The sequence below is a fragment of the Pseudomonas graminis genome (assembly GCF_900111735.1).
In the GTDB taxonomy this organism is placed as follows: domain Bacteria; phylum Pseudomonadota; class Gammaproteobacteria; order Pseudomonadales; family Pseudomonadaceae; genus Aquipseudomonas; species Aquipseudomonas graminis.
In genome coordinates, this window is record NZ_FOHW01000018.1 from 57672 (window position 1) to 113556 (window position 55885).

Consider the following 55885-nt stretch of genomic DNA (forward strand, 5'->3'; position numbering starts at 1 on the left):
ATCAAGCCTGAGTCGCTGCCTGCGTTTCTGGGCTCGTGGGAAGGCTCCTCAAGCCTTGAGAGTTACCAGTCCAAAGAACTGCTGCCCCTGGCTGATCTGGTCTACAGCGGCCGTTTCGACCTGAACCCTGCGCGCAACACCCGCGAGACCGTGCTGCTGCCGATCTCCGGCCTCAAACCGCTGCAACAGCCGGGCGTTTATCTCGCCGTGATGCGCGCTTCGGGGACCTACAACTACACGCAACCGGCCACGCTGTTCACCCTCAGCGACATTGGTCTGTCGGCGCACCGTTACGCCAATCGCCTGGACGTGTTCACCCAGGCACTGGAAGGCGGCAAAGCCCTGAGTGGCGTTGACGTCGAGCTGTATGACGAGAAAGGCCGTGTGATCGGCCAGGGCAAGACCGACAACGCCGGCCACGCCGAGCTGCCGTTGCCGGCCAAGGCTCAGGTGCTGCTGGCCCATCAAGGCGAGCAGACCAGCATGCTGCGCCTGAACAGCGCCGCTTTGGATCTGGCGGAATTCGACATCACTGGCCCCAAGGCCCATCCGCTGCAATTCTTTATCTTTGGCCCGCGCGACCTCTATCGTCCGGGAGAAGTGGTGCTGCTCAATGGCTTGCTGCGTGACAGCGACGGCAAGAGCGTGAAACCTCAGCCGATCACCGTGGAAGTGCGTCGTCCGGATGAGCAGGTCAGTCGCAAGTTCGTGTGGGACGCTGACGCCACCGGGCTCTATCAATATCAGTTGCAGCTGTCGGAAGAAGCGCCGACAGGTCGCTGGCAACTGGTGTTTGATCTGGGAGACGGCAAGCCGCAGCTGTATGAATTTCAGGTCGAGGACTTCCTGCCGGAGCGGATGGCGCTGGAGCTCAAGGGCAGCGACACCCCGCTGGCCCCTGATGCGGCGTTCGATGTGGCGATCACCGGTCGATACCTCTACGGTGCGCCGGCGTCGGGCAATCGCCTGAACGGTCAGCTGTATGTGCGTCCTCTGCGTGAAGCGGTTCCCGGTCTGCCCGGTTATCAGTTTGGTTCGGTGACCGAGGAAGACCTCAAGCAGGACCTGGAGATCGAAGACAGCACGCTGGATGCTGACGGCAAGCTTGACTTGAGTATCGACAGCCAGTGGGCCAAGGCCCGTTCGCCGCTGGAGCTGGTGTTGCAGGCCAGTTTGCAGGAGTCGGGTGGACGTCCGATCACACGGCGACTGACCCAGCCGGTCTGGCCAGCTGACGCAATGCCAGGCCTGCGTGGTTTGTTCGATGGCGAAGCCACCGACGGCGACGGCCCGGTTGAGTTCGAAGTGCTGATGGCCGACGCCCAGGGCCACAAACTGGCCGCCGACAACCTCAAGGTGCGGCTGGTCCGCGAGCGCCGCGATTACTACTGGAACTACTCCGACAGCGATGGCTGGAGCTATCACTTCAACGAGAAGTTTCTCAACCTGTCCGAAGAAACCCTCAGCGTGAAGAAAGACTCGACTGCGAAAATCAGCTTCCCGGTCGAGTGGGGCCCGTATCGCGTCGAAGTCGAGGATCCAGCCACCGGCCTGATCAGCAGCGTGCGTTTCTGGGCCGGTTACCGCTGGCAGGACAACGCCGAAGGCGGCGCCGTGCGTCCCGATCAGGTCAAGCTGGCGCTGGACAAACCGGCCTATGCCGATGGCGACACCGCAAAAGTGACGGTCACGCCACCGTCGGCGGGTAAGGGCTATCTGTTGGTGGAGTCCAGCGAAGGGCCGCTGTGGTGGCAAGAGATCGATGTGCCCGCTGAAGGCAAAACCTACGACATCCCGATGGACAAGAAATGGGCGCGTCATGACCTCTATGTCAGCGCGCTGGTGATTCGTCCGGGTGAGCGCAAAGCCAACGTCACGCCGAAACGCGCCGTGGGCGTGCTGCACCTGCCGCTGGATCGTTCGCAGCGCAAGTTGGCGCTGACCTTCACGGCACCCGAGAAGATGCGGCCCAAGCAGCCGCTCAAACTGAAGGTCAATGCGAAGAACGCCGACGGCACGATACCGAAGAGCGTGCATGTGCTGGTCGCCGCAGTGGACGTGGGCATTCTCAATATCACCGAATACGCCACGCCCGATCCGTTCGCGGCGATGTTCGGGCGCAAGGAATACGGCGCCGATCAACTGGACATCTACGGGCAGTTGATCGAGGCCGGCCGTAATCGTCTCGCCAGTCTGGCCTTCGGGGGCGATGCGGCACTGGCCAAGGGTGGCAAGCGCCCGGAAACCAGTGTCACCATCGTCGCCCTGCAAAGCGCGCCCGTGACCCTGAACGAGCAGGGCGACGCGGAAGTCAGCGTCGACATCCCGGATTTCAACGGTGAGCTGCGCATCATGGCCCAAGCCTGGACCGACGAGCGCTACGGCATGGCCGAAGCCAAAACCGTTGTCGCGGCGCCGCTGATTGCCGAGCTGTCGGCACCCCGATTCCTGGCGGGTGGCGACCAGACCAAGGTGGCGCTGGACCTGTCGAACCTTTCCGGTAAAGCGCAGAAGCTCAATGTGCAAGTGGTTGCTGAAGGGCAGTTGAGTCTTGCAGACGGCGACGGCGCGAAAGCCGTCAGCCTGAATCAGGGGCAACGCACCACGCTGCAGATTCCGGTCAAGGCGCTGGGCGGCTTCGGTCAGGGCGTGATTCGGGTCACGGTCAACGGCCTGGATCTGCCGGGCGAAAACCTGCCGGCCTTCAGTCGCGAGTGGACCATCGGCGTGCGCCCTGCGTACCCGGCGATGCTCAAGCAATATCGCGCGGTGTTGAAGGATCAGGCGTGGAGCCTGCCGGAGGGCGCCCTTGAGGCCTTCGAGCCGGCTGGGCGCGAGGCGCTGCTGTCGGTGTCGAGCCGTCCGCCGCTGAACCTCGGCGAACAGATTCGCGCGCTCAAAGCCTATCCCTACGGTTGCCTGGAGCAGACCACCAGCGGCTTGTACCCGTCGCTGTACGCCGACGCCGCCACGCTCAAGCGTCTGGGCCTCCAAGGTGAATCCGATGCCGACCGCAAGCGCAAGATCGAGCTGGGCATCGAGCGACTGATCGGTATGCAGCGCTACAACGGCAGCTTCGGCCTGTGGGCGGCGGACGGCGAAGAGGAATACTGGCTGACCGCGTACGTCACCGACTTCCTGCTGCGCGCTCGCGATCAAGGGTTTGCCGTGCCACCGGACGCGCTGAAGAAAGCCAATGAGCGGCTATTGCGTTACTTGCAGGAGCGCAATCAGATCGAGGTCAATTACAGCGAAAACGCCGACCACACCCGCTTTGCCGTACAGGCCTACGCCGGTCTGGTGTTGTCGCGCAGTCAGCAGGCGCCGCTGGGTGCACTGCGCAGCTTGTTTGACCGCCGCAGTGATGCGCGCTCGGGCCTGCCGCTGGTGCAGTTGTCCATCGCGCTGGAAAAAATGGGCGACAAACCCCGCGCGGATCAAGCGTTGCTTGCAGGACTAGCGGCCGGTCGCAAGGCCAACGACTGGCTCGCCGATTACGGCAGCCCGTTGCGTGATCAGGCGTTGATTCTGTCGTTGCTGGAAGAAAACAAACTCGCACCGGAGAAGGTCGAGGAGCGGCTGTTTGCGCTGGCTGATCAGGTCGCGGCGAACCGCTATCTGTCGACCCAGGAGCGCAATTCGCTGTTCCTTGCCGGTCGCGATCTGCTCGGCAAGCCCGAGGCCAAATGGGCGGCGACGCTGACCAGCGGTAGCAACAATCGCGAGCTGAGCAACGACCAGCCAGGCGTCAAACTCGACAGCTCAGTGCTGGCCGCGCCGTTGACGGTGCAGAACACCGGCGGCGACACGCTGTATCAGCAGATGACGATTTCCGGTTATCCCTCCCAGCCGCCTGCGGCCGGGGGCGAGAACCTGTCCATCAGTCGCGACTACCTGGGCATGGACGGCGCGGCGCTGAACCTCAATGGGCTGAAGAGCGGCGAACTGGTGTTGGTGCATCTTGAGATCAAGGCCAAGGAACGCGTGCCGGATGCGTTGGTGGTGGACCTGCTGCCGGCCGGTCTGGAGATCGAAAACCAGAATCTGGCGCAGAGTTCGGCCAGTCTCGAAGACGCCAGCGAGTCGGTGAAGCAATGGCGCGAATCGATGGAAAACGCCGGCGTGAAGCATCAGGAATTCCGCGGCGATCGCTATGTGGCTGCGGTGGACCTTGAGGGCTTCAACACGGTGCACCTGCTGTATCTGGCGCGGGCTGTGACGCCGGGCGTGTACCGCGTGCCGCCGCCGCAAGTTGAGTCGATGTATCGACCGAACTGGCAGGCATTGGGCGAAGCGCCGGCGCAATTGGTGGTGAAAGGCAAGAAGTAGGGATTACGCTGATGATCGCTCCCACGCTCTGCGTGGTAGCAGCCTTTACTGACGCTTTGCGTCAGGTGACGCTAGGGGACGACGCTAGGGGACTGATTTATTTACAACGCTCCACCGTAAATTAATCTGTCCCCGGTTCCTGACGTATCAATGAATAATCCAGCTCAACAGCCATAGCCCCAGAAACAGCCAGATGATCCCCATGATGATCGAGGCGCGCATGAAGGCGCGGATCGCTGAATACAGCAGCATCAACCCGACAATCAGGGCCACGATGCTGACGATTGAAGTGTCCATGCCCAGCGTGCGCGACAGGCCGTCAACGAAATTGCCGCCCGCGTGAGTGAACATGTTGAACAACCAGCTTAAGCCGTCGACGACGAAGCGGATCACGGCGCCAATCACTTGGCCGAGCCATTCGAAAACGCTTTCTACCTGCATATCTGCTTCCTGATGAGGGACGTGGACCAAAAACGGCACTGCTCGCTTTGGCTGTCGATTGTCCGGGCGAGTTCCCTGTCGGGTAAAGGCTTTCTGTGAAGATCACTCGATTATCGCTGCGACAGATCCGCTCGGGGATATGGGAGCGGGCCTGTTTGCGAATGGGGCGACGCTGTGCTCGCGCTGTCGCCTGGCTCATCGGCAGCCTGCTAATCATGTGTCTGCTGCTCTGGCTCGCCGACCGGATCTGGCCACTGCCCTTGCCCAAGGACGATCTGGCGCGCGTGGTGCTCGCCGAAGACGGCACGCCGTTGTGGCGATTCGCCGATGCCAATGGCGTCTGGCGCTACCCGGTGACGGTCGATCAGGTGTCGCCTTATTACCTCGAAGCGCTGCTGACCTACGAGGACCGCTGGTTCTATCAACATCCCGGCGTGAACCCCATGGCGCTGGCGCGCGCGGCCTGGCAAAACCTCAGCGGTGGCCATGTGGTGTCCGGCGGCAGCACCCTGTCGATGCAGGTGGCCCGCTTGCTCGATCCACACTCGCGCACACTGGCTGGCAAGCTTCGACAGCTGTGGCGAACCGCGCAGCTGGAATGGCACCTGTCCAAACAGGACATTCTGGTGCTGTACCTCAATCGCGCGCCGTTTGGCGGCACGTTGCAGGGCGTCGCCGCTGCAAGTTGGGCTTATCTCGGCAAGTCCCCGCAGCAACTGACCCATGCAGACGCGGCGCTGCTGGCCGTGCTGCCCCAGGCGCCGAGTCGTCTGCGTCCTGATCGCCACGCGCAACGCGCCCAGGCGGCGCGGGACAAAGTGTTGCGGCGTCTGGCCGAGTTCGGCACCTGGCCGCAGGGTGCCGTTGACGAAGCGCTGGAAGAACCGCTGCTGCTCGCGCCGCGTCAGGAACCGAGCCTGGCGCCCTTGCTCGCCCGGCGTCTGAACCGCCCCAACAGCCCGCCGTTGATCCACACCACCCTGGACGCCGGCCTGCAGCGTCGTCTCGAAGACCTGCTGCTGGGCTGGCGCGCGCGTCTGCCCGAGCGCACGTCGGCCGCGATTCTGGTGGTGGAAGCGCAGAACATGGCCGTGCGCGCCTACGTCGGCTCGGTGGACATCGGTGACGCTAAGCGTTTTGGTCATGTGGACATGGTCAGCGCGCTGCGTTCGCCCGGCTCGACGCTCAAACCCTTTCTCTACGGCAAGGCCATCGACGCCGGGCTGATCCATTCGGAGTCGTTGCTGCAGGACGTGCCCCGGCGCTATGGCGATTACCGGCCGGGTAATTTCTCGTCGGGTTTTAACGGTGCGGTGGCGGCCAGCTCGGCGCTGTCGATGTCGCTGAATCTGCCAGCGGTGCAACTGCTGGAAGTCTATGGCCCGAAACGCTTCGCAGCGGAGCTGCGCAACGGCGGCGTGCCGCTGACCTTGCCGCCCCTGGCTGAACCCAATCTGGCGTTGATCCTGGGCGGTGCAGGCAGTCGGCTGGAGGATCTGGTCGGTGGCTACAGCGCGTTTGCGCGGGGCGGGCGCAGTGCGGACATTCGCTTGCAGCCCGATGACCGTCTGCGTGACCGACCGATGATGTCGCCCGGCGCGGCGTGGATCATTCGGCGGATTCTCAGCGGCCAATCCCGGCCTGACCTCGATCCCCACGCCGAGCTTGTGCAGCGCCCGCAACTGGCCTGGAAAACCGGCACCAGTTACGGCTTTCGTGATGCCTGGTCGATTGGCGTGGGGCCGAGGTTTCTGATTGGCGTGTGGATTGGCCGGCCGGACGGGACGCCGGTGCCGGGGCAGTTCGGCTTGGCGTCGGCAGCGCCGCTGATGCTGCAGGTTCACGACCTGCTGGTGAACCGCGACGCCCAGCGCAACATCCTGCCGCCCGTGTTGCCGGTGCCGCTCAACGTAGGCGTTGCTGCCATCTGCTGGCCTCTGGGGCAGCCGATGAGCAAGAGCGACCCGAACTGCCGTCGCCAACGTTTCGCCTGGACCCTCGACGGCACGACGCCGCCGACCTTGCAGGCGACCGATCAGCCGCTGGGGTTGGGGCTCACGGAGAAAGTCTGGCTGAACGACAAAGGCCTGCGCGTCGCGGCAAGTTGTCCAAAGGCTCAGCCAAAAGAGATCGCCCTCTGGCCGGCGCCCCTTGAACCCTGGCTGCCGAAGAGCGAACGGCGCGAGGCGCGTTTGCCGGACATCGATTCGTCATGCCCGCCCCAGGGATTGAGCCTGGCGCCGCCGTTGTCCGTGGTGGGGGTGCGAGAGGGCGATCAATTGCGCTTGCCGGCCGGCAGTCAGCAGCTGTTGCGGCTTACGCTGTCGGCGCTGGGCGGGAGTGGCCGACGCTGGTGGTTCATCGACGGCACGCCGGTGGGCGACACCGCCAGTCAGGACAGCTACACCCACACCTTCACGCGTTTGGGGCGCTACCAACTGAGCGTGCTGGATGAAAGCGGGCAGACTGCTCGGGTGGAATTCAGTGTGGTGGATTGAAACGTAGAGGCCCGTGCGTGAGACCCATGGTCAGAGGTGGCGCCGATCCACTGTAGGAGCCGGCTTGCTCGCGAATTGGTCGGTACATCCACTCAATTTTCGGCGGTTGAAATGCCTTCTTCGCGAGCAAGCTCACTCCTACATGGACCTCACAGGCTGACGGCCGGATCAACCCTCAACGCGGCGGGTACTGCTGCAGGATGTTCTGCACCGTCTGGCGCAGGGCCTGCTCGCGCGCAGCAGGGTTGGCGTTGCCGTCGCTGACCATCTGCTCGGTGCTGCCACGCCACACCAGCTTGCCGTCCTTGCCGTCGAGCATGTCGATCTGCAGGGTCGAGACTTTGTAATCGACGTTGCGCGTCTCGGTGCCGATCGGGCCGCCCCAGTAGCCGCCCCACGGATTGCCCCAATAACCGCCAGCGCCGCCGTAATTGGTAGTGACCGTTTGCTGGCGGTTTTCAACGATCAGCCACGCCTGCAGTTGCACGTCCGCTTTCACGCCGGGCGCTGCCATGCGCAGGCCGCGCTGCTCCAGTTGCTCGCCGACCGCCTGGCGAATGCGCTGTTCGGTCAGGTCACTTTTGATGCGCGGATCGTTGGGCTGATATTGCAAACCAGGCTCCTTCCACGCCCATGACCGGTAGGCGCCGAAATCGCGCTGGGCGTCGAAGTCGCGATTGACCCGATCGGTCTGGCAGGCGCCGAGCAGCAGGGCGACACAAAGGACAGCAATGCGGCGGTACATGGGATTTCTCCAGCGTGTAAAAAAACGCCAAGGGGCGTGAAATCAGGACGGCGGGTAAGCCGTCAGGGCTTGTTGTACGGCCTGGCGCAGGGCTTTGGCGCGCGTCGACTGATCGCCGCCGCTGGCGGTTTCGGCGCTCGCGCTCCACACCGGCTGGCCGCTGCGGGCATCGAACAGACTGATGCGCACTACAATCACCTGTTCTTGATACGTGCGCACGACCGGCACGCTGGCATAGCCGCCGTAACCGTTGCGGTAGCCGTTACCACCGTAATAGCCCACCCCTGAACCGCCGTAGTACGGGTCGTAATAGTCATCGCGCACCTGACGAATCCGGGTCTCTGCATGGGCGTCAGCGGCCACGCGCAGGTCAGCCGCCTGGGGGTTCTGTGAAGGCCGCAGACCGCGCTGATCCAGCCCGTTGCTGACGGCTTCGGCCAGTTGAGCCGAGTCTGCCCAGAGGGTGCCCGGCGGCAACTGGCCGTTGAGCCAGGCCCAGTTGCGATAGCGGCCATAATCGCGCGGCGCCGCAGGGTAAGCGCTCATGTCGATGGCATTGGCAGCGTGAGGCGGCGCCGGTGGAATGGCCGCAGACACAGCGCGGTAAGGATTGGGGCTCTGGCAGGCGGCGAGGCCCAGGCAGAGGGAAAGCAAAGCGAGACGGCGTTTCATGAGGGTCTCCGCAGCGTGCGTTAAGCAGCGAGTAAACCAGCGTCTGTTATAAGGGGCGGCACATCCAGTGCAGGTAGCGTCCCAGCCCGGCGAAGGCCGGGTGGCGACGATGGGCCAGCTCCATTTCCAGCAGGTCCGCAAGGTCGGCTTTGGCCTGGAACTCGACCGGCATGTAATCGTGAAAAACCCGAATGCCACTCTGGGTTTCGACTCGCCACAGGGAGCCAAGTTGCGCCGCCAGTTCGCGGGGATCAAGCGGCTCTTGGGGCGTCAGGCTCTGTTTTTCGCCGGCCAGGGTGTTCTTGCGCATTTTGCGGAAGTGGCCTTTGAGCAGGTTGCGGTAAATCAGTGCGTCGCGGTTGTAGAACGCCAATGACAGCCAGCCGTCGGGCTCGGTCAACTGATGCAGGACCGGAAGAATCGTGAACGGCTCGTCCAGCCACTCCAGCACTGCATGGCAGATCACCAGGTCATAACGCTCGGTCAGAATATCGGGCAGTGCTTGCCACGGCGCCTGAATGAAGTTCGCCGTCTGCCCCGCGTCGGTAAAGCGCTGACGTGCGCCTTCGAGCATGGGGGCGGCGGGTTCGGCCAGCGTCACATCATGCCCGCGCTCGGCCAGCCACAGCGACATGTGCCCAAGCCCGGCGCCGATGTCCAGCACGCGCAACGGACGGTCCGGCAGGCTTTCGATAAGGTCAGCCTGTAGCACCGCCAACCGGATCGCCCCCTTGGCGCCGCCGTAGATTTTTTCAGCGAAGCGCGTCGCCATTTGATCGAAATGACGGTCGCTCATTGGCTGAACCGCCGTTCGCCGTCGGCCAGTTTCGCGCGCACCACTTCATTCATGTCCAGGCCCAGCTCGCTGCACAGCAGCAGCAGGTAAAGCACGATGTCCCCGACCTCCTGACCGGCATGGGCCAGCTCGTCCGCCGGTAACTGACGGGACTGATCCTCGGTCTTCCACTGGAAGATCTCCACCAGCTCAGCCATTTCCACACTGGCGGCCATGGCCAGGTTTTTCGGGCTGTGAAATTGCCGCCAGTCGTTGTTATCGCGGATGCGATGCAGGCGTTGGGTGAGTTCGTCGAGGTTCATGGGGGTCTCCTGAAGGTGCGTAGCTTCAGGGGGATAGGCGATTGACGCAAGGGGGCGCGATGCTCCGGGACGCAGGTTTAATACCCGCTACGGCGGTGCGCCGATTCCCGGCTAAAGCCGGTCCCACTAAACAGCCTGCGTTCCCGACCTCACTGACACGCCTCACGCTCTTAGTGGGACCGGCTTTAGCCGGGAAGGCGTCAGATGTCACAGCGCAAAACTACGGGCGCACGATAGGCGCAGCCATCACTCCGTGGCAGGCCGCCAGCTCCCCAGCATATGCACGATCCCTTCCGCGCCTTCCAGCTTGAACTGCCCATGGGACCCCGCCGCGCTGGCAGACAACGTCACCCCGCTCGGCAGCCGCACCGGCTTTTGAAACTCCACCGAAATTTCCACATTCGACGCCGGCAGATGATCTTCAAGCGCTGCCAAGGCACGGCTTTTTATCCACAACCCGTGGGCAATCGCCTTGGGAAAACCGAACAGTTTGGCGCTGCTGTCACTGAGGTGAATCGGGTTGTAGTCGCCACTGACCTTGGCGTACTGACGACCAATGTCCGAAGGCGCTGACCACGTCGCCAGCTCCGTCATCGGCAGCGGCGCCGGTTCGTAATCGCCTTCGATCTCGCCGTCCACGTGAACGTCACGGCACAGCATCGTGCTCTCTTCTTCCCACAGCAGGCCCAACGCGTCTTCGACCTGGGTGATCACGCTGAACGTCGCGCCCTTTGCATGGGGTTTGAGCTGGCCAACGTGCACGCTGACCTGCACCTTGATCACGCTGCCGAGGGGCCGACGAATGCTGATCCGGTTGTGCAAGTGGACCAGGCCGAGGAGCGGGAAGGGGAAATCCTTGTCGGTAAGCAGTTTCATCTGCAGCGGGAAGGCCAGCACATGGGGATAGGTCGGCGGCAGCAGACTGCCCGGCACAAAGCCGCAGACGTGGGCGAACGCTTTAACCTTGTCCGGATCCACTGACATCCAGCACCGCAGCCCTTGATCCGGTAGTTTTGTGCCGCTGACCTTGCGCCGCAACGCCGCTTGCATGAACAGGCCGGGCAGGGCCGGGGGCGTGTCCAGATACCGCCAGTGCGCACTCATCGAGGTTCTCCTGTGGTCATGCTGCAGATCAGGCACGCACCGGATCGACGGGGCGGCTATTCAATCCATCCGTGACTCAACTCAGGCTCAGGCGCCGAGCACGCTCTGGCCGCACACGCGAAGCACCTGGCCGCTCATTGCGCCGGAACCCGGTTGACCCAGCCAGGCCACCGCTTCGGCCACGTCCTGCGGCTGACCGCCCTGGCCCAACGAGCTCATGCGTCTGCCCGCTTCACGCAAGGCAAATGGCATATGCGCCGTCATGCTCGTTTCGATAAAACCCGGCGCCACGGCGTTGATGCTGATGCCCCGCGCTTTGAGGGTCGGCGCCATCGCCCGGGCATAGCCGATCAGCCCGGCCTTGCTCGTGGTGTAGTTGGTTTGCCCGCGATTGCCCGCCAGCCCGCTGATCGACGCCAGCAGAATCACGCTGCCATTCTCGCGCAGCACGCCGCTGTCGATTAGCGCCTGGGTCAGCACCTGCGGTGCGTTGAGATTCACGTCCAGCACCGAGTCCCAGAAGTCCGCCGGCATATTCGCCAGCGTCTTGTCCCGGGTGATGCCGGCGTTGTGCACGACGATATCCAGGCCGCCGGGCAAGTGTTCAATCAACTGAGCGGCAGCGTCCGGTGCGCAGATGTCCAGGACCAGCGCCTGCCCACCAAGACGCGCCGCCAGCGCATCGAGATCGGATTTGGCCTGGGGCACATCCAGCAACACCACCTCCGCACCGTCGCGAGCCAGGGTTTCCGCGATGGCCGCGCCGATGCCTCGGGCTGCCCCTGTCACCAGCGCTTTACGTCCTGCCAACGGGCGGGTCCAGTCCTGAACCTGCTGCCCGCAGGCACTCAGGCGAACGACCTGACCAGAGATGAACGCACTCTTCGGCGACAGGAAGAATCGCAGCGCGCCTTCGAGCTGATCTTCCGCGCCGTCCTCTACTTGCAGCAGTTGAACCGTGCCACCGTTACGCATTTCCTTGGCCAGGGAGCGGCTGAAACCTTCGATGGCCTGCTGGGTGCTGGCGGCCAGCGGATCAGTTTGAGCATCCGGCGCGCGGGCAAGAATGACGACGTGGGCGCTGTTGTCCAGATGACGCAGGATCGGCTGAAAGAATTCGCGCAACTGACTCAGTTCGGAGGTGCGCAGCAGCGCGCTGGCGTCGAACACCACGGCCTTGATCTTCGCGCTCTGCTCGGCAGTCCAGGGGTGAGCGCCAGTGACTTCGCCGCCAGCACTAAGGAGCACGTCGGTCAGGCGCGGCGCAAAGTTGCTGACCCGCTCGGCCAGCGGCCCTGTGCTCAGCAACAGCGCACCCTCCACCGGACGCAACCGACCCGCCTGCCAGCGCTCCAGACGTGCGGGAGCAGGCAAACCGACGGCGCCGACCAGCTTGCGGCCGAGGTCGGAGTTGACGAAGTCAATGTAGCGATCGGATGCCATGGAACACTCTCCTTGCGTCTGGGTTCAAATCAGTGGACCGCGTGGTTGGGTAATAGGTCCTACGCTGTCAGGCAGCGCTTCTAAAACGATAGACGCATTCAGGGCAGGGAGATTTTGATGATTCAGACACGACGCGTGGCCATTGTCGGCGGCAATCGCATTCCGTTCGCACGCTCCAACGGCGCGTATGCCACCGCCAGCAATCAGGACATGCTGACCGCTGCGCTGGAAGGTCTGATCGAGCGCTTCAACCTGCATGGGCTGCGCATGGGCGAAGTCGCTGCCGGCGCGGTGCTCAAGCACTCCCGTGATTTCAACCTCACCCGTGAGTGCGTGCTCGGCTCAAGGCTGTCGCCGCAAACGCCGGCCTACGACATTCAACAAGCCTGCGGCACCGGTCTCGAAGCGGCGCTGCTGGTGGCGAACAAGATCGCCCTCGGCCAGATCGAGTGCGGCATTGCCGGCGGCGTCGACACCACCTCCGACTCGCCCATCGGCGTGAACGAAGACCTGCGGCAGATCCTGTTGCAGGTCAATCGCAGCAAGACAACGGCCGACAAACTTAAGGCGCTGATGCAATTGCGCCTGCATAACCTCAAGCCAGAGCTGCCGCGTAACGGCGAACCGCGCACCGGTTTGTCGATGGGTCAGCACTGCGAACTGATGGCGCAAACCTGGGGCATCCCCCGCGAGGCCCAGGACCAACTGACGCTGGAAAGTCATCAAAAAATGGCCGCTGCGTATGCGCAAGGCTGGCAGGACGACCTGCTCACGCCATTCCTCGGCCTGACCCGCGACAACAACCTGCGCACTGATGCGAGCCTGGAAAAACTTGCCTCGCTCAAGCCCGCCTACGAGCGCAGCGCAAAAGGCACGCTGACGGCGGGCAACTCGACGCCACTGACTGACGGCGCGTCGCTGGTGTTGCTCGCCAGCGAAGACTGGGCGCGGGAGCGTGGGTTGCCGGTTCTGGCCTACTGGCGGGATGGCGAGGCCGCCGCCGTGGATTTCGTGCGCGGCCACGAAGGCCTGCTCATGGCCCCGGTCTACGCCGTCCCTCGCCTGCTGGCGCGCAACGGCCTCACGCTGCAAGACTTCGACTACTACGAAATCCACGAGGCGTTCGCCGCCCAGGTGCTGTGCACGTTGAAGGCGTGGGAAGATCCGGAATATTGCAAAACGAGGTTGGGGTTGGACGCACCGTTGGGCTCTATTGACCGCAACAAGCTCAATGTCAAAGGCAGCTCCCTGGCGGCGGGGCATCCTTTTGCCGCAACCGGTGGCCGCATCGTCGCCAACCTGGCCAAATTGTTAAGCGTGTCGGGGCAGGGCCGCGGACTCATCTCCCTATGCGCGGCGGGCGGTCAGGGCGTTACGGCGATACTTGAGCGCTGAGTGGGTGAGCAGATGGCTGCTTCGGTTATAGGCTATCTCCCTGCGATCCAGATCGATGTCTGTCGTGGTTAATACGGTTGTCAGGACGCCTGTAGTGGATGAGTCGGTTCAGTTTCGGTCTAGCCAGCACCCACCTCAAGCGTCAGCAGGCATTGGTCAATCCAGAGGGAACCGTATGCACCGCTCAGAAAATCAATAGAAGTGATATTGCCCTGTGTAAAAGTCACTGTCTGCCAATCAGCCAACCTCTTAATCACCTTGTCCTCAATCTGACCGTTGCCATAATGACAACGCCATGTCCCGTCGTTCTGATACAAAAAAGATAGGGTGATGGCCCGCAAGGGCTCGCTCATTTTTAGAGTCGCCGATAAGGTGATCCCTAAGATGCGAGTATGTTCACCTTGTTCAGATATGAGGAATTCATGTCCTTTAGCAGTTGAAAAATCGATGTGGTCGGTGATGAATCTGAATCCATAGGTGCCCAAGGCATAATTCTTGAAGTCTTGCACAACGTCTATATTGCTCGTTTGCGAAATGCTGTAAGGAAGTGAGGTTTCATCTACTTTAGCCCTAAGTTCGTGATTTCCCTTCGCAAGAGTGAGTTGACAGGTCCATGTACCATCGATGGAGTCAACTGATGTGATGACTTTGTCGTTATCGCTAATTTCGACAGAAGTGGTGTGAGTGTCTAGAGGCTTCATTTTTCATTCCTGATTTTATCCGGTTTAGGCATTATTGTTGGTATGTTCATTGAGCATTTCCGTATACGGTTAAGGTGCGTCGCTCCAGAAAGCATCAGGGTACTTAGCAGGAAAACAGACTCGGCCTGTGTCGTGGTTGTGCTCGCTGCCTTAGCGCTTCGAAGTTATTAACAGAAATGCCGCGGGCGAGATGAGTCGCTACGTTCAAGTCTTTCATTTTTGGGAAGGTGGGCTTCGGGATAGTTAGCTAAATTCGAAGTTGTCTACTACCTCCCAGTGGTTAGTCTTTACTTTGAGTTCTATCAAGCCTATGGGAGTAGCATGGGTGAACTCAATTTTATCTTCGTGGATGGGGTCGTTGATCTCGCCGAGAAAATAATGGTCTTTGTCATAATAGGTCACAAGGAGAACTCCGGTATCCGGAATTCGCGAAAAAGTAACGGATTTTGCAGGTGATTTTGGAACTATTTCGACTGTGGCTCCGTTGCCGATGTGGAGGCTGTTGCGGTCTGCTGGGGCTGCTGGGTAAAGTGCAATTTTCGCCTGCCCCTTTCTTAATGTGATCTCGGTCAAAGATTTGGGGCCTATTATGGAGGTATCGATTATAAGCTTGCCAACGGGTATGTCTTCGAAGTCTTCCTTAATGGGTAGCTCCGACGCGCCTCCTACGACAGTATACGTTTCTGATGTGTTACCGCCGGCTCGCGCGGTGAAACTATGAATGCCTTCACTGAAGGGAGACACAGTGTAAGTCCAGGAGCCGTTTGCCTCTGTGGGTGCAGTGCCTATAAGTTTTTCTCCTTCGAGAATTTCTACTTCGACGGAGCGGGCTTCATGAGTTGACATTCGCAAGTCCTTTTGATGGTTAGTTTCAGGTGTTCTGTCTCTTTATAGATCCGCGCTTCGTTTCTCGCAAATTCTGCTCAGACCCATTGGCGATAAACGCGCTCATGGCTATCGCGGTTAAGAAACCGGCGAGCTCAAGTGCATTCGTGAGCTCACAAGCACGCGGGTTAGTGGCAGGCCGCATTGATGACCCGCGTAAGTGTGTGCGAATCCTCCTGGATTTCCTGAACTCGCATGAGGCAAACAGTCGATTAATCTGCAGCGAAGGCGCGCCCCGTTCTAAATAAACTCAATCCCCGACTCCACGCTCAATTCGGCTTCCGCCACTGGCAAAAGTCTGGAACAGGCGCGTAGACTTCTGCCTCCCGACACATGGCACGCATATGCCGAACAACGGACACCGCCCATCGCGCAACGCCGAAACTCGGCGCTTGATTCCAACGCTGACCGACTTGCCTCGCCCGCTATACGCCAGAGCGGAAAGCCTGAGCGCGGGCTCGTGGACCCCGACGCATCGCCACGACTGGGTGCAGTTTTCCTACGCCATCAGTGGTGTGCTTGGGGTCCATACCCCGCACGGCAGTTTCTTTGCGCCGCCGCAGTGGGGCGTCTGGATTCCTGCCGGGCTCGATCATGAAGTCGTCACGTCAACTCGTGCCGAGATGCGCAGCCTCTACGTGCGCAAGGAAGACTGCACCTGGTCGCCGGACCGCTGCCGGGTGCTTGAAGTCACGCCACTCGCCAGGGAGTTGATAAAGACGTTCTGCCAGCTGCCGGCAGATTACCCGGAGGTCGATAGCGCCGAGTCTCGTCTCGTTCAGGTACTGCTCGATCAATTGGCGAATTTGCCCGAGGTGGGTTTCTCGCTCCCACTGCCTCGTCATCCACGCTTGCTGGGACTGTGTGGTGAACTGATCGAAGCGCCGGATCAAGCGGTTACCCTTTATGACTGGGCGGCGCGTTTGAATATGTCGGAAAAAACCCTGACGCGATTGTTTCAGCGCGAAACCGGCTTGAGCTTCCGGAGCTGGCGGCAGAGGGCGCGCCTGCTCTCGTCACTCAATGCGCTGGAGGAAGGGGTGAGCGTGACGAGCACCGCGCTTAACTGCGGTTACGATTCGACGTCGGCTTTTATCGCTGCTTTCAAAGGGCTTTTCGGGAGGACCCCTGGCGAGCTGTTTCGCGGACCATGAGCGAAGATTGTCTAGTCGGGTTATTGCCGCTCTTCGATAAACACTGCCATACAGACGACAGCGGGTCGGAATTATGCGTCGGCACGAATGCTGCTTGGCCATGTGGCGGGGATGTCGTGAGACAACTGGCATACGGTCAATCGAGCTGACCCCCCTACTCGCTGGCAGAAGATTGCCGTATAACGAGCAACAATCGCGTGTTTGGCAACGAAGGACCCCCAATAAAAGCTGATGAAGACTCCTAAACGCATTGAACCCCTGATCGAAGACGGTCTGGTGGACGAGGTGCTGCGCCCGCTTATGAGCGGTAAAGAGGCAGCTGTTTATGTGGTGCGCTGCGGCAAAGAGCTACGCTGCGCGAAGGTTTACAAGGAGGCAAACAAACGAAGTTTCCGCCAGGCTGCGGAGTATCAGGAGGGCCGCAAGGTCCGCAATAGCCGTGATGCCCGCGCCATGGCGAAGGGCTCTAAGTTTGGACGCAAAGAAACCGAGGACGCCTGGCAGAACGCCGAGGTCGCGGCGTTGTTCCGACTCGCGAGCGCGGGTGTCAGGGTTCCCAAACCGTTCGACTTCCTCGAAGGCGTGCTGCTGATGGAGATGATTTGTGACGAATACGGAGACGCGGCGCCGCGCCTGAACGACGTCACGCTGGAGCCGGATCAGGCACGGGAATATCACGCGTTCCTGATCCAGCAAATCGTCCTGATGTTGTGTACCGGTCTGGTGCACGGTGACCTGTCGGAGTTCAACGTGCTGTTGACGCCGACCGGGCCTGTCATCATCGACCTGCCGCAAGCGGTGGACGCGGCGGGCAACAATCACGCATTCAGCATGCTGGAGCGCGACGTCGGCAACATGGCTTCGTACTTCGGTCGTTTCGCACCTGAACTGAAGCAGACGCGCTACGCCCGCGAGATGTGGTCGTATTTTGAGGCAGGCACGTTGTCGCCGGCGACCGTCCTGACCGGGGTATTCGCTGATCCGGATGAGATTGCCGACGTCGGCAGTGTCTTGCGTGAGATCGAAGCGGCGCGGCTGGATGAAGACCGTCGCCAGGCGGGGCGTGCGGCGGACGATGCGCCGCCGGGGAAAACCGAAGAACCGCCGCCGCCCTGGATGCAATAATCGACAAAGAAAAACCCGGCTCAGGCCGGGTTTTTTCGTTGGCGGCTAGTAATTCAAATCCGCTTTCTTCAAATACATCCCGTTGGGCCCGGACGCGATGCGGTATTTCAAAACATCACCCGCATTGATGTGCAGGCGCGTGTTGTTCTGCGCTTCAATGCCCGGCGAGCAGCCCGGCGTCTGGCCCGGCAGCACACGCAAGCGCACCGACAGGTCGCCGGCTGGCAAGTTGAATGAGCGTGACTCTTCCTGATACAGGCGCCCGACCAGTTGGTCCTGCATGAAAATCCCTATTTCGCAGGAGGTGGAGACCTCCAGGCGCTCGCGGGAAATGATCAGCACGCCATAGTCCTGATCGGCATGAGCCCAGGATGCGCACGCCAACAGGCCGGCGAAACCTGCAATACGAATGGCTGACCAGCGCATGGCTGATTCTCCTGATATGACGGTTGTAGGCGCACTCTGGCGCAGAGCGCAGATGAATACCAGCCCGGCAGATCCCTCGGAAACTTGACCTTGCCCCGACGGGAAGGTCTTAGATGGCGTTATCACACGTTTTCGATGAGAACAGGAGGCAGCACATGCAGGTATTCAAGGTTCAAGGCATGACCTGCGCACATTGCGTGCGCGCCGTCACCACCGCCATTCAGGGTGAAGACCCGGCGGCAGATGTGCAGGTTGATCTCGACAAGGGTGAAGTGAAGGTCCAGAGCCTGCTTGACGCCAAGCAGGTGGTGGGATTAATCGAAGAAGAAGGCTATACCGCAACAGCAGCCTGACGCAGTTCTTGTAGGAGCGCGCTTGCCCGCGAATTGCGGTTTGTCATTCCCTGGTCATGTGTCTGGAAAAACGCATTCGCGGGCAAGCGCGCTCCTACCGTCCTGCACAGCTCAATAGTGATACCACTTCAGCTCCAGCATCACTTCATTCACCGGCGAGGTCAGTTGGCTGAAGTCCCGCTGCGCACTGAGCCGCAGCCCGAGGTTGCGCGACAGTTCCCATTGCTGATTGAGGCTGATGTTGCGCCGCACTTCACCGTTGGTGAAGTAATCGCCCTTGGTTTCCAGACTGAAATTACCCAGTGGATTGCGCCACAGCACACCGGTGTTGAACCCCGCGGCTGGCGAAACCAGGGCAGAGAAATCGTTGTTGTGCTCAATCCGCACCGTTCCCATGGCGAAGCCCAGCACGTCGTCCCCAAGCTTCCACGTGCCGCCGGCGCCGCCGTTGACCTGGCTGACCAGGTTCTCGTCGCCGTGCTTGCCCAGTACGCGCTCAAGGCCGCCCGCCACTTGCCATGACCACGGCTGCAGCAGCTCGTTGCGCGGTGTGAGCGAGCGTATTGTCGCCAGATCGAGCCGCTGCACTTGCCAACGATTGTCTTCGTATTGGCGCAGCTTGAGCTGGAGGATTTCGATCTGCGCGCCCAGCGGGAAGCCGTACGCGTTGTCGTTCAAATCGTGGTACGCCATGCGCAGGCCGTATTCGGCAAACGCCTTGTCATCCCGCGTCCCCGCACCCAGTTGCCAAGTGCGCGACTCATGCCCGTCTTCCGGCAGTCCCGGCCGCTCAATCTCCAGCGCAGGTGGCGGATTGGTGCTGATCGCGCGCAGCAGTTCATAGCTGCGTTGAGCGCTTGTAGGGTCACGCTCCTGGCCATTGGCGCGATACCGCTCCAGCCTGTAGGCCGCGTCCTGAATCAACGCGCGACGCTCCTTAGGCAGGGCGATGTAATCGGCACTCTGCATTTGCTTCTGGTCCGCACTGACTTTCAACACCCATTGCTGCTCGTCGTGATTCAACGGCTCGGCGCGGCTCAGCAGCTCGCGCTCCCGGGAAGGGCGATAGTCGATCTTCTCGACAAGTCCTGCTTCTTTCACAGCACGAACGGTGTCCGTGGGAATGGCTGTCAGACGAAACTGCGGCGTCAGGTCCAAGCTCGGGCGAGCCACCTGGAGCAGCTCCAGCAAACGGTAGGAGCAGTTTTCGTCGAAGAAGAAATAGCCGAAGCGAATCTGTTTGAGTTCCCACACGTGCTCGACCATGCGCCGGGTTTCTTCCGGCGTCAGATTGAGGCGGTATTCCCACAGATCACGATTCTCGAGACTACGGTACTCGGACAGTTTTTCCTGATACGGCACCAGCGCGAACAGACCGGGGTAGCCGCCCGCCAGGCCTTTCCAGGCATACAAGATGCTGTTGTCGGAACCCTCGATGTAGGCGCCGAAATTGATCGCGTAGCTGAGCAAGGCGGTCTTGTTGGTCTGCACGTCCGCTTGATCGATGCGCAGCAGCGTGTGACCGAACATGGAGGACGGGCTGTTGAGGTACGCCGCCGGGAAAATCAGCACCGTGCTGTCCGGGGCCACATCGGAAAACCACTTTTTGAATTCTTTGCAGTCGACTGCAGGCAAATCGGTCAGCTTCAATTCGTCACGCAAAAAACGCGTGCGGGACGGATAGACGCATTGCGGATGGGCGTTTTCCTGACCTTGGGCGAGAGGACGGTAGATCGCCTCAAGGGTCGCGGCCAGCTCGGCTTTGGGATCATGGGCGCCGTTCTGGGCAAGGAAGAACTTCGGGTCATCGACATAGCTGCGCCAGCCACCCAGCTTGCCGGCTTCGTAGTGACCGATGGAGATCCAGAACCTGGAATTGGCCAGTTGCTGCAAACGATCATTGTCGACGTGAGGCGCGGCGTACAGCGGGGCGCAGACACAGAGCACCAGCCAGGCAAGGCGTTTGATCATAGAGTGGCAACTAGTCAGAAGTGGGCAGGGCGGAGAACCTGCCTTCCGGGGAGGAAGGCAGGCGGCACGACTTTAGGCTTGGGTCGCGTATTTAGCCAGAGTCGGATCGTTCTTCAGGATGTCGATGGTGTTGGTGTGAACGTCTTCAGCAGTGGCGTCGGCCTTGGTGAAGATCTGCTGATAGTGCTCGTGGGTGACTGCGGCGAAATGCGCACGGTCTTCCGGTGCAACGCCCAACACGACCGCGTACGTGGTCAGTGCTTCGCCTTGGCCCATGGCCATGTCCTTGGAAAGCTCATCCATCATGCCGTTCATGGCAATCCAGGATTTGCCGCCGTAAGTCAGCGCGCTGTTGGTGGAGCAACCGTTAGTGCCCGAGGTCATGCCGAAGGTGGCGTTACCCGAAGTACCGTTGGTGGTGGAAGCGAGGAAGTGAGCGGGAGTACCGCGTTGACCTTCAAACAGCATGTTGCCCCAACCGCAGTCCGGACCGCCAGGAGCTTGAGCCATGGCGTTGATGGACACAGCGGCGAAGAGAGTACCAAGAAGAATCCGTTTCATAGCTTTAGTCTCTGTTGTTTCAACCAAGGGTCGGATTCCTGGCCGGAAGTGCGCCAGGGCGAACCGGCTATTTAAATTGTTGCCGGTCGCGCAACTTGGAGTTTAGGCACGATATGAACGTTCCGTCAGTAATTACAGATTGTTGCGTGTAATCCGCTTCCGCCGGGTGTGTAGGTCGCTTCCTCATACGGAAAAGCGATCAGGCGGTTCATGCCTTGCCAGTGCGGTGCGGCGAGCGCCAGAATGCGCCCATCTGCCCCGCCTGATGTAAGGATGTCCGATGCCCGATTCTGTTGCTGCCAGCTTGCGACTTGCGCCCGAAGCGCTGACCCGTCCCTTTTCCGCTGAACAGTTCAGCTTCACGACAACCAACGATCTGGAACCCTTTCGCGGCGTGCTCGGTCAGGAACGAGCGGTCGAAGCCCTGCAATTCGGCGTCGCCATGCCGCGCCCCGGCTACAACGTGTTCGTCATGGGCGAGCCCGGCACCGGCCGTTTTTCCTTCGTCAAACGCTACCTTAAGGCCGAAGCCAAGCGCATGCAGACGCCGTCGGACTGGGTCTACGTCAACAATTTCGACGACGCCCGTGAGCCGCGCGCACTGGAACTGCCACCCGGCAGCGCCAGCGCTTTCATTGCCGACATCAACGGACTGATCGACAACCTGCTGTCGACGTTTCCTGCGGTGTTCGAGCATCCGTCCTACCAGCAAAAAAAGAGTTCGATCGATCGCGCTTTCAATCAGCGCTACGACCGCGCCCTCGATGTTATCGAGCGTCTTGCGCTGGAAAAGGACATCGCGCTGTACCGCGATAACACCAACATCGCGTTCACCCCGATGCTCGAAGGCAAGGCACTGGACGAGGCCGAGTTTTCGCAGTTGCCGGAAGCCGAGCGCGAGCGTTTTCATACCGATATTTCGACGCTGGAAGAGCGGTTGAATGAAGAACTCGCCAGCCTGCCGCAGTGGAAGCGCGAGTCCAACAACCAGATGCGTGAGCTCAATGAAGAGACCATCATCCTCGCGCTTCAGCCGCTGCTGGCACCGTTGTCCGAGCAGTACGCCGAAAACGCCGCGGTGTGCGCTTACTTTCAGGCGGTGCAGGTCAACCTGCTCAAAACCGTGGTCGAGCAACTGGTCGACGACAGTAAAACCGATGCCCAGGCGCGCAAGCTGCTCGAAGAGCAATACTGCCCAAGCCTGATGGTCGGCCACTCTGTCAGCGGTGGCGCGCCGGTGGTGTTCGAGCCGCACCCGACCTACGACAACCTCTTTGGCCGCATCGAATACAGCACCGATCAGGGCGCGCTTTACACCACGTTCCGGCAAATGCGGCCTGGGGCATTTCACCGGGCCAACGGCGGTTTCCTGGTGCTTGAAGCCGAGAAAATGCTCAGCGAGCCGTTCGTGTGGGACGCCCTCAAGCGCTCCCTGCAATCGCGCAAGCTGAAGATGGAAGCACCACTGGGTGAACTGGGCCGTCTTGCCACCGTGACCCTGACCCCGCAGACCATCCCGCTGCAGGTCAAAGTCATCATCATTGGCGCGCGGTCGCTGTACTACACGCTGCAGGACCTCGATCCGGACTTCCAGGAGATGTTCCGGGTGCTGGTGGATTTCGACGAAGACATTCCTATGGTCGACGAGAGCCTGGAGCAATTCGCCCAGTTGCTCAAAACCCGCACCTCGGAGGAGGGCATGGCGCCCCTGACGGCGGATGCGGTGGCGCGCCTTGCCACCTACAGCGCGCGTCTCGCCGAGCACCAGGGGCGCTTGTCGGCGCGTATTGGCGATCTGTTTCAACTGGTCAGCGAAGCGGACTTCATCCGCAGCGTGGCCGGGGACGAACGCACCGACGCCGGGCACATCGAGCGCGCTTTGAAAGCCAAGGCCACCCGCACCGGTCGCGTTTCCGCCCGCATTCTCGACGACATGCTCGCTGGCATCATCCTGATCGACACCCATGGCGCGGCAGTCGGCAAGTGCAACGGCCTGACGGTACTGGAAGTGGGGGATTCCGCGTTCGGTGTGCCGGCGCGCATTTCGGCGACGGTCTACCCGGGCGGCAGCGGTATTGTCGACATCGAGCGTGAGGTCAATCTTGGCCAGCCGATCCACTCCAAAGGCGTGATGATCCTCACCGGTTATCTGGGCAGCCGTTATGCCCAGGAATTCCCGCTGGCCATTTCCGCGAGCATCGCGCTGGAACAGTCCTACGGCTACGTCGATGGCGACAGCGCTTCCCTCGGCGAGGTCTGCACGCTGATTTCCGCACTCTCGAAAACCCCGCTCAAGCAGTGCTTCGCTATCACCGGTTCGATCAACCAGTTCGGCGAGGTTCAGGCGGTCGGCGGCGTCAACGAGAAGATCGAAGGCTTCTTCCGACTCTGCGAAGCCCGAGGTCTGACCGGTGACCAAGGCGCGATCATTCCCCATGCCAACGTCGCCACGCTGATGCTCGACGAGCGCGTGCTACAAGCCGTGCGCGCCGGGCAGTTCCATGTGTACGCCGTGCGTCAGGTGGACGAGGCGCTCAGCCTGTTGGTGGGCATGCCGGTCGGTGAAGCGGATGAAGACGGTCAATTCCCCGATGATTCAGTCAACGGCAGGGTGGTGGACCGCCTGCGCGACATCGCTGAAATGCTCAGCGACGACGACCTCAAAGAGCTCGAAAAGGAGGCGCCACAATTACAGCCCGAGCTGAAAAGCTAGGCCTTTGACGTCAATGAAACGGGGCGCTTGATGGCAAAATGACCATTCGGCGCCCTTTTCGTTTTCGCGCTTTTCCAACGGGGTATTTGTTCGATATTGTCGGGTTGCAGCAGTTGTCAAAGGGACTGACGCGTTTCCCTCGTTATGCGAAGGAGATGAATACTGCAATCAATAAGGAGCTCGCCATGCCGCGCAGCCTCTGCCTTACTCGCCAATGCCTGGGTCTGGTGACCCGAATCGAATGTGTCGTTCGCCCGCTGTCAGGCGATAAAGGAATGTGGACCTTGTTGTTCGCCGCCGGGATGTCTGGCGAGCAGCCCTCCGCACTGAAGGCTCAGGGGCCTTTTCATGGACCGGTTGCTGCCGAATCGGTGCTTGATGCCATTGCTGAAAGCCTGGTGTTGCATGGCTATCAAGCGGCAGAGGAAATCCCGATCTGGGGGCTTCACCTGCAGGGGGAGCTGCGAAGAATCAACAGCGACGCCGCCCAGAGTCAGCGCACTTCTCCGGCCAGCTGACCCTGCGTTTCGACGAGTCTCGCGTTTGTTGTCTGCAGTCTGCACATGCGGATTCGTCGAGCGTTCCCTAAGCCTGATCTCGCGTTATTGTTTCAACTCTTTTCGCGGTGGGTTGTGCTAATCGGCCTTCCCCCTATACTCGCGGGCTTTTAAATTATCTGTGAGCTTCAATGGAACGTTTTATCGAAAATGCCATGTACGCATCGCGCTGGTTGCTGGCGCCGATCTACTTTGGTTTGTCTCTGGGGCTTCTGGCGCTGGCGCTGAAGTTTTTCCAGGAAATCTTCCACATCATCCCCAATGTCTTCGCTCTGGCTGAGTCGGACCTGATCCTGGTGCTGTTGTCATTGATTGACATGGCCCTGGTCGGCGGTTTGCTGGTGATGGTGATGATCTCCGGCTACGAGAACTTCGTGTCCCAGCTGGATATCGACGAAGGCAAGGAAAAGCTCAACTGGCTGGGCAAGATGGACTCTTCGTCGCTGAAGATGAAAGTCGCCGCGTCCATCGTCGCGATTTCGTCCATTCACCTGTTGCGGGTGTTCATGGACGCCAAGAACATAGAGCCGCAATACCTGATGTGGTACGTAATCATCCACATGACCTTCGTGGTCTCGGCCTTCGCGATGGGCTATCTGGACAAGCTGACCAAGCACTGAGTGCCTGCGTTTGTGGCGGCGCGGCGATAGCAGCGTTCTGAGCAAATATGACCAGTGGCACTGCTGGTCCCTTGCGCTCAGGCCAGGGTCAGCGAGACTTGGGGTTCGCTCATTCAGCCAGTGATCACGAGGCTTAGCCATGAACTTGCAGGAACTCAACTCACACGCCGGCGCAGGCCGCATCGACGAACTCAACCTCATCTCCATCGAAGGCGGCATCTACCTGCTGGAAGCACGGATGCAGGGCGTCGCACACCGTCTCGTCGACACCCATAACAAGGCGTTGCACCTGCGTTCCGTCGAGCACGCGCGCGAGCTCTTGCAGTCGGTGCCGCCTTTGCCGTTCAGTCTGGTTCACGCCGTGGTTCACGATGAGATGTGCGGCGTACACGATGACCTGGATCAGAACGTCAAGATTCCCCTGTCCATTCGCTCGGCCTGGTAGAGGTTACGGGTATTACGCTTTGTGCTAGGCTGCCCGGCCTTTAAATACGGGCGCCCGAGGGCGCTCTTCAGCGGAGCAGTGTCATGTCCGAAGTCAATCTGTCCACCGACGAAACCCGCGTCAGCTACGGTATTGGTCGTCAGTTGGGCGACCAACTGCGTGACAACCCGCCACCGGGTGTCGACCTCGACGCCATTCTGGCCGGCCTGACCGACGCTTTTGCCGGCAAACCGAGCCGTGTTGGCCAGGAAGAAATGGGCGCGAGCTTCAAAGTCATTCGCGAAATCATGCAAGCCGAAGCAGCCGCAAAGGCTGAAGCAGCGGCTGGCGCCGGGAAGGAATACCTGACCGAGAACGCCAAGCGTGATGGCGTGACCACTCTGGCCTCCGGTCTGCAATATGAAGTGGTTACTGCGGGCGAAGGCGCTCAGCCGACCCGCGAAAGCAACGTGCGCACGCATTACCACGGCATGCTGATCGACGGCACTGTGTTTGACAGCTCCTACGATCGTGGCGAGCCAGCTGAATTTCCGGTTGGCGGCGTGATTCCAGGCTGGACCGAAGCCCTTCAACTGATGAAGGCCGGCAGCAAATGGCGTCTGTATGTTCCTAGCGAACTGGCGTACGGCGCTCAGGGCGTTGGCAGCATTCCGCCGCACAGCGTTCTGGTCTTCGACGTCGAGCTGCTGGACGTTCTGTAAGATTCTGTAGCGACCGCTTCACGCTCGACAGATGCCGAGTCAGCCCCGCGCTGGCTCGGCATTGTCGTTTTTGCTGTTCCCATCAATGCAGCTCATTGGCCGGACGCAACGCCCGCGCATAGCAGAACAGAAACAAACTTCGCACCATCTCCTTTTGAACACCGGGTTCGCTGGAACTCAGGCTGATGACATCCAGATCCCCCTGATCCCGCAATTCGTCAAGCGCCTCTTCCTCCAGCACCGCGCACACTTTCCCCGTCTCGCGATCGAGGATGCGCAGGTAGGGCTGTGGCCGATCAAGCCAGGCATCAATCAGATAGGTCATGTGATTCTCCTTGAGTGTTTCAATGAGAATAATTCCTATCTTAGGAATAGCAAGGATCTATTTGAGATTAATTCTCATCGGCTGCTTGGAGATCAGTGGGCGGCCCTGAATCGCGCGCAACAAAAAGCCCGTCATGTGGACGGGCTTTCAGCGGAGCAGGGCAGGGCAGCGGTCAGTGTGTGCGAGCGACCGCAAATTCGCTCAGCTCCACCAGTGCGTCGCGATAGACGCTCGGCGGCAGTACATCCAGACAGGCAATGGCGCGAGCGATGTAGTCGCGCGCCAGTTGTGCGGTGTACTCGAGGGCCCCTGATTTTTCCACGGCATCGCGAATGCTTTCGAGATCTTCCAGGCCACCTTTCTGAATGGCCTGACGAACCAGCGCGGCTTGTTCAGGCGTACCTTCGCGCATGGTGTAGATCAGTGGCAGAGTAGGCTTGCCTTCAGCGAGGTCGTCGCCGACGTTCTTGCCAAGGGTTTCCGCATCGCCGCGATAGTCCAGCAAGTCGTCGACCAGCTGGAAAGCGACACCCAGATGATCACCGAAGGTGCGCAGCGCTTCGCTTTGCTCCGGGCCAGCGTTGGCCAGGGCTGCGGCGCTGTGGGTAGACGCTTCGAAGAGCATCGCGGTTTTGCCGCGGATGACTTCCATGTAGGTTTCTTCGGTGGTGCTGGCGTCGCGCACTTTTGACAGCTGCAGGACTTCACCTTCCGCAATGATCCGGGTGGCCTTCGACAGGATCTGCATCACCTGCATCGAGCCCAGTTCAACCATCATCTCGAACGAGCGCGAATACAGAAAATCTCCTACCAGCACGCTGGGTGCGTTGCCCCACATCGCGTTGGCGGTCGAGCGGCCGCGGCGCATGCCGGACATGTCGACCACGTCGTCGTGGAGCAGAGTGGCGGTGTGCAGGAATTCGATGGTCGCCGCCAAAAGGCGCAGGTCATCACCGCCAGAACCCAGCGCTTTGCCGCACAACAGAACGAGCAACGGACGCAGGCGTTTACCGCCGGCAGAAGTGATGTAGTCGCCGATTTTGGAGACCAGCGGCACGCGCGATGTCAGCTGCTTCTTGATAATGTGGTCGACGGCTGTAAAGTCGTCCGCCACAGCGGTGTAGAAGGCTTGGGGTTGCATCAGCGAGACGTGCTCCAGAAGGGTTGCGCGGCATGCTAGGTTGCAGGCCCCACCCTGTCAAGGCGTGACATAACGCAGCTTGCAAGGCGTTGATCGCTTGCGTACAATCGCGCACCCTAACTTCCTGGGCAGCACCTGCCTTACGCAATTGCATGTCGGCCTTCCAGCCTTGTGCAGCCATGCCAGCCAATACCTCTTCCTATAAAGAGCTGGGTGAGCAGGATTATCGGAGATACACCATGTCTTATGCAGTAATCGTTACTGGCGGCAAGCAATACAAGGTCGCCCCAGGTGAATACCTGAAGATTGAGAAACTGGAAATCGCTACCGGCGAATCCGTTACCTTTGATCGCGTTCTGTTGGTTGCCAATGGCGACGACGTGAACATCGGCGCTCCAGTTGTTGCAGGCGCTACCGTTGTGGCTGAAGTGATCTCCCAAGGTCGTCACGATAAAGTCCGCATCATCAAGTTCCGTCGTCGTAAGCACCACATGAAGCGTATGGGCCACCGCCAGTGGTACACCGAGATCAAAATCACCGGTATTCAGGCTTAATTTCAGCCTAATCCTCACTAGGAGAATTGACTCATGGCACACAAAAAAGCTGGTGGTAGTACCCGTAACGGTCGCGACTCAGAAGCCAAACGCCTTGGCGTGAAGATGTATGGCGGCCAGGTTATCGTTCCGGGCAACATCATCGTGCGTCAGCGCGGCACCCAATTCCACGCTGGTTACGGCGTTGGCATGGGCAAAGATCACACCCTGTTCGCTAAAGTCGAAGGCGTGATCAAGTTCCAGGTTAAAGGCGCCTTCGGTCGTCGCTATGTAAGCATCGTGCCAAAGACTGAAGTCGCGGCATAATCTTGCGTTCAGGGGGTTTGAGGGCCTGACCTTCACACCTCCTGAGCTGAAAAGCCCTGTCGATGACAGGGCTTTTTCGTTTGTAGAAGGTCCTGTTTCTGGTGAGTCTCTTGCAAAGCTGTTTGTGTGGGCCGTTGTGGTGTGAAGTCGCTGGTTTTTGATCGGTATCGCAACGCTCATCTTTGCAAGAGCCTTATGAATCTATGTTGTTTGCTCGTCTTTGTGACGGGAGGCGTGCGCTATGAAATTTGTTGATGAAGTATCCATTCGAGTAAAGGCCGGTGATGGCGGTAACGGTTGCATGAGCTTCCGTCGCGAAAAATTCATCGAGAACGGTGGTCCCAACGGTGGTGATGGTGGTGACGGCGGCTCGATCTACATGATCGCCGACGAAAACCTCAACACCCTGGTCGACTACCGGTACACCCGCCACTTCGACGCCGAGCGCGGTTCGAACGGCGGCAGCACCGACTGCACCGGTCGCAAGGGTGAGGAGCTGGTGTTGCGTGTGCCGGTTGGCACCACCGTGATCGACGCTGGTACCCAGGAAGTCATCGGTGACCTGACCAAAGCCGGTCAGCGTCTGCTGGTGGCCCATGGCGGCTGGCACGGTCTGGGTAACACGCGTTTCAAGTCCAGTACCAACCGGGCACCGCGTCAGACCACGCCGGGCAAGCCGGGTGAGCAGCGTGACCTCAAGCTTGAGCTGAAAGTGCTGGCTGACGTCGGTCTGCTCGGGTTGCCGAATGCTGGCAAGAGCACGTTCATTCGTTCGGTGTCCGCTGCCAAGCCAAAGGTTGCTGATTACCCGTTCACCACGCTCGTGCCGAACCTGGGTGTCGTCAGCGTCGATCGCTGGAAAAGCTTCGTCGTCGCCGATATTCCCGGCCTGATCGAAGGCGCTTCCCACGGTGCGGGCCTGGGGATTCGTTTCCTCAAGCACCTGGCGCGTACGCGTCTGTTGCTGCATCTCGTCGACATGGCGCCGCTGGATGAAAGCAGTGCGCCGGATGCCGCTGAGGTCATCGTCACCGAGCTGTTCAAGTTCAGTCCTGCGCTGGCCGACCGTGATCGCTGGCTGGTGCTGAACAAGTGCGACCAGATCCTCGAAGAAGAGCATGAGGCCCGCAAGCAGGAGATCATTGATCGCCTGGAGTGGACCGGCCCTGTCTACGTGATCTCGGCCATCGCCAAAGAAGGCACCGATCGCCTGACCCACGACATCATGCGCTATCTCGAAGATCGCGCTGATCGTCTGGCCAATGACCCGGCGTACGCCGCTGAGCTGGCTGAGCTGGATCAACGCATCGAAGACGAAGCTCGCGCTCAGTTGCAGGCGCTGGATGATCAGCGTGCCCTGCGCCGTAGCGGCGTGAAGAGCGTGCATGACATCGGCGATGATGATTGGGATGAGGAAGACGTGGAAGACGAAGATGGTCCGGAAATCATTTACGTCCGCGACTGATCGACTGAAGTAAACTACGACGCCGCTCTTGAAGCGGCGTTTTGGTATCTAGAATTCGGACTCTCTGGCTTAAGGTTGAAAGATCATGCGGAGCAAGGTGACAGGTGCCCAGCGTTGGGTGGTGAAGATCGGAAGTGCGCTGCTCACAGCGGACGGCAAAGGTCTGGATCGCAACGCGATGGGTGTTTGGGTCGAGCAGATGGTGGCCCTGCATGAGGCGGGTGTCGAACTGGTCCTGGTGTCGTCCGGCGCGGTAGCGGCCGGCATGAGCCGTCTGGGCTGGACTGCGCGACCGAGTGCCATGCATGAGCTTCAGGCCGCTGCGGCAATCGGTCAGATGGGTCTGGTGCAGGCGTGGGAGTCCAGTTTCGCCGAGCATCAGCGGCACACCGCGCAGATTCTTCTCACCCACGACGATCTGTCCGACCGCAAGCGCTACCTGAACGCCCGCAGCACGTTGCGTACTTTGGTTGAGCTGGGAGTCATCCCTGTCATCAACGAAAACGACACCGTCGTCACCGACGAGATCCGTTTCGGCGACAACGACACGCTGGCGGCGTTGGTGGCCAACCTGGTTGAAGCTGATTTGTTGGTCATTCTGACTGACCGTGACGGCATGTTCGACGCCGATCCTCGCAATAATCCCGAGGCGCAGCTCATTTATGAAGCGCGCGCCGATGACCCCGCCCTTGATGCAGTGGCTGGCGGCACCGGCGGTGCGCTGGGTCGTGGTGGCATGCAGACCAAGTTGCGTGCTGCACGACTCGCCGCCCGTTCCGGTGCACACACCGTCATTGTGGGTGGCCGCATCGAGCGCGTCCTGGCGCGCCTGAAAGCCGGTGAGCGCTTGGGCACGTTGCTGTCTCCTGAGCGCGAAATGCTCGCGGCTCGCAAGCAATGGCTGGCCGGGCACCTGCAAACCCGTGGCACGCTGGTGCTGGACGAGGGCGCGGTGAAAGCGCTGACTCAAAGCCACAAAAGCCTGTTGCCGGTCGGCGTCAAGCTGGTGCAGGGCAGCTTTCGTCGTGGCGAGATGGTGGTGTGCGTGGCGGCTGACGGTCGCGAGATCGCTCGGGGTCTGAGCAATTACAGCGCGCTCGAAGCGCAGAAGATCATAGGCCTGCCCTCTGACGCCATCGTCAAGGAGCTGGGTTACATGGCTGAGCCTGAGCTCGTGCACCGTGACAACCTGATTCTGGTCTGAAGTGCATCATCAAAAAGAAGGAAGCATACATGCGAGTCATGAAAGGGCTGGTAGGCGCGTTGCTGATGTTGCCGTTGCTGGCATCGGCTGAAGAGATCGGCCAGGTATCAACCGTGTTCAAGATGGTGGGTCCGAACGATCGGATCGTGGTCGAAGCATTTGACGACCCCAAAGTCGACGGTGTGACGTGCTATCTGTCTCGCGCGAAAACCGGCGGAGTGAAGGGCGGTCTGGGTTTGGCGGAAGACCGTGCCGAAGCGTCCATCGCTTGCCGGCAGGTCGGGCCCATTCACTTCAAGGAGCAGTTGAAGGACGGCGACGAAGTGTTCAAGGAGCGGACTTCGCTGGTGTTCAAGACCATGCAGGTCGTGCGATTCCTCGACAAGAAGCGCAACACGCTGGTGTACCTCGTCTATAGCGACAAGGTGATCGAGGGCAGCCCGCAGAACGCCGTGACTGCGATTCCGATTCTGCCATGGACGCCTGCGCCGACGCCTTGAAGCTATAGAGGCGAATCGAAGAGAGGCAAATCGAAGGCAATAAAAAACCGACCCTGGGGTCGGTTTTTTAACAAGCGAATCGCTTAGGCTGCAGCAGCAAGGTTCAGAGCCTTGATGTGGCCATTCAGGCGACCTTTATGGCGAGCAGCTTTGTTCTTGTGGATGATGCCTTTATCGGCCATACGGTCGATAACTGGCACAGCCAGAACATAAGCAGCTTGCGCTTTTTCAGCGTCTTTAGCGTCGATGGCTTTAACTACATTCTTGATGTAGGTACGAACCATGGAACGCATGCTGGCGTTGTGGCTGCGACGCTTCTCAGCCTGTTTTGCACGTTTTTTGGCGGAAGGTGTGTTGGCCACCGTCGAGCTCCTCGAAAGACTTGGGAAATAGCTAACAAAATAGGCCGCGAATCATGCCGATGAGTTTGACACTTGTCAAGGGCAGTTGATGCGTTCCGCTGAGTGGTCGCCGTGTGGTGCCGAGGTGATTTCTTTCCGGCGTGCGACCTGTAAACTCGCGGGCTTTGGCTCTGAGCTGTTTTGCGGCGCGGAGTATCGCATATATGGAACGCGCTTTGGCGCTTCCTTTGGTCAGGCGTACAACCTTTCGATGAATCTACTCAAATCGCTTGCCGCCGTTAGCTCTATTACGATGCTTTCGCGGGTGCTGGGCTTTGTCCGCGATACCATCATCGCGCGTGCATTTGGCGCCGGCATGGCCACTGACGCCTTCTTTATCGCTTTCAAGCTGCCCAACCTGCTGCGCCGGATTTTTGCCGAGGGCGCCTTCTCCCAGGCATTCGTGCCCATCCTCGCGGAATACAAAAGCCAGCAGGGCGAAGAGGCGACCCGCACATTTGTCGCGTATGTCACCGGCCTGCTAACCCTCGCCCTGGCGATCGTCACCGTGCTGGGCGTCGTGTTCGCCCCATGGGTCATCTGGGCCACCGCGCCGGGCTTTGCCGATACGCCGGAAAAATTCCAGCTCACCTCGGATCTGCTGCGGGTCACCTTTCCTTATATATTGCTCATCTCGCTGTCGTCGCTGGCCGGCGCGATCCTCAACACGTGGAATCGCTTCTCCGTTCCGGCGTTCGTGCCGACGCTGCTTAATCTGGCGATGATCTTCTTCGCGCTGTTCCTCACGCCGTATTTCCACCCGCCGGTGATGGCGCTGGGCTGGGCGGTGCTGGCGGGCGGGCTGCTGCAGCTTCTTTATCAACTGCCGCACCTGAAAAAGATCGGCATGCTGGTGCTGCCGCGCCTGAACCTGCGCGACACCGGTGTCTGGCGGGTGATGAAGCAGATGCTGCCGGCCATGCTCGGCGTTTCCGTCAGTCAGATTTCGCTGATCATCAACACCATATTCGCCTCGTTCCTTGTGGCCGGATCGGTGTCCTGGATGTACTACGCCGACCGTCTGATGGAGCTGCCTTCCGGTGTGCTGGGCGTTGCGTTGGGGACGATTCTTCTGCCGATTCTCTCGAAAACCTACGCCAGCCGGGATCGCCACGAATACTCGCGTATCCTCGATTGGGGCCTGCGCTTGTGTTTCCTGCTGGTGCTGCCGTGCACCCTGGCGCTCGGGCTGCTCGCCGAGCCGCTGACCGTTTCGCTGTTTCAGTACGGCAAGTTTGACGCCGTAGATGCTGCGATGACCCAGCGTGCACTGGTCGCGTATTCGGTCGGGCTGCTGGGCATTATCGTGATCAAGGTGCTCGCCCCGGGATTCTATGCTCAACAAAATATCCGCACGCCGGTGAAAATCGCGATCTTCACCCTCATAGTGACTCAACTGTTCAACCTGCTTTTCGTCTACGTCATCCACCTTGCACATGCCGGTCTGGCGCTGGCCATCAGTGTCGGAGCGTGCCTGAACGCTTTGCTCTTGTTCTGGCAGCTTCGCAAACAGGACCTGTTTCAGCCGCAGCCGGGGTGGCCTGTGTTTCTAGGCAAGCTGATTGTCGCCGTGGCGGTCATGTCCGCCGTCCTGCTGGGCCTGATGCATGTTATGCCCGCCTGGTCGGACGGTGAGATGCTGCAGCGATTCCTGCGCCTGGGCGTGCTGGTGCTGGCGGGTGTCGTGGCATATTTCGGCACCTTGCTGGTGTTGGGTTTCCGGGTCAGGCATTTCGCTCGCAAGGCGATCCTGTAGGATCAGTCGTCGTTTTCTGCCGGTTAACGTCGATTGTTGTGGTTTGCCCGGATGTGTCGCCTGTCGTAGACGGCGGTGTGTGGTTATAATCGGCCACTTTATGAGCAAGAAGCGCGTTATGCAGCTGGTTCGAGGCCTTCACAATCTGCGCCCGCAGCACCGGGGCTGCGTCGCCACTATTGGCAATTTCGACGGTGTACACCGGGGTCATCAGGCTATCCTGGCGAGACTGCGTGAACGGGCCGTCGAGCTCGGCTTGCCCAGTTGTGTGGTGATCTTCGAACCGCAACCGCGCGAGTTCTTCGCTCCCGAGACGGCCCCGGCCCGTCTGGCCCGACTGCGCGACAAGCTCGACCTGCTGGCTGGCGAGGGTGTTGATCTGGTGCTGTGTCTGGCATTCAACCAGCGCTTCAGCAAGCTCAGTGCATCGGAGTTCGTCGACACCGTGCTGATCGATGGCCTGGGCGTGAAGCATCTGGAGGTCGGCGACGACTTCCGCTTTGGTTGTGACCGAGTGGGCGATTTCGATTTCCTGCAAAAAGTCGGCGCCGAACAGGGCTTCACCGTCGAAGCGGCGCAGACCGTCGAGATCGATGGCGTGCGCGTCAGCAGCACCAAGGTGCGCACAGCGCTGGCCGCCGCAGACTTCACCCTGGCCGAGCATTTGCTGGGCCGCCCGTTCGAAATCTCTGGCCGGGTACTGCATGGTCAGAAGCTGGCGCGTCAGTTGGGTACGCCCACGGCCAACGTGCAACTCAAACGTCGTCGCGTGCCATTGACCGGTGTCTATCTGGTCAGCGCGCAGATTGACGGCAAGGTATGGCCGGGCGTCGCCAACATTGGCGTGCGTCCCAGCGTGGCGGGCGATGGACGTCCCCACCTGGAGATTCACCTTCTGGATTTTACCGGCGATATTTATGGCCGGCGTTTGACGGTGGTATTCCACCAGAAGCTGCGTGATGAGCAGCGCTTTGCCTCCCTTGAGGCGCTCAAGACGGCGATCGATGCGGATGTCGCTGCCGCTCGTGCCCACTGGCACGACCAACCGCTAAACTTTAGAGCCTGAAATGACCGACTACAAAGCCACGCTTAATCTTCCGGACACCGCCTTCCCGATGAAGGCCGGCCTGCCCCAGCGCGAGCCGCAAACTCTGCAGCGCTGGGACAGCATTGGCCTGTACCAGAAGCTGCGCGAAATTGGCAAGGATCGGCCCAAGTTCGTGCTGCACGACGGGCCTCCGTACGCCAACGGCAATATCCACATCGGTCACGCGGTCAACAAGATTCTCAAGGACATGATCGTTCGCTCGAAGACCCTGTCGGGCTTCGACGCGCCTTACGTTCCGGGCTGGGATTGCCACGGTCTGCCGATCGAGCACAAAGTCGAAGTCACACATGGCAAAAACCTGCCTGCGGACAAGACCCGCGAACTGTGCCGTGCCTACGCGGCCGAGCAGATCGAGGGGCAGAAAGCCGAGTTCATTCGTCTGGGCGTACTGGGCGACTGGGCCAACCCGTACCGCACCATGGACTTCGCCAACGAGGCCGGGGAAATCCGTGCGCTGGCTGAAATGGTCAAGAACGGCTTCGTCTTCAAGGGCCTGAAGCCGGTCAACTGGTGTTTCGATTGCGGCTCGGCACTGGCTGAAGCGGAAGTCGAATACCAGGACAAGAAATCGTCCACCATCGACGTCGCCTTTCCGGCGGCCGATGGCGACAAGCTGGCTGCCGCCTTCGGTCTGCCAAGCCTGGGCAAACCTGCTGCCATCGTGATCTGGACCACCACCCCGTGGACCATCCCGGCAAACCAGGCGCTCAACGTTCACCCGGAATTCACCTACGCGCTGGTCGACACCGGCGAGCGTCTGCTGGTGCTGGCTGAAGAGCTGGTTGAGTCCTGCCTCAAGCGCTGGAACCTCGAAGGTTCGGTGCTGGCGACTGCCGAGGGTTCAGCGCTTGAGCTGATCAACTTCCGTCATCCGTTCTACGATCGTCTTTCGCCCATCTATCTGGCGGACTACGTCGAGCTGGGCGCGGGTACCGGCGTCGTTCACTGCTCGCCCGCCTATGGCGTCGACGACTTCGTGATCTGCAAGGCCTACGGCCTGACCAACGACGACATCATCAGCCCGGTGCAAAGCAACGGCGTGTACAGCCCGTCGCTGGAGTTCTTCGGTGGCCAGTTCATCTTCAAGGCCAACCAGCCCATCATCGACAAGCTGACCGAAGTCGGCGCGTTGCTGCACACCGAAACCATCACCCACAGCTACATGCACTGCTGGCGCCACAAGACGCCGCTGATCTACCGCGCCACCGCGCAGTGGTTCGTCGGCATGGACAAGCAGCCGACGTCGGGTGACACCCTGCGCAACCGCGCCGTGAAGGCCATCGAAGAAACCAAGTTCGTCCCGGCATGGGGGCAGGCGCGCCTGCACTCGATGATCGCCAACCGCCCTGACTGGTGCATCTCCCGGCAGCGCAACTGGGGCGTGCCGATCCCGTTTTTCCTGAACAAGGAAAGCGGCGAGCTGCACCCGCGCACTGTCGAGCTGATGGAAGAAGTCGCTCAGCGGGTCGAGCAGGAAGGCATCGAAGCCTGGTTCAAGATGGACGCTGCCGAGCTGCTGGGTGACGAAGCGCCGCACTACGACAAGATTTCCGACACCCTGGACGTCTGGTTCGACTCCGGCACCACTCACTGGCACGTCCTGCGCGGCTCGCACCCGATGGGCCACGAAAGCGGTCCTCGCGCCGACCTGTACCTGGAAGGTTCCGACCAGCACCGCGGCTGGTTCCACTCGTCGCTGCTGACCGGTTGCGCCATCGACAATCACGCGCCGTACCGTGAGTTGCTCACCCATGGTTTCACCGTGGACGAAAACGGCCGCAAGATGTCCAAGTCGCTGGGCAACGTCATTGCCCCGCAGACCGTCAACGACACGCTGGGCGCCGACATCATGCGTCTGTGGGTTTCGGCGACTGACTACTCCGGCGAGATGGCCGTCTCCAACACCATCCTGCAGCGCAGCGCCGATGCGTATCGACGCATTCGCAACACCGCGCGCTTCCTGCTCTCGAACCTGACCGGCTTCAACCCGGCCACCGACTTGCTGCCAGCCGAAGACATGCTGGCGCTGGATCGCTGGGCCGTGGATCGCGCGCTGCTGCTGCAACGTGAGCTGGAAGAGCACTACGGCGAGTATCGGTTCTGGAACGTCTACTCGAAGGTGCACAACTTCTGTGTGCAGGAGTTGGGCGGTTTCTACCTCGACATCATCAAGGATCGCCAGTACACCACCGGCGCCAACAGCAAGGCGCGTCGTTCTTGCCAGACCGCGCTGTTCCACATCTCCGAAGCGCTGGTTCGCTGGATCGCACCGATCCTGGCGTTTACCGCCGATGAGCTGTGGCAGTACCTGCCGGGCGAGCGCAACGAGTCGGTGATGCTCAACACCTGGTACCAGGACCTGACCGAGCTGCCGGAAGGCTTCGAGCTGGACCGCGCCTACTGGGAGCGGATCATGGCGGTGAAGGTGGCGGTCAACAAAGAAATGGAGAACCTGCGCGCGGCCAAGGCTATCGGCGGCAACTTACAGGCCGAGGTCACGCTGTACGCCGAAGACGCACTGGTAGCGGATCTGTCCAAGCTGAGCAACGAGCTGCGTTTCGTGCTGATCACCTCAACGGCCAGCGTCGCGCCTTTCGTCAGCGCGCCTGCCGATGCCGTGGTTACCGAAGTCGCCGGTTTGAAGCTCAAAGTCGTCAAATCCGGCCACGCAAAGTGCGCGCGCTGCTGGCATCACCGCGAGGACGTCGGGGTCAACCCTGAGCATCCGGAGATTTGCGGTCGTTGCGTCGACAACATCAGCGGCGCAGGCGAGGTTCGTCACTATGCCTAATGCATCGGCTGGCCGTATGGGCCGACTGGGTTGGTTGTGGCTGAGCGTGCTGGTGGTGGTCATTGACCAGGCCAGCAAGTTCTACTTCGAAAACCGCCTGGAGTTGTACGAGCAGATCGTCATCCTTCCTGACTACTTCAGCTGGATGCTGGCCTACAACACCGGGGCTGCGTTCAGCTTCCTGGCCGACAGCTCCGGCTGGCAGCGCTGGTTGTTTGCGCTGATTGCGGTCGTGGTGAGTGCGGTGCTGGTGGTCTGGCTCAAGCGGCTCGGGCGGGACGAAACCTGGCTGGCGGTTGCCCTTGCCCTTATCCTGGGCGGGGCGCTGGGCAATCTGTATGACCGAATCTTCATCGGCCATGTCATAGACTTCATATTCGTGCATTGGAAAGAACACGGCTTCCCGGCCTTCAATGTCGCGGACAGCGCCATTACCATTGGCGCGATCATGCTGGCTCTGGACATGTTCAAGAGCAAGAAAACCGGAGAGACCGTCAATGACTGATCAGTTGATGACCGAACAGGCTACTCAGGAAACACGCATCGGTCAGAACACGGAAGTCACCCTGCATTTCGCGCTGCACCTGGAAAATGGTGACACCGTCGACAGCACGTTCGACAAGGCCCCGGCGACCTTCAAGGTCGGCGATGGCAGCCTGCTGCCGGGCTTTGAAGCGCTGATCTTCGGTTTCAAAGCCGGGGACAAGCGTACCCTTCAGGTACCGCCGGAAAACGCTTTCGGCCAGCCGAACCCGCAGAATGTGCAGGTCATGCCGCGTTCGCAGTTCCAGAACATGGAACTGTCGGAAGGGCTGCTGGTGATCTTCAACGATGCGGCGAATACCGAACTGCCGGGCGTGGTGAAAGCGGTGGACGATGATCAGGTCACCGTCGACTTCAATCATCCGCTCTCCGGCAAGACGTTGACCTTCGAAGTGGAAATCTTCGAGGTGAAGGCACTCTGAGCATTGCCAGAGCGCTTGGCCCCGGCACTGTTCGGGGCCTTTTCGTTTATATGTTTCATTGCGCGTAGACACGAGGCACATCATGCAAATCAAACTCGCCAACCCACGTGGCTTCTGTGCCGGGGTGGACCGTGCGATCGAAATCGTCAATCGCGCGCTGGAAGTGTTTGGCCCGCCGATCTACGTGCGCCATGAAGTGGTTCATAACAAATTCGTCGTCGAAGACCTGCGCAGCCGTGGCGCAATCTTCGTCGAAGAACTTGATCAGGTGCCGGACGACGTCATCGTGATCTTCAGTGCCCACGGCGTGTCGCAGGCGGTGCGTACCGAGGCGGCAGGCCGTGGTCTGAAGGTGTTCGACGCCACGTGTCCGCTGGTGACCAAAGTGCATATCGAGGTCGCGCGCTATAGCCGTGACGGCCGCGAGTGCATCCTGATTGGTCACGCCGGCCACCCTGAGGTCGAGGGCACGATGGGGCAGTACGATGCCAGCAATGGTGGCGCGATCTATCTGGTCGAAGACGAAGCGGACGTCGCTAATCTCCAGGTGAGCAATCCCGAGAACCTGGCTTTCGTGACCCAGACCACGCTGTCGATGGACGATACCAGCCGTGTGATCGACGCCTTGCGCACACGATTCCCGGCCATTGGTGGCCCGCGCAAGGACGACATCTGTTACGCCACCCAAAACCGCCAGGACGCGGTCAAGGTATTGGCCGATGAGTGTGACGTGGTGCTGGTGGTCGGCAGCCCGAACAGCTCCAACTCCAATCGCCTGCGTGAACTGGCTGAACGCATGTCGACCCCGGCCTATCTGATCGATGGCGCCGAAGACATGCAGCGCAGCTGGTTCGACGGCGTTGGACGCATCGGCATTACTGCCGGTGCTTCGGCGCCTGAAGTGCTGGTGCGTGGCGTGATCCAGCAGCTGCACGCCTGGGGAGCTACCGGCGAAGACGAGTTGGCCGGGCGCGAGGAAAACATCACCTTCTCGATGCCCAAGGAATTGCGCGTCAAGTCGCTGCTGTAATCCGGTCATCCTGTCACCGCATCATGCACAGGGCTCGCTGCCGAATCCTTCGGATCGCAGCGTGACCCTGCCGGTCACCGCAATCGCCAACTGATAGCGACTGGCGGGTGCGTCTTTGAGGCACACCGCCAGTGTCCCGTTGGCGTTGTTCAGCAGCCGCCCCGTGTTATCGAAACCAATGCGCACGGCCACCTTGGTGTTGCCGACGACCCTGACGTTGCGGTGGCTGGCGAACTCGGCGAGCGACAGCTCACCCTCGTCCCTGAACTGGTTGCGGTTGCTGTCGACGAACACATTCCAGCCCCGGCTCCAGTCATTTTCCAGCGCCTGCATCACCACCGGCTGACTGCGCAGAATCGCCTCTGTGCGAGCCATGCGCAGCCCGCTGGCCAGTTGCTGAGCGGTGTCCTGACGTCGCTGTGAGTCGATCAATTGGCCGAAGGCGGGGATCGCCAGGGTCGCGATGATGGCGACAATCACCAACCCAGCCAGCAGTTCAATCAGCGTCAATCCTTGCTGTTTCACGAGCGTCTTCCGTTGAGTGCGGCGCCCAAGGAAACACCCCCTCAGCCGCGCTGACAACCGGGTCGATTGTCAGCCGGTATGTCCGCAAGGCGCCGTTACACATCCTCCGGGCAAACTGCCGCGCATCGTCTTCACTGTTGGCTGCAAAGCGGACGGCAGAGGTGGGCGATGGCAGGGAAGGCGATGCAATCAGGCATGACACTGATCGAAGTGATGGTCGCGCTGTTGATCTTCAGCGTTGGCATTTTGGGTGTGGCGATGCTGCAGCTCAACGCGCTGAAGTACACCGACAGCTCGATGCGCAGCCTGCACGTCAGCTTCATCGCCCATGATCTTTTCGAGCGCATCCGTGCCAACTCTCGAAGCAGTTACGCGCTGGCTTCGCTGAGTCAGGCGCCAACGTCCGGCAGTCTCGCCGTCCCTCGACAGCAAGACTTGTACGACTTCGCTACACAGTTGAAGCGCGCCGTCGGTGACGACGCCGAGGCATCAATTGCGGTAGCGGGATCGAGCGTGACCCTCACATTGAAATGGGACGATTCCCGTGCCAGCCAAGAGGCTGCACAGAAGCAAACGCTCACGCTGAGCGCTGATTTCTCTGCCGAGCGGGCCGCCCGGCCATGAAGACTCTGGAGAAGGGCTTTGGCCTCGTCGAGGTGCTGCTGGCGCTGGTGTTGGGATTGGTGATGTCGCTGGCCTTGGCGCAGATATTTATCAGTTCAAAGAACAGTTATGCCAGTCAGACATCGTCCGCCAGCCTGCAGGAAGACGCGCGATTCGTGCTCAGCAAAATGGTCCAGGAAGTGCGGCTGGTGGGCATGTTCGGCTGCCTGGGGAAAGTCGGGGACGCCAGCGTCGGCAAAGGCTTTTCCAAGGCGTTTGAAGAGCCGATCCACTGGGATGCCAGCTCTCAGACACTGACCCTCGCCACGGCCGGGACCGGAGAGGGCGGCGGCTGGTCGACCTGGGTCATTCACACTGACTGCGTGTCGTCCGCCAGCGCGTACACCAACGGCCGGGCGCCCCGACTTGCCCCCAATGAGACTGCGATGCCAGTGCACCGGCAGGTCTATCGCTTCAACAAGGCGCGCAATGAACTGTCGCTGAACGGCCAGCCGTTGGTCAGCAACGTGCGCGCGTTCAGCGTGTTGTTCGGCGTCGCCGGATCGATCAATGATCGCTCCATCTCGCGGTACGCCGTCACTGCCGACCCCTCGCTGATCCGCAGCGTGCGCTTGACCCTGACCCTGTTCGACCCTGCAGACCGGGTGCAGGAGCAAACCGTTGATGTCGTCGCCGCCATCCGTAATCGGCTGGGATGAGGGCATGAACATGAATGCACAGCGTGGTGCGGTGTTGATCGTCAGCCTGGTGTTCCTGTTGCTGCTAACCCTGTTGGCCACATCGTCGATGCAGAACGCCACGCTCCAGGAAAAAGTGGCCGGCACGCTCAACCGGCGTGTTGCCTCGTTTCAGTCTGCCGAGACAGCCCTGCGCATGGCGGAAGCGAAAATTGTCTCACCGGGGTTTTCCCAGTCGCCCTGTTCGTCTCCAGCGAAATGTTTGCCACCGCCTGAAGCGCTGACCCTTTCCAGTAGCGGAACGGGCGGGGACTCGGGTGTGAGTTGGGTCGCAACACGCGGTGGCTTCTACGGTATTCAGCATGTCGGCAAAACTGATCAACCAGCAGGTGGCGGAGACGGTCAGCTCTGGAGTTTGTACCGCGTGACCGCTATTGGTATTGAGGGCGACTCACGCACCGTGCTCGAAAGCATCCACACCCAGGAGCGTCGTGTCATGTGGCGGCAGCGGCAATGAATAGACAAACCGCGGGCTTCACCTTGATCGAACTGCTGATTGCCATCGCCATCGTCGCGATTCTCGCCGCCGTCGCGTATCCGCAATACAGCGAATACACCCGGAAAACCCGCCGCTCCGAGATCGCAGGAGTGCTGGTTGAAGAGGCGCAGAAGCTTGAGCGGTTTCACTCGCGGGCAGGACAATACTCGGACGTCAGCGGGCCGCCGGCTTTCAGTCATGAGGTATCGAAGGGGAATGCGTTTTATCGGATAGGGGCAGAGCGCAAGGAGCGGACATTTACGCTGACCGCATCGCCCATTGGCGGAGGGATTATGGGCGGGGATGCCTGTGGCAGCTTTGTGCTGGAAAACACCGGCAGGCGCGACAATCTCGGGATGTCGGGGGCTGCCAGTGTGTTGGGGTGTTGGGGGCGGTGAGATGACCTAGGTCTGCTACGGCACCGCGCGTCAGGGCGTTCGTCTGCCGAAAACAGCCACACATCCCCCCGGCAAATATTGAAACAACCGGTTGCTATATAGTTTCTCCATTAAGGAGAGATTAAATGGCTAAAGGGTGTCGGGGCTTTACGCTGGTCGAGTTGCTGGTGACCATCACGTTGGTCGGCATCCTCGCCGCGATCGCCGTTCCGAGTTTCAGCACGGCGATTCAAAACACCAAGGCAGATACGGAGGTCAGCGACTTTCAGCGTTTCCTTAATTACGCCCGCCAACAAGCCATCAACAGTGGCACTGTCATTCGTATCACGCCATCGGTGGCGGGTGCTGCCTGGAATACGCAGCTGAGTGCCATTGATCCTGCGGCAACGGCGCCGATTCCCATTCTGCGAGTTTTGCCGGCGATGGATTCTGCATCAGTGCTTACAGTGAGCGGAAATCCTACTGCGATCGACTTCAACAACCTGGGGGGGTTGGCCGCACCAGTGCCGACGGCGGCTGCTGCCGTAAGCGTCACCTATACACGCGGCACCATCACCCGAGTGATCAACATATGCCTGAGCGGTCGTATCGTATTGGGTGGATGCTGATGAACGAACGGATGGGTTATAAGCAACAGGGCACGACGCTGATTGAAGTATTGGTCGCCCTGCTTGTACTGGCCATTGGGCTGTTGGGTGCGGCAGCGCTTCAGTTGAATGCGCTGAAATACACCGACAGTTCAAGGCTCAGCAGCCAGGCAAGCTTTATCGCGTACGACATGATGGACCGCATACGCGCCAATCCTGATGCTGACTATAGTTTGACTTCCCTGGCGGCGGTGACTTCTGGCCCCAATCTGACTGTTCCGCGCACGCAGGATCTCTACGACTTCAAGACCAATATCCAAACTCTCGACCCCGTCACGGGCGATGGGACCATTACGGTGGATCCGACGTATAAGAGGCTGGTCACCATTACGGTGACCTGGAGTGATGCCCGGGCCGCCAACCCGGCAACTCCCTTGCAGACCTTTACTGTGAAGAGTCGTGTGGCGATAGACGCGAAGGTGACGCAATGAAGCACCGCGCCAGGGGCTTCGGCCTGATCGAGATCATGATCTCGCTGCTATTGGGTTTGCTTATAGTGGCGGGTGTTATTCAGATTTTCATTTCAGCCAAGAACACCTATCTGTCACAGAACGCCTCGGCGGTCATGCAAGAGGATGCACGTTTCATCCTCACCAAGATGGCTCAGGAAATACGCATGGTCGGAATGTTTGGCTGTCTGGCGACGGTCAAAGACTCAAGCGCCAACAGTGACTTCGCCGCTGCGCAGCTGACGCCAGTCCGGTGGGATAACGCAGCGTCGAAATTGACGTTGGTAACATCCGATGTGGGAAACAACGGCGGTACTCCGACCTGGACCGTTGTCTCCGATTGCAAGTCGGGAGCGACCGCTACAACCGGGGCGGCTACACCCGCTGCTAATCAGTTAGCGTTTCCGATACGTCAGCTCGTCTATCAGTTTACGAATAACCAGATACTTCTAGGGGGCGCTCCCATCGTCAGTAACGTGAAAAATTTCGCGGTTATGTTTGGTACTGCCAATACGGCCTCGGACACAGCTGTTACGGGCTACACGGCAACGCCTGCCAGCACGAACCTGATACGCAGTGTGCGACTGACCCTGGAGATGACAGACGCGACCGGTCGGGTTAAAAACCAGACGTTCAGCGTTCTCACCGCTTTACGTAACCGTCTCTACTAGGTGCTGCCATCGTGAAAGTAACCAGGCGAAGAGCTGTTCAATGTATTCGGTTTCGCGAGCGCGGAATGGCTCTGCTCGTCAGTCTGGTGTTTCTCTTGCTGCTGACGTTGATCGGGATCTCATCGATGCAGAACGCAACGCTTCAGGAAAAGATGTCGGGCAGCGTCAAGCTCCGCAACGAGTCCTTTCAAATCGCGGAAGCGGCTGCGCGTATGGGGGAGTCTGCAGTTCAGGCCAATGATTACAAACTGGCGACGTGCACAAAGTGCGCTCCGCCTCCGGAAGCCGCAAGCGTACTCGTACCGGGCGCGAACAGTACCTCGGGCGTGATCTGGTTCGCGGCGACAGACATAGCGGGAGGTTTTTGGGCTGTGCAGAAAATTGCGACAACGAAGGACCCGGTAAACGTCAATTTTGTCGGGGAGGATGAAAGTAACTCTTGGACGCTGTATCGCATCACCGGCGTAGGCGTGTCGGGTAACTCACGCACTGTAGTGGAAAGTATTTATGCCAAACGTTGAGTGGTGCCGCAAAGCAAGGCTTTATTTGGGCAGGCTGTTGATGGGTGCTTTGCTTGGGCTTTATGGCTCGGCGACTGCCTACGCTGCTTTTGTGCCGTCAGACTCGCCTTTGTTAACGGTAGGCTCAGTGACTCCGAACGTGATGCTGTTGGTGGATGATTCCGGGAGTATGAACAGCATTATATGGGCCTCAGGGTTCGATCCGAATGCGAAACCGGTGCAAGTGTATAACTGCAGTTCGGACACTAACTGCCTCTTCATCAATGCCCTGGATATGACTGACACCAACTTTTTTGTAGGAAACCTGCGCGCTGGGGGATGTGCTTTTGGATACGACGGCTTCTATAAAGCCTCAACTGGCAGCGTCGTTTGTCTCAAACTGCCCGACCCCGTGGGAAACGGGAATACTCGGTACACAACTGCCTACATCAGCTACTTGCTTTACGCCACGTCGCTGCCAAAAAAAGACTACACAACAGATGATTCGATTCCCGATGATTATCGAATCAACGTTGCTCGCAATGTGTCAGCGGCGCTGGTGGCCAGCAACCGAAATCTGCGCATAGGCCTGGCTACATTCAACCCACCTACGAGCAGGGATTCCGGGCCTGGCGGCAACATCGTAAGGCCGATCAGCGACTTATCTCAGACGACCTCAACCACCGCCGCCCAGGCGACCAAAAACTACAGTTTGTTGATTGATTCAATCAACGGTCCAACCAACGGTCTATCGGCGATCGCCAATACTCCACTGGCTGAAACGTATTACGAGGTTACCCGCTACTTTCGTGGGCTGGCGCCGTACTACAACTCGACGCCAGCAACCTACACCAGTCCGATTCAATACCGTTGCCAGCGCAACTATGGTGTCGTTATCACCGACGGTCTGCCAACTTACGACCGCACGTTCCCCACCAACGATCCCCAAGGCGGCACTAACTTGCCTAACTGGGATCCCACTGACGATGACGGTGACAACCTCAACGGCGATGGTGAGGGTGACACGCTGTATTTGGACGATATCGCGAAATTTGCTTACGACATTGATATGCGCATTGGCGGCACCGATGCTGCCGGCAAGAGTTGGGATGCGACCGACTTCACAAAGCAAAACATGTTCACGTATACCGTCGGCTTCACAGCGGCCAACGCTATGCTCTCCAAAGCGGCCGTCAATGGTAAGGGTATCTATTATCAAGCGACGGACAGCGCAGGTCTGAATACTGCGCTGTCTGCGGCGCTGAACGACATCACATCCCGCGCAGGGACTGGGGGCGGTGCGGCAGCGAACTCTTCTACTCTGTCCAGCAACTCTGTGTTTTATCAGACTCAATACGACCCTACGGACTGGCGAGGGACGATCAAGGCCTTGTCCATCGGTGCGGATGGGGTTGTCAACACGGCTGCACCTAAATGGTCTACAGATACACGGATCGTTCCTGGTATTACGTCGACATACGAGTCTTGGAATACGCTAACCAATAGCGTCATTCCGCTGTCCTTTCCCAACTTCTCATTGCCGCAACAGCTCGTGCTCAGCGCCAACCTGCCACTGGGTATCTCCGGACTTGACTTGGTGCAATGGAGCAAGGGCATCAACAAGACAGGATTGAAGACACGCACGGTGTTACTCGGTGATGTGATCAACTCACCCTTGGCCTATGCCTCGCCCACAGATAACCCAGCGTCAGATCCCGCATCTGACAATAGCTACTCTACGTATCTGGACATCAAAACTAACTCGATGAATCCCAACTTGGTAGTGAATGCCAACGATGGGTTGGTAAACGTAATTGACCCGTCGACGGGCGACAGGCGTTATGCATACATGCCGTCAACGGTCCTCGCTAATCTTCATTACGTCGCGGACCCAAACTATATAAGCGGCGTGTCTCACAAATTTCTCGTGGACGGCCAGATTTCAATCGTAGACGTTCAGTTCGCCTCGTCGTGGAAAACGCTCGCCATTGGCGGGAGCGGCTCGGGTGGCAAGGGGTTTTATGCGTTGCAGTTGTTCAACGCCGGTGCCTCGAACACAGTGAAGGCGCTGTGGGACATCAACAGTGCCTCTGCTGGATTTACCAATATGGGGTACGCGTATGCCAAGCCGGTGGTTGCGCAATTGCCGGATGGTCGGTGGGCGGCGTTCATCTCTAACGGTTATGGCAGCACCAACGGCGTGGCGTCACTCTTCGTTGTTGATGCCAGCAATGGGGCGCTCATAAGGGAGATAACCGTTGATACTTCAGGCAATAACGGACTGTCTTCTGTGAGATTGCGCGTCAATGCTCAGAGTGTCGTGCAATACGCCTATGGCGGTGATTTGAAAGGGCAGATGTGGAAGTTTGATTTCACAGGGCAGACAGCCGCCTCTTGGAAGGTCGGACTCGGCGGCAGTCCGTTGTTTACCGCCGCTGGAGGCGCGAATCAACCGATCACCGCTCAGCCGGTGGTGGGAAATAACCCGAACGGCGGAAAAATGGTGTATTTCGGGACAGGCAAATTGCTTGAAACAGCGGACAAAACAACGACTGCAACTCAAGCGTTCTATGCGATCTGGGACAACGATGGGACGAGTGCCAACTATCACGAGAGTGACCTTGTGGCCCAGGCGATCAATGGCGTTTACAGTGCATCCTCCGGGCAGTTTTTTACCACCACTCAGAACGACGTAAATTACGCAGCCAAGAAAGGCTTTTACCTTCCGCTGATCTACAACAACGTGGCGACGGGGGAGCGCGTCATCTACGCAGCCGTGCTAGCTTTCGGCCGGGTACGATTTACCACTGCGATTGTCGACACCGGTGATCCATGTTCCAGTTCGGGATCGGGTAGGTTTGTCGATTTAGATGCCTTGAACGGACGAATGCTCAGTTATCCCGTTCTGGATACCAATGGTGATGGGCTTGTTAACAGCGCTGACAGCAACTCAAGCGGTTTTCTAGTGAGCGGCGGGGTGCCTTATTTTGCGGCAGCGCTTGATAAAGGCGATGGCACCCAGGCTCTTTTCTTGGGCGGGACACCCAATGGCGCACCTGACGGTTTGGCCGTAGTGTCAAACCGACGCATCATGTGGAGACAGATCAGATGAGGAAAGGAGAAATGTTGGGCAGTAAAACGAAGGGATTCACCCTTATAGAGCTGATGATCGTCGTGGCGATTGTAGGTATCCTCGCGGCGATTGCGTATCCCAGTTATACCGAATACGTACGGCGCACTCACCGTACTGAAATAGCAGGATTGCTCATGGAGCAGAGCCAGATTCTAGAGCGCGCTTTCACCAAGAACGGAAGTTATTTAAATGTGCCTATCACCAGAAATGCCTGGTACAAAGTTGCCATCGCCTATTCGAACGCTACTACTGGTATGGACTTTACGCTGACCGCGACGCCTGACCCCACCGCCATGATGAACGGTGATAAATGCGGCAGCTTCACCATCACCAATGCCGGCGTACGCGGCAATTCTACCGGGCTGTCGAACAAAGACTGTTGGGGCCGTTGAATCCATGCACCTGAGCAAGCCGTGGCCGCTGTGCTAAATCAAGACATAGTCATCATCGGCGGCGGCGTCATCGGCCTCCTGACCGCCTTCAACCTCGCCTCCAAAGTCCGAAGCGTCACGCTGCTCGACCGCTCGGAAGTCGGTCAGGAGTCTTCATGGGCCGGCGGCGGCATCGTGTCCCCGCTTTACCCGTGGCGCTACAGCCCGGCGGTAACGGCACTCTCGCACTGGTCGCAGGATTTTTACCCACAGCTCGCCGAGCGCTTGCTGGCAATGACCGGCATTGATCCGCAAGTGCACAAGACTGGCCTTTACTGGCTGGATCTAGACGACGAAGCAGAAGCGCTCGAGTGGGCGGCGCGGGTGAATCGTCCGCTGAGGTCGGTGGATATCTCTGCGGTCTACGACGCCGTCCCCGTCATGGGCGGTGGCTATTCACGTGCGGTGCACATGGCTGACGTCGCCAACGTGCGCAACCCGCGTCTGGTCAAGTCGCTGAAGGCTGCGTTATTGGCGTTGCCCAACGTGGTGATTCGAGAGCACTGCCAGGTCATCGACTTTGTGCGCGAAGGTGATCGCGTACTGGGTGTCACGACGGACGAGGGCGATGTGCTCGGCGATAGCGTGGTGCTGGCGGCAGGTGCATGGAGCGGCGACTTGCTCGGCAAGCTGGGGCTGGCGCTGCCCGTTGAGCCGGTCAAAGGGCAGATGATTCTCTACAAATGTGCCGCCGACTTTCTGCCGAGCATGATCCTCGCCAAGGGCCGTTACGCGATTCCCCGGCGTGACGGACATATCCTCATCGGCAGTACGCTTGAGCACGAAGGGTTTGATAAGACACCCACCGAAAATGCCCTGGAAAGCCTGAAAGCTTCGGCGATCGAATTGATCCCCGCGTTGGCAGACGCTCAGGTTTTCGGGCATTGGGCAGGTCTGCGGCCGGGCTCGCCTGACGGCATTCCATTCATCGGGCCGGTGCCGAATCATCAAGGCTTATGGCTGAACTGCGGGCACTACCGCAACGGCCTGGTACTGGCGCCGGCCTCGTGTCAGTTGCTGACGGATTTGCTGGTGGGGGATGAGCCGATTATCGATGAGGCGCCGTATGCGCCTGCGGGAAGGTTTAACGCTTGAGGGGTTCAGCCGGATAACAGGTCCCAAAAAGGGAACGATCGGTCCCTTTTTTTGGGACCCGTCCAGCGCCGCGGAACCGGTCACTCCAGCCCAAGCTTCTTCAACCGATAACGCATCGACCTGAACGTCAAATTCAAACGCTGCGCCGCAGCCGTGCGATTCCAGCGGGTTTCCTCCAGCGCCTGCAGGATGAGCTTGCGCTCGATGCTTTCCAGATAGTCTTCCAGGTTATCGATGTCGGCCAGGCTCGGACCGTCCTGCTCGGTAGGCCTTGACGGTTCGGCCAGGCGCAGGTCTGCGGTATTGATCTGGTCGTCTTCGCACAGCGTGTAGGCCCGCTCAAGCATGTTTTCCAGCTCGCGCACGTTGCCGGGAAAGCGGTAGCCCTTGAGGGCCGCCAGCGCGTGGGGAGGGAGGACGGTGGCAGGTTCGCCAGCGGATTCCGTCAGGCGGCGCAGCACGCTGTTGGCGATCTCTTCGATATCCTCGCGGCGTTCGCGCAGGGGCGGTACGCGCAGCTCGATGACGTTCAGCCGGTAGTACAAATCCTGACGGAAACGCCCGGCGGCCACTTCCTGATTGAGGTCCTTGTGGGTGGCGCACAGCACGCGAACATCCACCACTTGCTCCTGCTGGCCGCCAATCGCGCGGACGGATTTTTCCTGGATCGCGCGGAGCAGTTTCACCTGCATAGCCAGCGGCAGGTCAGCCACTTCATCGAGAAACAGCGTCCCGCCGTTGGCGACCTGAAACAGCCCGGGCTTGTCTTCGTGGGCGCCGGTGAAGCTGCCTTTGCGGTGCCCGAAGAATTCACTTTCCATCAGCTCTGACGGGATCGCGCCACAGTTGACCGGCACGAACGGCTGCTCGGCGCGCGGGCCTTGCTCATGAATAAGCCGGGCCACCAGTTCCTTGCCGCTGCCTGATTCGCCGCTGATGTAAATCGGCGCCTGGCTGCGCGCCAATTTGGCGATCTGCTTGCGTAACGACTGCATCGGCGGAGAGCTGCCCAGCAGACGATGGTCGATGCGGTTGTCTTCGGCAGGCGCTAGGCGCAGGCGCAAGGCACTGGTCACCAACTCACGCAACCGCGTCAGGTCGACCGGCTTGGTCAGGAAGTCGAACGCGCCGGCTTTCAGGGCATGGATCGCCGTGTCGAGGCTGCCGTGGGCGGTGATCATCGCCACCGGCACTTGGTTGTGGCGCTTCTGAATGTGCTGCACCAGTTCCAGGCCATTGCCATCGGGCAGGCGCATGTCGGTCAGGCACAGGTCAAACCCCTCGCGCGCCAGCCACTCTTGGGCTTCCTTGACGTTTCGCGCGCTGCGGGTGTCCAGTTTCATCCGTCCAAGCGTGATTTCCAGCAACTCACGAATGTCCGGCTCATCGTCGACGATCAGGATCTTTTGCCGTTGGCTCATGTTCAGCTCAGCTTGAACGGATGGGCGAAGGTAATTCGCATGCAGCTTCCGCCACCTTCCCGTGGAATGTAGTTGAGGCTCGCCTGATTGCTTTCGCACAACTCGCGCGACAGGTACAGGCCCAGGCCGGTTCCTTTGCTTTCGGTGGTGAAGAAGGGTTCGAAGATTTTCGGAAGATGCTCTTCGGCAACGCCCGGCCCGTCGTCGATGACCTCCAGCGTCGGCAGCTCACTGAACGGGGCTTGAAACAACCTTAGCCAGACTTGCGCCTGTTCGTGCCGCTGGCCGCTGTAGCGCAACCCGTTTTGCAGCAGATTGCTCATTACTTGCTGCAACTGCTCGGCGTCCATCTGCGTACTGAGCACGCCGGGGCCGATGTCCAGGTGCACGGCCTGATTAGCGGTCAGCTCGTCGCGCAGGTTCCGGACGAACGCCTCAAGCCACTGCTTGAGATCCAGCAGATGGGGTTCGGTCTGACGTCGACGAGACAACTGCAGAACGTTCTCGATCACCAGATTCATCCGCCGCGATTGATCGTGAATGATCTGACTGAGACGCCGGTCCGGAGCGGTCAGTTCCTCGGATTCCAGCAGCAGCTGGGCGGCATGACTGATGGCGCCCAGCGGGTTGCGGATCTCGTGGGCGATACCGGCGGTCAGTCTGCCCAGGGCAGCGAGTTTGAGCTGCTGGGCCTGTTGGGAAATCTGGGAAAGGTCGTCGAGAAACACCAGCGTGTGGCGATGACTCCCTCGCGTCAGTGCGATGAAACCCGGACGCAGCACCGGACCGACGGCCGAAGTGGTGATGGCGCGCGGTGCCATCGATGGATTGGTTGTCCACTGACCAAGGCGCTCTACCAGTTGCGGCGAATACGCGTCGACGATTTCTCCCAGCAAGCGCTCGTGCCCCAAGAGGTTCAGCGCGCTCTGGTTGGCGAGCAGCACTTTGTGATCCTCGTCGAGCACCAGAATGCCGGTCCGCATGCGTTGCAGGATCAGTGCATTGAGCTCTTCAAGGTTGTCGACGTCAGCGGCGCGACGTTCGGCGATGTCTTCGCTGAGCTGAAGTCGTCGTGCGAGAGCCTGTACCAGCAGTGCCGCCGCGAAGCACAGAGCGCCCAGCGAGCCGGCCTGCACGAAATGATTAGCCGCTGAAGGCTTGTGATAGCTGATGTAGAAGGTCAGATAAATGATGCCGATGGCTGACAGCGCGGCAATCAGCAGCCCGGTTCGCTTGCGCAACAGCACATTGCTGATCGCGACCGAGGCAATGATCAGGTTGCCAATGCCGCTCGGTGCACCGCCCCCGGCGTAGAACAGTGCGGCCAGCATCAGAGTGTCGGCCATGGCCAGGGAGAACAGTTGCCCCTGGCGGCTCGGGCGCTCCAGCAGCACCACCACCAGAATATTGAACACCAGATACAGCCAGCAGCCGATGCGGAAGAGCTCGATATCGGCCAGCTCCAGCAGTTCGGCATCCAGGCTGCTGGAGATCAGCAGCACCAGCAGCACACCAATGCTCAGACGGTACAGGTGATACAGCCGCAATATGCGCTGGGCCTGAGGCGTCGTCAGCGAAAGGCTGTCAGCGGTCACGTGCAGCGGGGCCCTGCAAACGGTGCGCTTCGGTGCAATACCATCGCTGGTCCTGGCTTAGCGCGCGATCGCGGAGGACATGCACGCCACATTGCGCGCAACGCACCATGGGCGCGGCATCGAGTTCCGGCGTTGCGGGTTTCGGGCGTGGGGCAGGGCCTTTCACCAAGCGTTTGAAAAACCAGATGGCCGCCGCGATCAGGGCGATCCACATAATCAAGCGAATCATGTCTGTCAGCTTATGAAGTGAAGAGCGCGCAGTGTAGCCAAGCGGGTGTCGGCCGCACAGTCATCTCCATCGCCGTATGCTGTCGGAAAACGGTCAGGCATGAAAAAAGGCCCCGAAGGGCCTCTTTTAGTTGACGTATGGCGGTGACCGGATCAGTCGAACAGGCCAAAGGTCATGTAGCTGAAGATCGAGCGGCTTTTCGGCGTGCCGTCATCGTCAGTGTTTTTCGTCTCTTCGTCAGCCGACTGGTTTTCAGGCAGCAAGTCGGCAGGGATGGCTTCCTTGGCATCCTGATACTGCTTGATCACGTCCTGGTTGGCGCGGGTTTGTCCTGGCGGCAGCGGCGGACGGCTTTCGATCAGGCCCAGCGTCGCCTTGGACAACCACGAGCGGTTGTCGGCTTCTGCCGTGCGCGCTTCAAACTTGCCGTCGACCAGTTGCGGGTGATCCGGATAGTTGGTTTTCAGGACTTGCAGGCTGGTGTCAGCCAGGTCGTCCAGGTGCAGACGCTGATAGGCCTCGACCATGACCGCCAGACCGTCACCAACCGATGGGGTTTCCTGGAAGTTTTCGACCACGTAGCGACCACGGTTGGCCGCTGCCACGTAGGCCTGACGGGTCAGGTAGTAGTCGGCAACGTGAATCTCGTAGGCCGCCAGCAGGTTGCGCAGGTAAATCATGCGCTGCTTGGCGTCAGGGGCGTAGCGGCTGTTCGGGTAGCGGCTGGTCAGCTGGGCGAACTCGTTGTACGAATCGCGAGCGGCGCCCGGGTCACGCTTGGTCTGATCCAGTGGCAGGAAGCGGGCGATGATGCCGACGTCCTGGTCGAACGAGGTCAGGCCCTTGAGGTAGTAGGCGTAGTCCACGTTCGGGTGTTGCGGATGCAGACGAATGAAACGCTCGGCCGCCGACTTGGCAGCTTCGGGCTCGCCATTCTTGTAGTTGGCATAGATCAGCTCGAGTTGCGCCTGGTCAGCGTAGCGACCGAACGGATAACGCGACTCCAGCGCCTTGAGCTTCTCGGTGGCGCTATTATAGCTGTTGTTGTCCAGATCGGCCTGCGCCTGCTGGTACAGCTCGACTTCACTGAGGTTTTCGTCGATGACTTCTTTCTTCGAAGAACAGGCAACAGTAAGTCCGAGGATGGCTATCAGCAGCAGGTGTTTCACTTGCATGGCGGCTTGCGTCCCTATAACGGCCTGCTGTCTTGCGCAGGACCGTCCTGTTATGATGGGCGCCCCGTGGAACCCCCGGGACAAAAGACGCCGTATTTAACCACAAGCGCACAGCCGAAACCAAAGGCCAGTGCCACCTCCTAGTTTGAGCATGTCTGAGATCATAGAACTCCGCGCAGAGGTGCCGTCCGAATTGGGCGGTCAACGCCTCGACCAAGTCGCCGCCCAACTATTCGCAGAGCACTCGCGCTCGCGCCTTTCCGCCTGGATCAAAGACGGCCGCCTGACTGTGGACGGAGGCGTTTTGCGCCCGCGTGACATCGTGCATGGCGGCGCCGTTCTGCTCCTCAAAGCCGAGCAGGAAGCCCAGGGCGAGTGGATCGCGCAGGACATCGAGCTCGACATCGTCTACGAAGACGACCAGATCCTGGTGATCAACAAGCCGTCCGGCCTGGTTGTGCATCCGGCAGCAGGTCACGCCGACGGCACCCTGCTCAATGCCTTGCTGCACCATGTGCCGGACATCATCAATGTCCCGCGTGCCGGCATCGTGCACCGTCTGGACAAAGACACCACCGGTCTGATGGTGGTCGCCAAGACCATTCAGGCGCAGACCCAGCTGGTCACCCAGCTGCAGAACCGCAGCGTCAGCCGCATCTATGAGTGCATCGTCATCGGCGTGGTGACTGCCGGCGGCAAGATCAACGCGCCGATCGGTCGTCACGGCCAGCAGCGTCAGCGCATGGCGGTCATGGAAGGCGGCAAGCCTGCGGTCAGCCATTACCGGGTTCTGGAGCGTTTCCGTTCGCACACCCACGTGCGGGTCAAGCTTGAAACCGGGCGTACCCACCAGATTCGGGTGCACATGGCCCACATCAACTTCCCGCTGGTCGGCGATCCCGCCTACGGCGGTCGCTTCCGGATTCCACCTGCGGCCAACGTCAACATGGTCGAATCGCTGAAACATTTCCCGCGTCAGGCGCTGCATGCGCGTTTCCTTGAACTGGATCATCCGACGACCGGTAAGCGCATGAGCTGGGAATCGCCGCTGCCGGACGACTTTGTCTGGCTGCTGACCCTACTCAAGCAAGACCGCGAAGCGTTCATTGGATGACTGAGCGCGTGGCGGACTGGCTGATTGCCGACTGGCCTGCGCCGGCCGGTGTCAAAGCGTGCGTCACGACGCGTTCGGGCGGAGTCAGTGTGGCGCCGTTCGACAGCTTCAATCTCGGTGATCACGTTGACGATGATCCAGCAGCCGTTGCTCATAACCGTTCGGTACTGACCGCGCGCCTGAACATTCAGCCTGCATGGCTGAAGCAGGTTCACGGGGTTGATGTCGTCGAGGCCGCGCCGGCAGAAGTACTTGAGGCGGACGCCAGCTGGAGCAGAACCCCGGGCGTTGCATGCACCATCATGACGGCTGATTGCTTGCCGGCGCTTTTCTGCAATAAAGCAGGTACTCAGGTTGCCGCTGCCCATGCGGGCTGGCGCGGTCTTGCGGCAGGTGTGCTTGAGGCGGTAGTGGACAGCTTTGCCGATGCGCCGTCCGACATTCTTGTCTGGCTCGGCCCTGCTATCGGGCCGCAGGCGTTCGAAGTCGGTCCCGAAGTGCGCGAAGCCTTTATGGACACGCACCCCGAGGCGATCCAGGCGTTTGTACCCAGCGCCAACGCCGGCAAATTCATGGCCGACATCTACCAGTTGGCGCGCATCCGTCTGGCAGCCCACGGGGTGACAGCGGTGTACGGCGGAGGCCTTTCGACCTACAACGATGAGCGCTTCTTCTCCTATCGTCGTGGCGCACGTACAGGACGGTTTGCTTCGCTTGTCTGGATCGAAGCCCGATAGCCTCAGCTGCGCTTCTGCACTAATTCGTCCCGAATCCCTTCCTTCAAGCTAATGTTGATCCACGTCAACCCGTCAGCGCTTGAATCCTGCCTAATCGTCCGCATCTTAGAACCATCTGGCAGGTTTTCTTTATTAGGTGTGTTCATTGCTCCGGCCTGCCCATATAGGAAGGTGACGAATGCGTATTGACCGTTTAACCAGCAAATTACAACTCGCTCTATCAGATTCCCAATCACTGGCGGTGGGCCTTGACCACCCGGCCATTGAGCCCGCGCACTTGATGCAGGCACTGCTTGAGCAGCAGGGCGGTTCGATCAAGCCTTTGCTGCTGCAGGTGGGCTTCGACATCAACAGCCTGCGCACCGCGCTGACCAAAGAGCTCGATCAGCTGCCGAAGATCCAGAACCCCACCGGTGACGTGAACATGTCCCAGGATCTGGCGC

General features: G+C 59.9%; 56 protein-coding genes (2 of these 56 only partly in view). 36 read left to right on the forward strand and 20 right to left on the reverse strand.

Going from position 1 to position 55885, the window contains the following annotated elements:
* Positions 1-4329, forward strand: partial view of an alpha-2-macroglobulin family protein gene (locus BMY98_RS14945; protein ID WP_074890467.1) — the 3' portion only. 597 nt of this gene lie to the left of the window's left edge; 4329 of the gene's 4926 nt are visible here — the last part of the coding sequence; its start codon lies off the left edge, out of view; its stop codon occupies positions 4327-4329.
* A 147-nt stretch (positions 4330-4476) separates the two neighbouring features.
* On the opposite strand, the gene BMY98_RS14950 is transcribed toward BMY98_RS14945, so the two are convergent.
* On the reverse strand, positions 4477-4770 hold the full coding sequence (locus BMY98_RS14950; RefSeq protein WP_074890469.1) for a hypothetical protein: 294 nt from the start codon (positions 4768-4770) through the stop codon (positions 4477-4479).
* A 161-nt stretch (positions 4771-4931) separates the two neighbouring features.
* Between BMY98_RS14950 and pbpC the strand changes: the two genes are divergently transcribed.
* Positions 4932-7268, forward strand: a complete 2337-nt coding sequence (gene pbpC, locus BMY98_RS14955; RefSeq protein WP_074890471.1) for a peptidoglycan glycosyltransferase PbpC — start codon at positions 4932-4934, stop codon at positions 7266-7268.
* Positions 7269-7443: 175 nt separating this feature from the next.
* On the opposite strand, the gene BMY98_RS14960 is transcribed toward pbpC, so the two are convergent.
* The 6 genes from BMY98_RS14960 to BMY98_RS14985 all read right to left on the reverse strand — a co-directional run bounded on the left by BMY98_RS14960 (position 7444) and on the right by BMY98_RS14985 (position 12330).
* Positions 7444-8013 carry a DUF4136 domain-containing protein gene (locus BMY98_RS14960; RefSeq protein ID WP_074890473.1) on the reverse strand — a complete coding sequence of 190 codons (570 nt, stop codon included), beginning with the start codon at positions 8011-8013 and terminating at the stop codon, positions 7444-7446.
* A 42-nt stretch (positions 8014-8055) separates the two neighbouring features.
* Positions 8056-8685, reverse strand: coding sequence for a DUF4136 domain-containing protein (locus tag BMY98_RS14965; protein ID WP_074890475.1), 630 nt, complete (start codon positions 8683-8685; stop codon positions 8056-8058).
* Positions 8686-8731: 46 nt separating this feature from the next.
* Positions 8732-9481 (reverse strand): methyltransferase domain-containing protein, encoded by a 750-nt coding sequence (locus BMY98_RS14970; RefSeq protein ID WP_074890477.1) that lies wholly within the window; start codon positions 9479-9481, stop codon positions 8732-8734.
* Positions 9478-9783 carry a MazG-like family protein gene (locus tag BMY98_RS14975; RefSeq protein ID WP_074890478.1) on the reverse strand — a complete coding sequence of 102 codons (306 nt, stop codon included), beginning with the start codon at positions 9781-9783 and terminating at the stop codon, positions 9478-9480. Before BMY98_RS14975 ends, BMY98_RS14970 begins: the two co-directional genes overlap by 4 nt.
* A gap of 246 nt (positions 9784-10029) precedes the next feature.
* Positions 10030-10887 carry a MaoC/PaaZ C-terminal domain-containing protein gene (locus BMY98_RS14980; protein ID WP_074890480.1) on the reverse strand — a complete coding sequence of 286 codons (858 nt, stop codon included), beginning with the start codon at positions 10885-10887 and terminating at the stop codon, positions 10030-10032.
* An 87-nt stretch (positions 10888-10974) separates the two neighbouring features.
* Positions 10975-12330, reverse strand: coding sequence for a 3-oxoacyl-ACP reductase (locus BMY98_RS14985; RefSeq protein ID WP_074890481.1), 1356 nt, complete (start codon positions 12328-12330; stop codon positions 10975-10977).
* 117 nt (positions 12331-12447) lie between these two features.
* Here BMY98_RS14985 and BMY98_RS14990 point away from each other — a divergent pair, with 117 nt between their 5' ends.
* Positions 12448-13725 (forward strand): acetyl-CoA C-acetyltransferase, encoded by a 1278-nt coding sequence (locus BMY98_RS14990; protein ID WP_074890483.1) that lies wholly within the window; start codon positions 12448-12450, stop codon positions 13723-13725.
* 119 nt (positions 13726-13844) lie between these two features.
* Here the strand turns inward: BMY98_RS14990 and BMY98_RS14995 are convergent, their stop codons facing one another.
* Both BMY98_RS14995 and BMY98_RS15000 read right to left on the reverse strand, forming a co-directional pair.
* Positions 13845-14426 carry a hypothetical protein gene (locus tag BMY98_RS14995; protein ID WP_074890485.1) on the reverse strand — a complete coding sequence of 194 codons (582 nt, stop codon included), beginning with the start codon at positions 14424-14426 and terminating at the stop codon, positions 13845-13847.
* Positions 14427-14669: 243 nt separating this feature from the next.
* Positions 14670-15272 (reverse strand): Ig-like domain-containing protein, encoded by a 603-nt coding sequence (locus tag BMY98_RS15000; RefSeq protein ID WP_074890486.1) that lies wholly within the window; start codon positions 15270-15272, stop codon positions 14670-14672.
* Between the two features lie 383 nt (positions 15273-15655).
* Between BMY98_RS15000 and BMY98_RS15005 the strand changes: the two genes are divergently transcribed.
* Together BMY98_RS15005 and BMY98_RS15010 are read left to right on the forward strand one after the other, a co-directional pair.
* Positions 15656-16465 (forward strand): AraC family transcriptional regulator, encoded by an 810-nt coding sequence (locus tag BMY98_RS15005; RefSeq protein ID WP_074890488.1) that lies wholly within the window; start codon positions 15656-15658, stop codon positions 16463-16465.
* Positions 16466-16696: 231 nt separating this feature from the next.
* Entirely contained in the window at positions 16697-17590 is an 894-nt protein-coding gene (locus tag BMY98_RS15010) for a PA4780 family RIO1-like protein kinase (RefSeq protein WP_074890490.1), read from the forward strand.
* A 45-nt stretch (positions 17591-17635) separates the two neighbouring features.
* Here BMY98_RS15010 and BMY98_RS15015 read toward each other — a convergent pair whose 3' ends face one another.
* The gene (locus tag BMY98_RS15015; RefSeq protein WP_074890492.1) at positions 17636-18016 is read right to left on the reverse strand and encodes a hypothetical protein; all 381 of its coding nucleotides are present in this window, start codon (positions 18014-18016) and stop codon (positions 17636-17638) included.
* Positions 18017-18171: 155 nt separating this feature from the next.
* On the opposite strand from BMY98_RS15015, the gene BMY98_RS15020 reads away from it, so the two are divergent.
* On the forward strand, positions 18172-18369 hold the full coding sequence (locus BMY98_RS15020; RefSeq protein WP_074890493.1) for a heavy-metal-associated domain-containing protein: 198 nt from the start codon (positions 18172-18174) through the stop codon (positions 18367-18369).
* Between the two features lie 111 nt (positions 18370-18480).
* Here BMY98_RS15020 and BMY98_RS15025 read toward each other — a convergent pair whose 3' ends face one another.
* A complete protein-coding gene (locus tag BMY98_RS15025; protein WP_074890495.1) occupies positions 18481-20340 on the reverse strand; it encodes an Lnb N-terminal periplasmic domain-containing protein in 1860 nt (619 codons plus the stop codon).
* Positions 20341-20412: 72 nt separating this feature from the next.
* Entirely contained in the window at positions 20413-20901 is a 489-nt protein-coding gene (locus tag BMY98_RS15030) for a DUF3015 domain-containing protein (RefSeq protein ID WP_065987685.1), read from the reverse strand.
* A 280-nt stretch (positions 20902-21181) separates the two neighbouring features.
* Here BMY98_RS15030 and BMY98_RS15035 point away from each other — a divergent pair, with 280 nt between their 5' ends.
* The 5 genes from BMY98_RS15035 (at position 21182) to bamJ (ending at position 25937) form a co-directional block, all read left to right on the forward strand.
* Positions 21182-23614, forward strand: a complete 2433-nt coding sequence (locus BMY98_RS15035) for a Lon protease family protein (RefSeq protein ID WP_074890497.1) — start codon at positions 21182-21184, stop codon at positions 23612-23614.
* Between the two features lie 185 nt (positions 23615-23799).
* Complete coding sequence (locus BMY98_RS15040) at positions 23800-24132, forward strand: PA4575 family protein (protein WP_074890560.1); 333 nt, start codon at positions 23800-23802, stop codon at positions 24130-24132.
* Between the two features lie 170 nt (positions 24133-24302).
* The gene (locus BMY98_RS15045; RefSeq protein WP_065987683.1) at positions 24303-24791 is read left to right on the forward strand and encodes a TIGR00645 family protein; all 489 of its coding nucleotides are present in this window, start codon (positions 24303-24305) and stop codon (positions 24789-24791) included.
* Positions 24792-24930: 139 nt separating this feature from the next.
* Complete coding sequence (locus BMY98_RS15050) at positions 24931-25236, forward strand: DUF6482 family protein (RefSeq protein WP_074890500.1); 306 nt, start codon at positions 24931-24933, stop codon at positions 25234-25236.
* Positions 25237-25319: 83 nt separating this feature from the next.
* Positions 25320-25937, forward strand: a complete 618-nt coding sequence (gene bamJ / locus BMY98_RS15055; RefSeq protein WP_074890502.1) for a BamJ family beta-barrel-assembly machinery protein — start codon at positions 25320-25322, stop codon at positions 25935-25937.
* Positions 25938-26019: 82 nt separating this feature from the next.
* Here the strand turns inward: bamJ and BMY98_RS15060 are convergent, their stop codons facing one another.
* On the reverse strand, positions 26020-26262 hold the full coding sequence (locus BMY98_RS15060) for a PA4570 family protein (RefSeq protein WP_074890503.1): 243 nt from the start codon (positions 26260-26262) through the stop codon (positions 26020-26022).
* Between the two features lie 172 nt (positions 26263-26434).
* Complete coding sequence (locus BMY98_RS15065; RefSeq protein WP_074890505.1) at positions 26435-27403, reverse strand: polyprenyl synthetase family protein; 969 nt, start codon at positions 27401-27403, stop codon at positions 26435-26437.
* A 239-nt stretch (positions 27404-27642) separates the two neighbouring features.
* On the opposite strand from BMY98_RS15065, the gene rplU reads away from it, so the two are divergent.
* From rplU to BMY98_RS15090, 5 genes are all read left to right on the forward strand, one after another.
* Positions 27643-27957, forward strand: a complete 315-nt coding sequence (gene rplU, locus BMY98_RS15070; protein WP_003176051.1) for a 50S ribosomal protein L21 — start codon at positions 27643-27645, stop codon at positions 27955-27957.
* A gap of 33 nt (positions 27958-27990) precedes the next feature.
* On the forward strand, positions 27991-28263 hold the full coding sequence (gene rpmA, locus BMY98_RS15075; RefSeq protein WP_037015434.1) for a 50S ribosomal protein L27: 273 nt from the start codon (positions 27991-27993) through the stop codon (positions 28261-28263).
* A 241-nt stretch (positions 28264-28504) separates the two neighbouring features.
* Positions 28505-29728, forward strand: a complete 1224-nt coding sequence (gene cgtA / locus BMY98_RS15080) for an Obg family GTPase CgtA (RefSeq protein WP_074890507.1) — start codon at positions 28505-28507, stop codon at positions 29726-29728.
* 85 nt (positions 29729-29813) lie between these two features.
* A complete protein-coding gene (gene proB, locus BMY98_RS15085; RefSeq protein WP_074890509.1) occupies positions 29814-30932 on the forward strand; it encodes a glutamate 5-kinase in 1119 nt (372 codons plus the stop codon).
* Between the two features lie 29 nt (positions 30933-30961).
* Entirely contained in the window at positions 30962-31432 is a 471-nt protein-coding gene (locus BMY98_RS15090) for a CreA family protein (RefSeq protein WP_074890511.1), read from the forward strand.
* 83 nt (positions 31433-31515) lie between these two features.
* Here the strand turns inward: BMY98_RS15090 and rpsT are convergent, their stop codons facing one another.
* Positions 31516-31794 carry a 30S ribosomal protein S20 gene (rpsT, locus tag BMY98_RS15095; protein ID WP_037015424.1) on the reverse strand — a complete coding sequence of 93 codons (279 nt, stop codon included), beginning with the start codon at positions 31792-31794 and terminating at the stop codon, positions 31516-31518.
* Between the two features lie 250 nt (positions 31795-32044).
* Between rpsT and murJ the strand changes: the two genes are divergently transcribed.
* The 6 genes from murJ (at position 32045) to ispH (ending at position 39483) form a co-directional block, all read left to right on the forward strand.
* Positions 32045-33589 (forward strand): murein biosynthesis integral membrane protein MurJ, encoded by a 1545-nt coding sequence (gene murJ / locus BMY98_RS15100; protein WP_074890513.1) that lies wholly within the window; start codon positions 32045-32047, stop codon positions 33587-33589.
* 118 nt (positions 33590-33707) lie between these two features.
* A complete protein-coding gene (gene ribF / locus BMY98_RS15105) occupies positions 33708-34655 on the forward strand; it encodes a bifunctional riboflavin kinase/FAD synthetase (RefSeq protein WP_074890515.1) in 948 nt (315 codons plus the stop codon).
* A 1-nt stretch (position 34656) separates the two neighbouring features.
* Positions 34657-37488, forward strand: coding sequence for an isoleucine--tRNA ligase (gene ileS, locus BMY98_RS15110; RefSeq protein ID WP_074890516.1), 2832 nt, complete (start codon positions 34657-34659; stop codon positions 37486-37488).
* Entirely contained in the window at positions 37481-37993 is a 513-nt protein-coding gene (lspA, locus tag BMY98_RS15115; protein ID WP_074890518.1) for a signal peptidase II, read from the forward strand. Before ileS ends, lspA begins: the two co-directional genes overlap by 8 nt.
* Before the next feature lie 7 nt (positions 37994-38000).
* Positions 38001-38453 carry an FKBP-type peptidyl-prolyl cis-trans isomerase gene (fkpB, locus tag BMY98_RS15120; RefSeq protein WP_074890562.1) on the forward strand — a complete coding sequence of 151 codons (453 nt, stop codon included), beginning with the start codon at positions 38001-38003 and terminating at the stop codon, positions 38451-38453.
* A gap of 82 nt (positions 38454-38535) precedes the next feature.
* A complete protein-coding gene (gene ispH / locus BMY98_RS15125) occupies positions 38536-39483 on the forward strand; it encodes a 4-hydroxy-3-methylbut-2-enyl diphosphate reductase (RefSeq protein ID WP_065987671.1) in 948 nt (315 codons plus the stop codon).
* A gap of 21 nt (positions 39484-39504) precedes the next feature.
* On the opposite strand, the gene BMY98_RS15130 is transcribed toward ispH, so the two are convergent.
* Positions 39505-40008 carry a GspH/FimT family pseudopilin gene (locus tag BMY98_RS15130; protein WP_074890520.1) on the reverse strand — a complete coding sequence of 168 codons (504 nt, stop codon included), beginning with the start codon at positions 40006-40008 and terminating at the stop codon, positions 39505-39507.
* A gap of 183 nt (positions 40009-40191) precedes the next feature.
* On the opposite strand from BMY98_RS15130, the gene pilV (BMY98_RS15135) reads away from it, so the two are divergent.
* The 11 genes from pilV (BMY98_RS15135) to thiO all read left to right on the forward strand — a co-directional run bounded on the left by pilV (BMY98_RS15135) (position 40192) and on the right by thiO (position 49171).
* Positions 40192-40632, forward strand: coding sequence for a type IV pilus modification protein PilV (gene pilV, locus BMY98_RS15135; protein WP_281248178.1), 441 nt, complete (start codon positions 40192-40194; stop codon positions 40630-40632).
* Positions 40629-41330 (forward strand): PilW family protein, encoded by a 702-nt coding sequence (locus BMY98_RS15140; RefSeq protein WP_074890523.1) that lies wholly within the window; start codon positions 40629-40631, stop codon positions 41328-41330. Before pilV (BMY98_RS15135) ends, BMY98_RS15140 begins: the two co-directional genes overlap by 4 nt.
* Before the next feature lie 4 nt (positions 41331-41334).
* Positions 41335-41826 (forward strand): pilus assembly PilX family protein, encoded by a 492-nt coding sequence (locus tag BMY98_RS15145; protein ID WP_074890564.1) that lies wholly within the window; start codon positions 41335-41337, stop codon positions 41824-41826.
* Positions 41823-42245, forward strand: coding sequence for a type IV pilin protein (locus BMY98_RS15150; protein WP_074890525.1), 423 nt, complete (start codon positions 41823-41825; stop codon positions 42243-42245). Before BMY98_RS15145 ends, BMY98_RS15150 begins: the two co-directional genes overlap by 4 nt.
* A gap of 125 nt (positions 42246-42370) precedes the next feature.
* On the forward strand, positions 42371-42853 hold the full coding sequence (locus BMY98_RS15155; protein WP_074890527.1) for a GspH/FimT family pseudopilin: 483 nt from the start codon (positions 42371-42373) through the stop codon (positions 42851-42853).
* Positions 42853-43323, forward strand: a complete 471-nt coding sequence (gene pilV / locus BMY98_RS15160; protein WP_074890565.1) for a type IV pilus modification protein PilV — start codon at positions 42853-42855, stop codon at positions 43321-43323. The genes BMY98_RS15155 and pilV (BMY98_RS15160) overlap by 1 nt, the downstream gene beginning before the upstream one ends.
* Positions 43320-44012, forward strand: a complete 693-nt coding sequence (locus BMY98_RS15165) for a PilW family protein (RefSeq protein WP_074890529.1) — start codon at positions 43320-43322, stop codon at positions 44010-44012. Before pilV (BMY98_RS15160) ends, BMY98_RS15165 begins: the two co-directional genes overlap by 4 nt.
* A 65-nt stretch (positions 44013-44077) precedes the next feature.
* A complete protein-coding gene (locus BMY98_RS15170; protein WP_074890530.1) occupies positions 44078-44533 on the forward strand; it encodes a pilus assembly PilX family protein in 456 nt (151 codons plus the stop codon).
* Positions 44520-47624 carry a pilus assembly protein gene (locus BMY98_RS15175; protein WP_074890531.1) on the forward strand — a complete coding sequence of 1035 codons (3105 nt, stop codon included), beginning with the start codon at positions 44520-44522 and terminating at the stop codon, positions 47622-47624. Before BMY98_RS15170 ends, BMY98_RS15175 begins: the two co-directional genes overlap by 14 nt.
* Before the next feature lie 14 nt (positions 47625-47638).
* Positions 47639-48037 (forward strand): type IV pilin protein, encoded by a 399-nt coding sequence (locus BMY98_RS15180; RefSeq protein WP_108119151.1) that lies wholly within the window; start codon positions 47639-47641, stop codon positions 48035-48037.
* Between the two features lie 30 nt (positions 48038-48067).
* Positions 48068-49171 (forward strand): glycine oxidase ThiO, encoded by a 1104-nt coding sequence (gene thiO, locus BMY98_RS15185; RefSeq protein ID WP_074890567.1) that lies wholly within the window; start codon positions 48068-48070, stop codon positions 49169-49171.
* An 80-nt stretch (positions 49172-49251) separates the two neighbouring features.
* Here the strand turns inward: thiO and BMY98_RS15190 are convergent, their stop codons facing one another.
* From BMY98_RS15190 to BMY98_RS15205, 4 genes are all read right to left on the reverse strand, one after another.
* A complete protein-coding gene (locus BMY98_RS15190) occupies positions 49252-50592 on the reverse strand; it encodes a sigma-54-dependent transcriptional regulator (protein ID WP_074890535.1) in 1341 nt (446 codons plus the stop codon).
* A gap of 2 nt (positions 50593-50594) precedes the next feature.
* The gene (locus BMY98_RS15195) at positions 50595-52187 is read right to left on the reverse strand and encodes a sensor histidine kinase (RefSeq protein WP_074890537.1); all 1593 of its coding nucleotides are present in this window, start codon (positions 52185-52187) and stop codon (positions 50595-50597) included.
* Positions 52177-52416, reverse strand: coding sequence for a PP0621 family protein (locus tag BMY98_RS27435; RefSeq protein ID WP_074890538.1), 240 nt, complete (start codon positions 52414-52416; stop codon positions 52177-52179). The genes BMY98_RS15195 and BMY98_RS27435 overlap by 11 nt, the downstream gene beginning before the upstream one ends.
* A 152-nt stretch (positions 52417-52568) precedes the next feature.
* A complete protein-coding gene (locus tag BMY98_RS15205) occupies positions 52569-53591 on the reverse strand; it encodes an outer membrane protein assembly factor BamD (RefSeq protein WP_074890540.1) in 1023 nt (340 codons plus the stop codon).
* 151 nt (positions 53592-53742) lie between these two features.
* Between BMY98_RS15205 and rluD the strand changes: the two genes are divergently transcribed.
* The 3 genes from rluD to clpB form a co-directional block, all read left to right on the forward strand.
* Positions 53743-54705, forward strand: coding sequence for a 23S rRNA pseudouridine(1911/1915/1917) synthase RluD (gene rluD, locus BMY98_RS15210; protein ID WP_074890541.1), 963 nt, complete (start codon positions 53743-53745; stop codon positions 54703-54705).
* Positions 54702-55442: a peptidoglycan editing factor PgeF gene (gene pgeF, locus BMY98_RS15215; RefSeq protein WP_425438879.1), complete on the forward strand. Its 741-nt coding sequence runs from the start codon at positions 54702-54704 to the stop codon at positions 55440-55442. Before rluD ends, pgeF begins: the two co-directional genes overlap by 4 nt.
* A gap of 178 nt (positions 55443-55620) precedes the next feature.
* Positions 55621-55885, forward strand: partial view of an ATP-dependent chaperone ClpB gene (gene clpB / locus BMY98_RS15220; protein WP_074890543.1) — the 5' end (the start) only. Its footprint extends 2300 nt past the window's final position; the window shows 265 of its 2565 coding nt (coding positions 1-265); it begins with the start codon at positions 55621-55623; the stop codon falls past the right edge of the window.

Bases quoted from the DNA above. Each gene is read 5' to 3' on its own strand.
- BMY98_RS15205 (WP_074890540.1), bottom strand. From the start codon at position 53,591: ATGCAAGTGAAACACCTGCTGCTGATAGCCATCCTCGGACTTACTGTT.
- BMY98_RS15190 (WP_074890535.1), bottom strand. From the start codon at position 50,592: ATGAGCCAACGGCAAAAGATCCTGATCGTCGACGATGAGCCGGACATT.
- BMY98_RS14950 (WP_074890469.1), bottom strand. From the start codon at position 4,770: ATGCAGGTAGAAAGCGTTTTCGAATGGCTCGGCCAAGTGATTGGCGCC.
- BMY98_RS15065 (WP_074890505.1), bottom strand. From the start codon at position 27,403: ATGCAACCCCAAGCCTTCTACACCGCTGTGGCGGACGACTTTACAGCC.
- murJ (WP_074890513.1), top strand. From the start codon at position 32,045: ATGAATCTACTCAAATCGCTTGCCGCCGTTAGCTCTATTACGATGCTT.
- BMY98_RS15145 (WP_074890564.1), top strand. From the start codon at position 41,335: ATGAACATGAATGCACAGCGTGGTGCGGTGTTGATCGTCAGCCTGGTG.
- BMY98_RS14990 (WP_074890483.1), top strand. From the start codon at position 12,448: ATGATTCAGACACGACGCGTGGCCATTGTCGGCGGCAATCGCATTCCG.
- BMY98_RS15025 (WP_074890495.1), bottom strand. From the start codon at position 20,340: ATGATCAAACGCCTTGCCTGGCTGGTGCTCTGTGTCTGCGCCCCGCTG.
- rplU (WP_003176051.1), top strand. From the start codon at position 27,643: ATGTCTTATGCAGTAATCGTTACTGGCGGCAAGCAATACAAGGTCGCC.
- proB (WP_074890509.1), top strand. From the start codon at position 29,814: ATGCGGAGCAAGGTGACAGGTGCCCAGCGTTGGGTGGTGAAGATCGGA.
- BMY98_RS15010 (WP_074890490.1), top strand. From the start codon at position 16,697: ATGAAGACTCCTAAACGCATTGAACCCCTGATCGAAGACGGTCTGGTG.
- BMY98_RS14960 (WP_074890473.1), bottom strand. From the start codon at position 8,013: ATGTACCGCCGCATTGCTGTCCTTTGTGTCGCCCTGCTGCTCGGCGCC.
- pgeF (WP_425438879.1), top strand. From the start codon at position 54,702: ATGACTGAGCGCGTGGCGGACTGGCTGATTGCCGACTGGCCTGCGCCG.
- rpmA (WP_037015434.1), top strand. From the start codon at position 27,991: ATGGCACACAAAAAAGCTGGTGGTAGTACCCGTAACGGTCGCGACTCA.
- BMY98_RS14965 (WP_074890475.1), bottom strand. From the start codon at position 8,685: ATGAAACGCCGTCTCGCTTTGCTTTCCCTCTGCCTGGGCCTCGCCGCC.
- cgtA (WP_074890507.1), top strand. From the start codon at position 28,505: ATGAAATTTGTTGATGAAGTATCCATTCGAGTAAAGGCCGGTGATGGC.
- BMY98_RS14995 (WP_074890485.1), bottom strand. From the start codon at position 14,426: ATGAAGCCTCTAGACACTCACACCACTTCTGTCGAAATTAGCGATAAC.
- BMY98_RS15045 (WP_065987683.1), top strand. From the start codon at position 24,303: ATGGAACGTTTTATCGAAAATGCCATGTACGCATCGCGCTGGTTGCTG.
- BMY98_RS14970 (WP_074890477.1), bottom strand. From the start codon at position 9,481: ATGAGCGACCGTCATTTCGATCAAATGGCGACGCGCTTCGCTGAAAAA.
- BMY98_RS15140 (WP_074890523.1), top strand. From the start codon at position 40,629: ATGAAGACTCTGGAGAAGGGCTTTGGCCTCGTCGAGGTGCTGCTGGCG.
- BMY98_RS14985 (WP_074890481.1), bottom strand. From the start codon at position 12,330: ATGGCATCCGATCGCTACATTGACTTCGTCAACTCCGACCTCGGCCGC.
- rluD (WP_074890541.1), top strand. From the start codon at position 53,743: ATGTCTGAGATCATAGAACTCCGCGCAGAGGTGCCGTCCGAATTGGGC.
- BMY98_RS15040 (WP_074890560.1), top strand. From the start codon at position 23,800: ATGCCGCGCAGCCTCTGCCTTACTCGCCAATGCCTGGGTCTGGTGACC.
- BMY98_RS15035 (WP_074890497.1), top strand. From the start codon at position 21,182: ATGCCCGATTCTGTTGCTGCCAGCTTGCGACTTGCGCCCGAAGCGCTG.
- BMY98_RS15165 (WP_074890529.1), top strand. From the start codon at position 43,320: ATGAAGCACCGCGCCAGGGGCTTCGGCCTGATCGAGATCATGATCTCG.
- pilV (WP_074890565.1), top strand. From the start codon at position 42,853: ATGAACGAACGGATGGGTTATAAGCAACAGGGCACGACGCTGATTGAA.
- BMY98_RS15005 (WP_074890488.1), top strand. From the start codon at position 15,656: ATGCCGAACAACGGACACCGCCCATCGCGCAACGCCGAAACTCGGCGC.
- BMY98_RS27435 (WP_074890538.1), bottom strand. From the start codon at position 52,416: ATGATTCGCTTGATTATGTGGATCGCCCTGATCGCGGCGGCCATCTGG.
- BMY98_RS15170 (WP_074890530.1), top strand. From the start codon at position 44,078: ATGGCTCTGCTCGTCAGTCTGGTGTTTCTCTTGCTGCTGACGTTGATC.
- BMY98_RS15155 (WP_074890527.1), top strand. From the start codon at position 42,371: ATGGCTAAAGGGTGTCGGGGCTTTACGCTGGTCGAGTTGCTGGTGACC.
- BMY98_RS15015 (WP_074890492.1), bottom strand. From the start codon at position 18,016: ATGCGCTGGTCAGCCATTCGTATTGCAGGTTTCGCCGGCCTGTTGGCG.
- BMY98_RS15175 (WP_074890531.1), top strand. From the start codon at position 44,520: ATGCCAAACGTTGAGTGGTGCCGCAAAGCAAGGCTTTATTTGGGCAGG.
- bamJ (WP_074890502.1), top strand. From the start codon at position 25,320: ATGTCCGAAGTCAATCTGTCCACCGACGAAACCCGCGTCAGCTACGGT.
- fkpB (WP_074890562.1), top strand. From the start codon at position 38,001: ATGACCGAACAGGCTACTCAGGAAACACGCATCGGTCAGAACACGGAA.
- ispH (WP_065987671.1), top strand. From the start codon at position 38,536: ATGCAAATCAAACTCGCCAACCCACGTGGCTTCTGTGCCGGGGTGGAC.
- BMY98_RS15020 (WP_074890493.1), top strand. From the start codon at position 18,172: ATGCAGGTATTCAAGGTTCAAGGCATGACCTGCGCACATTGCGTGCGC.
- BMY98_RS15050 (WP_074890500.1), top strand. From the start codon at position 24,931: ATGAACTTGCAGGAACTCAACTCACACGCCGGCGCAGGCCGCATCGAC.
- BMY98_RS15030 (WP_065987685.1), bottom strand. From the start codon at position 20,901: ATGAAACGGATTCTTCTTGGTACTCTCTTCGCCGCTGTGTCCATCAAC.
- ileS (WP_074890516.1), top strand. From the start codon at position 34,657: ATGACCGACTACAAAGCCACGCTTAATCTTCCGGACACCGCCTTCCCG.
- BMY98_RS14975 (WP_074890478.1), bottom strand. From the start codon at position 9,783: ATGAACCTCGACGAACTCACCCAACGCCTGCATCGCATCCGCGATAAC.
- BMY98_RS15060 (WP_074890503.1), bottom strand. From the start codon at position 26,262: ATGACCTATCTGATTGATGCCTGGCTTGATCGGCCACAGCCCTACCTG.
- lspA (WP_074890518.1), top strand. From the start codon at position 37,481: ATGCCTAATGCATCGGCTGGCCGTATGGGCCGACTGGGTTGGTTGTGG.
- BMY98_RS15000 (WP_074890486.1), bottom strand. From the start codon at position 15,272: ATGTCAACTCATGAAGCCCGCTCCGTCGAAGTAGAAATTCTCGAAGGA.
- BMY98_RS14980 (WP_074890480.1), bottom strand. From the start codon at position 10,887: ATGAGTGCGCACTGGCGGTATCTGGACACGCCCCCGGCCCTGCCCGGC.
- ribF (WP_074890515.1), top strand. From the start codon at position 33,708: ATGCAGCTGGTTCGAGGCCTTCACAATCTGCGCCCGCAGCACCGGGGC.
- BMY98_RS15090 (WP_074890511.1), top strand. From the start codon at position 30,962: ATGCGAGTCATGAAAGGGCTGGTAGGCGCGTTGCTGATGTTGCCGTTG.
- BMY98_RS15150 (WP_074890525.1), top strand. From the start codon at position 41,823: ATGAATAGACAAACCGCGGGCTTCACCTTGATCGAACTGCTGATTGCC.
- pbpC (WP_074890471.1), top strand. From the start codon at position 4,932: ATGGGGCGACGCTGTGCTCGCGCTGTCGCCTGGCTCATCGGCAGCCTG.
- pilV (WP_281248178.1), top strand. From the start codon at position 40,192: ATGCAATCAGGCATGACACTGATCGAAGTGATGGTCGCGCTGTTGATC.